The following is a 55,925-nucleotide window of genomic DNA, read 5'->3' on the forward strand; positions in this document are numbered from 1 at the left end:
CGCCCCCCCCCCGCCCCCCCCCCCCCCCCCCCCCCCCCCCCCCCCCCCCCCCCCCCCCCCCCCCCCCCCCCCCCCCCCCCCCCCCGACCCGGAATTCGCTTGCCTTTTGTCAACTCACGCCGGCAAACGCGCCTTCCATGAGCAGGTTCGGGAAGTACCCCGCCGGCTTGTCGCCGACCGCCTGACCCCCGGTGAGGCCACCCTGGATCTCCGGACCGAAGAACGAGTACGGGAACGGCGTGACCGGCTGGCTGACCGCGTCGAGCCTTGCCAGGAGTTCCTGGGGAATCTCGAAATCGAGCGCGCCGAGATTATCCTTGAGCTGATCGAGACTCGTCGCCCCGATAATCACCGATGCGACACCGGGCCGTGTCGCCGCCCAGTTCAAGGCGACCTGCGCCATTCCGCGGCCAAGCTCGCCGGCAACAGTCTCCAGTTCGGCAACGATTGCCCAGTTGCGGTCGGTGAATTTCTGGAAACCGGGATTGGTCGAACCGCGCATCGTCTCCAGTCGCCCGCCCGCCTTGCCGATTGCATCTGAACGATATTTGCCGCTCAGCAGGCCGCTGGCCAGCGGGCTCCAGACCATGATGCCGGCGCCGTAGCGCGTACCGAACGGCACGAACTCATGCTCGATGTTGCGCTCGGCCAGCGAATATTCGAGCTGCAGCGCCGAAACCGGCTCGTAGCCGAGCCGTTCGGCGACGGACTGCGCACGGCTGGCGTACCAGGCGGGGACGTCGGAAAGGCCGACATGCCGGATCTTTCCGGCGCGCACCAGATCGTCCAGCGTCCGCATCACCTCTTCCGGCGACGTCAGCCTGTCCCACGCATGCAGGATGTAGAGGTCGATGTAATCGGTGCCGAGTCGTTTCAGCGAGCCCTCGACGGCGCGGATGATGTTCTTGCGGCCATTGCCGCCGGCATTCGGATTGCCCTGCTCCAGATTCATGCTGAACTTGGTGCTGATCACGGCCTTGTCGCGCAGGCCGCGTTCGGCAATGAACTCGCCAAGCCAGGTCTCGGAGGTGCCGCCGGTATAGGCGTCGGCCGTGTCGAAGAAATTGCCGCCCGCCTCGACATAGGCATCGACCAGGGCGCGCGCCGTCTCCTTGTCGGCGCCCCAGCCCCACTCGGTGCCGAAGGTCATGGTTCCCAGCGCAAGCCGGGTGACGCGCAGCCCGCTGCTGCCAAGGGTGTAGTAGGACATGGTCATGATATCGTTCCGATCCTGTTCCAATATTCAATGCCGGTCCTGTCCGGGGGTCGTCTTGACCCACGGGTTGCCGCGCTCATGCGTCATGCGGAATGTGAAGCCGTCCACTCTCCAGTCGGCTCCCGTACGGGTCAGGTGGTGTTCGTAGGTGCCCCAGACTTCCCAGAGCGGGTCGCCATTGCCTTCCATGCGGTTCCAGGCATAGCCGTTGGACAAGACGGTCGCGGCGCCGGCGTCGATGGTGACCTGGTGGTTGGTGCGCAGATGCAGGCTGGTCTTGCTGCCCCTGAGATTCGCGGCCCAGGTTGCGATCAGGTCGTCCGAAGCGATGGTGGCCGGAGGCTGCCCGCTCAGGCTGCTGAAGTCGACGGTGACGCGGTCGGCGAAGTAACTGCGGGCGAGTCGCCAATCCTGGGCATCGACGGCACGATCGATGGCATCGGCGATGCGGATGACGGCGCGCTCATCGGCGAGCGTCATTTCGCGGGACGGTTCGGCTCCGCCGGCATCGACCGGCGCCAGCGCCATACCCGCCGCGAGGGTGGCATATCTCAATGCATTCATGTCTCTTCTCCTTTTGCGTCGGCCCGCCGCCGAGCTGATGGCGGTAATGTGGGCCAGTGCTCCAGCGTCGATAAGATTGCATTATTTGCATGGACTGTGCGATATCATGCATGAATGGATCGCGATCTACTTGGCCACCTTCCTGTTATCGTCGCCGTGGCGCGGCGCGGCGGCTTTGCGTCCGCGGCGGCAGAGCTTGGCATGAGCCCTTCGGCGGTCAGCCATGCGGTCAGGTTGGTGGAGGAGCGCATCGGCCAGCCGCTATTCGCCCGCACGACGCGCAGCGTGTCGCTGACCGAGGCCGGTCAGGCGCTTGTCGCGACGGCGGAGCCCGCGCTGCAGGACATCGCGGAGCGGATGGAGCGCATTCGCGGCATCAAGGGTCGCCCGGCCGGACTGCTCAGGATCAATGTTTCGCACATAGCCGTCCCGATGGCGGTGACGCCTGTCGTGACGGCCATGGCGGAGCGCTATCCGGATGTGACGGTGGAAATCTTTGCCAACGAAGGGTTGGTCGATATCGTCGGCGAAGGCTTTGACGCCGGCATCAGACTTGGCGAAATGATCGCGCAGGACATGATCGCGATCCGGATGGCGCCACCCTTCCAGGTGATCATCGTCGCTTCGCCAGCCTATATCGGCCGGCGTGGCCGTCCGCGCCGCCTGGCCGACCTCGCCGCCCACAATTGCATCGGCTACCGGCTGGTGCGATCCAGCGCGATCTATCGTTGGGATTTGACGGAGGACGGCAAGGACGTGGCCGTGGAAACGCGCGGCACCGCCGTCGTCACCGATTCCCTCGCCGCGATCGACCTGGCGCTGTCGGGGGTGGGACTGGCCTATGTGTTCGAGCCGCTGGTGCGCGCCGACCTTGCCGCCGGCCGGCTCGTCCAGGTGCTGCCGCGGTCGGCAATCGAGGAGCCAGGCCTGTTTCTCTATTTTCCGCGTCGGGCGGCAATGGCGCCGAAGCTGCGCGCCTTTGTCGACGTCGCACAAGAAATCGGCCGGACACCCTCGCGAGCGCCCGGCCGAGTTGCCTGAGCCGAAAAGCCGGTTGGCGGCTTACTTCTTGACCGCGGCCGCGACTTCCGCCGCGAAATCGGTCTCTTCCTTCTCGATGCCCTCGCCCAGCGCAAAGCGCAGGTAAGCCGTGATCTTGGCCGGGGCGCCGATGTCCTTCTCGGCATCCTTCAGCGCCTTCTCGACGGTGATGTCGGGATTGAGCACGAAGGCCTGCTTCAGCAGCACGACCTCCTCGTAGAACTTGCGCAGACGGCCTTCGACCATCTTCTCGATGATCGCTTCCGGCTTGCCGGACTGACGCGCCTGGTCGGAGAAGATCGCCTTCTCGCGTTCGACCGCGGCCGGATCGATCTGCTCCGCGGTCAGCGCCATCGGATTGGTGGCCGCGACATGCATGGCGACCTGACGAGCGAAGGCATTGGCCGCATGCTCGTTGCCCGTGGTCTCGATGGCGACCAGAACGCCGAGCTTGCCGAGCCCATCGGCAACCGCGTTGTGGACGTAGGTGGCGACTGCGCCATGCGGAACGGTCAGCTTGGCCGAGCGGCGGAAGCCCATGTTCTCGCCAATGGTGCCGACAGCGTCCTTGATGGTGTCGGCAACCGACTTGTCCGAACCTGGATACTTCGCGGCGGCCACGGCCTCTGTCGTGCCATAGGCCAGAGCAACCTTGGCTACATTGGCGACGATCTCCTGGAACGCGGCATTGCGGGCAACGAAGTCGGTCTCGGAATTGACTTCTACGACGGCCGCTTCGCGAACGCCGGAATCAACGCCGATCAGGCCCTCCGCCGCGGTACGACCGGCCTTCTTGTCGGCCTTGGAAATACCCTTCTTACGCAGCCAGTCGACGGCCTCTTCCATGTTGCCGTTGGTCTCGGTCAACGCCGCCTTGCAATCCATCATGCCCGCGCCGGTCAAGTCGCGGAGTTCTTTGACCTGTGCAGCCGAAATGCTCATTGTCGCCTCTTTGTCTAGAATGCACCGACGCACCATCGGTATTCGATGGTGCGTCTGTTTAGCGTGCCAAAATATGAGAAAGACGAAGGCCGCAACCGGCCTTCGCTTATCAAGCTTGAGGGGCTTCCGACGCCGGAGCCGGGGCCGGATCGAGCGCCGGTTCGATCGGGGCTTCGACCGAAGCACCGATGTCGACGCCGAGCGCGCCCTGCTGACGGGCGATGCCGTCGATCGCAGCCTTGGCGATCAGGTCGCAATAGAGCTGGATAGCGCGGGCCGCGTCGTCATTGCCGGGGATCGGGAAGTCGATCTTGTCCGGATCGCAGTTCGAATCGATGATGGCGACGACCGGGATGCCGAGACGCTTGGCCTCGAGGATGGCGATCGCTTCCTTGTTGGTGTCGATCACGAACATAAGGTCGGGCGTCGAGCCCATGTCCTTGATGCCGCCCAGCGCCTTGTCGAGCTTCTCGCGCTCGCGGTCGAGGTTGAGGCGTTCCTTCTTGGTCAGGCCCTGGGCCTCGCCGGCCAGCATCTCGTCGAGCTTGCGCAGGCGCTGGATCGAATTCGAGATCGTCTTCCAGTTGGTCAGCATGCCGCCGAGCCAACGCGAATTGACATAGTACTGGGCCGAGCGCTGTGCCGCGTCGGCGACGATGTCGGACGCCTGGCGCTTGGTGCCGACGAACAGCACGCGGCCGCCCTTGGCGACAGTGTCGGAAACCTGCTTCAGCGCCTGGTGCAGCAAAGGCACCGTCTGCGAGAGGTCGATGATGTGGATGTTGTTGCGGGCGCCGTAGATGTAAGGCGCCATTTTCGGGTTCCAGCGGTGGGTCTGGTGGCCGAAGTGAATGCCAGCTTCCAAAAGCTGGCGCATGCTGAAATCAGGCAGTGCCATTCAAAGTTCCTTTCCGGTTAGCCTCCACGGACACAGGCATTTTCGGACTTTGTCCTCGAACGCCACCGGAGGTTTCAGCCGGATTTCTCCCGGGCAGACACCAAAGTCCGTGTGTGGAATGAGCGCGCATATAGAGGGGATACGCGACAAACGCAAGCGCCGCGGGATCTGTGGTGTGGCGTGCGACGATCCGCGCCCTGCTGCCGTCAGCGCTTGACCTTGCCGTTCGGCACCCGCACCCGCCGGAAGACCGCGACGATCTCCTCACGGCTGCATTCGATGGCGCCGAGCCGCACCGCACGGTCGCGCTCGAAGCCGGTTATGTCATAATGCGGCGCCGATGTCTTGGGCGGCCCCTGGTAGGATGAACGCTTGATCGCCAGCTTTGCGGCGAAGCGATGCAGTTCGTCGGTGTCGTCGGCCAACAGATGGCACCAGCGATGGCCAGCCCAATTCCAGATCGCTGCGTCGACATAGACTGCCATGAAGCTTGCTGTCTGCCTTCCATCCTGCACGACAGTCGGCCACATGGCCCGTCCGTCCGTCAGTGACGATAGAATGGATTCGGATAGAAAATGAAGCTGCCTTGGGCCTCAACCTCAGCAACCGTGCCGGTGGTGGTTTGCTGCATACGACGGTGCAGCTCGGCAACCGCATCGTCGATCGAGCCCGCATACTCATGCAGGCCCAGTGCCTCCGGCACCCGGATGTGGGCGCAACGCGGCCCGGCCGGCTGCGGAATGAACCGGTTGATCGTGTCACGCAGTCCGCCCCGGCAATAGTCGTTGCGGATCCGCTTCAGATGTTCGGCGATCTCCTCCTGGGTGATGCGCGGGTTGGCCGAGGCCCAGGATCCAACGCGTTGCAGCCTCTGAATCGTATCGGCGAGTGCGCGGACATGTTTTTGCCCTTCGGCGTCGCCGGTGTTCTCGCGCTGCCAGCGGCGCGCCCGACGCAGAAGCTCGGCGGTGTCGGTGCTGGCAGTGTCGGCTGAGATGCTCTCGCCGAGTCGGCGGCCGAGCTCGGTGACCAACGCTTTCCGGCGCTCGGCATGTGTCGCGCCTTCGTCGGATCGCACGCCGCAGGCGGCCTCATCGCGGGTCAGCAGCGTCGAATAGACATGGTGGATGCGCTGCGGCAGTGTGTCGGTCGCCTGGCGTTCTATTTTCAGGCTTTTCTCGACATAGGCGCATTCCTTCGCCAGCGCCGCTTCGACATTCCCGGTGAAGGCAAGCTTCCAGATAACCGGGGCGATCCAGACCTTGAAATGCGGATCCGTGGCCCGGCCGCGCCGGAGCGCCTCGAGCCCCATCTCGACGGCACCCGGCAGCAACGGCGCAACGACATCGGCGTGCCAGCCGACGCCGCCTTCGGGATGCAGCAGCACGCCATGGCCCTTCAAGGCCCAGGCGACGGAGTGTTCCTTGGCTGCCCCGCTGTTGCCGGGAATCTGGGCGATCAGATTGTTGGCCAGCCAGAATTTCTGCATCATTCCGCCGAGACCGTTCACGACGCCGTTCGTCGCCCATGAGGCAGTGAGCGGGCTGACCTGCGACACGATCTCCTTGTCGATCATCCAGTCGGTGAAGAACTCGGGATGATTGGGCGTGATGAAGGTCGCCTTCCCCGCTCCGCAACTGGCTCTCAGCCGCTCAAGGTCGGCGTCCGGCAAGTCGATATGGCGGACATTGGCGACACCGCGCAAACCGGCTAGGCGGTTGAACGGCAAGATATCGCGAAATCCGGGAATGCCGCGCAACATGACGATCCGATTGACGGATGTCATGGCTCTGATCAGTACCGGGTTAGGTCTCGGCGCAACGAAGACATCGATCTTGCTCAAGCTGCTCCCCCATTGCGCCTGGACGCTGGGGACGAGGTTGAGAGACGATTGCGGCACGTTCAAGTCGTTAGCCACGAACACGGCGTGTCGTGGTTAATCGACTGGCCACATGAACCCTATTTGGCCGGGCAGGCTTTCGTCTGGTCGAACAGCGACAGATTGACCAGCTTGCCGGTCATCGAGAAGTCGCCATAGTCCATGGTGAGGTCGCGGGTGATGCCGTTCTCATGCAGTTTGAAGCTGATGCGGTATTCCGGCACCTCTTCGCCTGTCTTGCCGGTGTCGTCGAAATAGGCGATGTCGACCGGCCAGTATTTATCGGTGGCGAGCTTCGCCAGTGCCGGAGCCTCCGGATCGGCTTTGTCGGCATCGGTTTTCTTGCCGACGACAACGGTGGTGGTCATCACCTTGTTGGCATCTTCGGATCCGTCGAACAGATTGGTTTCGTAGAAGTTTTCGCCTTTTTCGGCCTTGCCGATCAGTTCGACCAGATGCTGGGTCGGAAATTGGGTGCTCGCCAGTTCGACGCTGTTCTTTTCCGGTTTGTCGATATCGACCTTCAGGCCCTTGGTCTCTTTCGTGGCGATGCCCTTGACCTCCTTGTCGAGGTTCTGATCGACGAACGACTTCGTCACGAACGAGAATGTCTTGCCTTCCGCATCCTCGAAAGTGGTCGTCTGCTGGTCGGTCAGCCTGGTGTTGTCGGCGGTCACGATCTGGGTAACGAAGCGGAATTTCACCGTATAACCTTCACAGGCAGAGCCGTTGAACTCATAGACCATGCGGCCGGATATGCCTGTGATGCCGGACTGATCGGAAGCCTTTTTCAAGGTAAGGTCATAGACGGCGCGGTGGGCTTGCAGCGCCGGCGCGGCCAAGGCTGGGCCGATCGAGAAGACTCCCGACAGCAGGACGGCATGGAATGCAAGGCGCGCTGCGCGCATGAGGTACTCCGATCGTCGCGGCTGATGGCAAGCCGCAGGGAAAGATGGTCCAGCTTAAAAAAAGTCATGGCGGAAGCGAGGCAAAAATAGCAATTTCGGCCCGGCCGGCGCGGCGTCACCAAGCAATAGGGAAATACCATGAGTGAAACAATCGAAAAGCGGCTAAGCGATCTGGGCGTGACGCTTCCTGTCGCCGCCGCGCCCGCCGCCAACTACGTGCCCTATTGCAGGACCAGCAATTTGCTGTTCACCGCCGGGCAATTGCCGCTCAAGGACGGCAAGCTCCAGGCGAGCGGGCTGCTTGGCCGAGACGTCGACACGGCAGGCGGCAAGGACGCGGCAAAGTATTGCGCGATCAACATCCTGGCGCAGGCCAAGGCAGCGCTCGGCGACCTCGAGAAGATCCGCCGGCTGGTGAAGATCACCGTTTTTGTTGCCTCGACGCCTGAGTTTGTCGAGCAGCATCTGGTTGCCAACGGCGCCTCCGATTTCCTGGTCGCGGCCCTGGGCGAACGCGGTAAGCATGCACGCTCCGCCGTCGGCACCGCCTGCCTGCCGCTTAATGCCGCAGTGGAAATCGAAGCCATCTTCGAAGTCGAATGAGCCAGAGGACAGATATGACCGACCTATCCTGGCTGACCGCCCGGCCCGTCGCCCATCGCGGCTTTCACGACATGAACAAGACGCGCTGGGAAAACACGCTTTCCGCCTTCGCGGCGGCGGCCGAGCGTGGCTATGCCATCGAATTCGACGTGCACCTGTCGTCTGATCGCGTTCCCGTCATCATCCATGATGGCGATCTCAAGCGCCTGACCGGCCAGGACGGCTTCGTCTGGCAGCGCACCGCGGCGGAACTGGCGGCGCTCAAGGTCGGTGGCACGACGGATCATGTGCCGACGCTGAAGGAAGCGCTCGACCTGATCGATGGCCGCGTGCCGCTGGTCGTCGAACTGAAGGGCGTGCCAGGCTATGACGAAGGCTTGGTGGCAAGCGTCGGCAAGATGCTCAAGCGCTACAAGGGCAAAGCCGCGATCATGTCGTTCGACCACTGGCTGATCCGCGATTTCCCGAAGGACGCGCCGGGTATCCCAGGGGGACTCACCGCCTATGGCAACGACGTCAAGTTGATCGAAGCGCATTTCGCCATGCTTGCGCATGAGATCGTCTTCACTTCCTATGCCGCCGGCGACCTGCCGAACCGGTTCGTCAGCTTTGTGCGTGAAAAGCTGAAAATGCCCGTCATCACCTGGACCGTGCATGACCAGCCGGCTGTCGACCTGACCTTCAGATACGCCGACCAGATGACATTCGAAGGGTTCGAACCCGATCTGGTCAAAGTCGCCTGAGTGCCTGAAACGTGACTTGTACCGAGCCGGACGGAGTTTAAATAAGCCTCATGGATCAAGGCGACGAGGGCTATGGCCAAACAGCAAATGCGGACTATTCGATCCGCGTCGCCGCAGGCATCGGCGCTTTCACCTGCGATGAATGGAACAGCCTCGGCGGGACCACGCGCGACGACGCAGAAAACGGCTACAACCCACTCGTTTCATTTGCTTTCCTGAGCGCGCTTGAAGAGTCCGGCTGCGCCGTGCGGCGCACCGGCTGGCAGGGCCACCATCTCAGGCTGGAGGATGGGCAAGGCAGATTGCTCGGCGCGGTTCCCTGCTATCTCAAGTCGCACAGCCAGGGCGAATATGTGTTCGATCATGGCTGGTCGGATGCCTTCGAGCGGGCCGGCGGCCGCTACTATCCCAAACTGCAAAGTGCCGTGCCGTTCACGCCGGTCACCGGTCCTCGCCTGCTGGTCACCAGGGGCGAGGACATCGGCACCGTGAAGGCCGGGCTGGCGGCGGGCCTGAAAGTGGTGACGCAGAAACTCGGTGTCTCTTCCGCGCATGTCACCTTCGCACAAGAGAGCGACGTGGAGGTGCTGGAAGCGGCGGGTTTCCTGCACCGCACCGACCAGCAATTCCATTTCTTCAACGAAGGCTTTTCAACCTATGACGACTTCCTCGCCACCCTTGCCTCGCGCAAGCGAAAGGCTATGAAGAAGGAACGGCGCGAGGCGCTTGGCGATGACATTTCGATCGACCGGCTGACCGGCAGGGATATCACCGAAAAGGCCTGGGACGATTTTTATGGCTTCTACATGGACACCGGCAGTCGCAAATGGGGCCGTCCCTATCTCAACCGGCAGTTCTTTTCGCTGATCGGCGAGCGCATGGCCGACGACATCCTGCTGGTGATGGCCAAACGCAACGGGCGCTACATTGCCGGCGCCATCAATTTCATCGGCTCCGACGCCCTCTATGGCCGCAACTGGGGCTGTATCGAGGACCATCCCTTCCTGCATTTCGAGGTCTGCTACCATCAGGCGATCGACTTCGCCATCGAGCGCAAGCTGAAAGTGGTCGAGGCAGGCGCGCAAGGCGAGCATAAGCTGGCGCGCGGCTACCGGCCGGTGACCATGCATTCCGCGCACTACATCGCCCATCCCGGCCTGCGAAACGCCGTTGCCGACTATCTCAAGCGCGAACGCCATGAGGTGGAGCGGATGAGCGAATACCTGGAAGAACACACCCCGTTCCGCAAGGATCTGGAGGAGTAGCGACCGCCTGCCCTGAGGGGCAGGTTCGACGATCGTCTTGCCGACTTTCGACCGCTTCGCTACACGAAAGTCACAATCCGGAGCATTCGCCATGGCTGAAACCGCCTATGACACCGACAACATCTTCGCGAAGATCCTGCGCGGCGAAATTCCCTCGCACCGCGTCTACGAGGACGATGCGTTCATAGCCTTCATGGATGTGATGCCGCAGGGGCCGGGCCATACGCTCGTGGTGCCGAGGGCGCCGTCGCGCAACTTGCTCGACGCCGATCCGTCAATTTTCGGCCCGCTTTTCGCGGTCGTTCAGAAAATTGCGCTGGCGGTGAAAAAGGCCTTCGGCGCCGACGGCGTCACCGTCATGCAGTTCAATGAGCCGGCCTCGGGGCAGACCGTCTATCATCTCCATGTGCATGTCATCCCGCGCTTCGACGGCATCCCGCTGAAGCCACACACGGGCGGGATGGAGAAGCCGGAGGTGTTAGTCGAAAACGCCGGAAAGATACGGGCGGCGCTGCAAGGCTGACGCCGCAATCACCGACAAACTGGAAACGGTTTTAGTCGGCCGAGGGCTGAGCCGGTTGCTCGATCGCACTCGGCCGAGCGATGCCTTGAGCGCGGCGTATAATGCTGGCACGAGGTCCTCAAGGTCCGGGCGCTCGCCGCCAGGCCACAATCCCTATCCCAGGCCGATAGCGTGCCGGCGTGGCCTGCTCGTAAACGTCGACGCCGAGATTGATCCAGACGCCGTCGAAGGTCTCCTGAGTAGCCCTGGCGACGCTTGATTTTTCGATCGCGGCGCACCGTTCAGGATGATGATCCGCCCGGCCATGCGTCCTCCCGCTCCAATGAAAAAAGCCCCGTTTCCGGGGCTTTTTCGACTTTCATCAAGGTCAGTTCTTTCTGGGCAGTTGCGGCACGAGGCTGCGCTTGCCGCCGTCCTTGCCCTTGGCTTCGGGCTTCTGCGCCACCAGCTTCTTGGCCGCGGGCTTTTTCGCCACGGCCTTTCTTGGCTTTGGCGCTTCTTCCGGCTCTTCCTTCTTCGGCTTCACCGGCGCCTCATCGGCGAGCGATTCGAGCTTCAGACCGGTTTCGCCGGTTTCCTTCTTCTCGACGGTGACGCGCACCGTGCCGCCCTTCTTGAGCTTGCCGAACAGCACCTCGTCGGCCAGCGGCTTCTTGATGTGCTCCTGGATCACCCGGCCGAGCGGCCGCGCTCCCATGCGCTCGTCATAGCCCTTGTCGGCGAGCCAGGCGATCGCATCCGGCGACAGGTCGAAGGTGACGCCACGCTCGGAAAGCTGGGCCTCGAGTTGCATGACGAACTTCTGCACCACCTGATGGATAACCGGCACCGGCAGCGAGCCGAACGGGATGATCGCATCGAGACGATTGCGGAACTCCGGCGTGAACAGCCGGTTGATCGCCTCGACATCGTCGCCTTCGCGCTTGGTCGAGCCGAAGCCGATCGCCGCGCGCTGCGCATCCGACGCACCCGCATTGGTGGTCATGATCAGGATCACATTGCGGAAGTCGATCTGCTTGCCGTTGTGGTCCGTCAGCTTGCCGTGGTCCATCACCTGCAACAGGATGTTGAACAGGTCCGGATGCGCCTTCTCGACTTCGTCCAGCAACAGCACGCAGTGCGGATGCTGGTCAACGCCGTCGGTCAAAAGGCCGCCTTGGTCGAAGCCGACATAGCCGGGAGGCGCGCCGATCAGCCGCGATACGGTGTGGCGTTCCATGTACTCCGACATGTCGAAGCGGATCAGCTCGACGCCGAGCGATGCGGCCAACTGCTTGGCCACTTCGGTCTTGCCGACGCCGGTCGGACCGGAGAACAGGTAGGAGCCGATCGGCTTTTCCGGTTCGCGCAGGCCGGCACGCGCCAGCTTGATGGCCGAGGTCAGCGCGGTGATCGCGGTGTCCTGACCATAGACGACACGCTTCAGCTCGATATCGAGGCCCTGCAGCACCTTCTCGTCATCGGCCGAAACCGTCTTCGGCGGAATGCGGGCCATGGTGGCGATCGTGGCTTCGATCTCCTTGATACCGATGGTCTTCTTGCGCTTGGCTTCCGGCACCAGCATCTGCGAGGCACCGGTCTCGTCGATCACGTCGATCGCCTTGTCCGGCAGCTTGCGGTCGTTGATGTAGCGCGCCGACAGCTCCACCGAGGCCTTGATCGCCTCGTTGGTGAACTTCACCTTGTGGAACTCCTCATAATAGGGCTTGAGGCCCTTCATGATCTCGATGGCGTCCTCGATGGTCGGCTCGTTGACGTCGATCTTCTGGAAGCGCCGCACCAGAGCGCGGTCCTTCTCGAAGAACTGGCGGAATTCCTTGTAGGTGGTCGAGCCGATGCAGCGGATCGCGCCCGACGACAAGGCCGGCTTCAACAGGTTGGACGCGTCCATGGCGCCGCCTGATGTGGCCCCTGCCCCGATCACCGTGTGGATCTCGTCGATGAACAGCACGGCACCTGGATAGTCCTCGAGTTCCTTGACGACCTGCTTCAGCCGTTCCTCGAAATCGCCGCGATAGCGCGTGCCGGCGAGCAGCGTGCCCATGTCGAGCGCGAAGATGGTGGCATTGTGCAGCACTTCGGGAACGTCGCCCTCGACGATGCGCTTGGCCAGGCCTTCGGCGATCGCCGTCTTGCCGACGCCGGGATCACCGACATAGAGCGGGTTGTTCTTGGAGCGGCGGCACAGCACCTGGATCGTGCGGTTGATCTCGGACTCGCGGCCGATCAGCGGGTCGATCTTGCCGGCCTTGGCCTTGTTGTTGAGGTTGACGCAATAAGCGGTCAGCGCGTCCTGCTGCTGCTTCTTCTTGCCGCCTTCCTCCTGCGGTTCGGCGCCGTTCTGGCCGCCCTGCTCGTCATCGGCGCCGCGCGGCGAGCGCGTCTCCGACGCGCCCGGACGCTTGGCAATGCCGTGCGAGATGTAGTTGACCGCGTCGTAACGGGTCATCTGCTGTTCCTGCAGGAAATAGGCGGCATGGCTCTCGCGCTCGGCGAAGATGGCGACGAGCACGTTGGCGCCCGACACTTCCTCGCGGCCCGACGACTGCACATGGATCACGGCGCGCTGGATGACGCGCTGGAAGCCGGCAGTCGGCTTGGAGTCTTCGTCGTAGCCGGTGACGAGGTTGTCGAGTTCGGTGTCGATATAGGTGAGAACCGTGTGCTTCAGCTCATCGAGATCGACATTGCAGGCGCGCATGACGGCGGCCGCCTCGGTGTCGTCGATGAGCGCGAGCAGCAAATGTTCAAGGGTTGCGTATTCATGGTGCCGCTCATTGGCGAGCGTCAGCGCCTGGTGAAGCGCCTTTTCCAGGCCTTGGGAGAAAGCCGGCATGTTACCTCACTTCTTCTCCATCACGCATTGCAGCGGATGCTGATTCTGTCGGGCGAAATCCATGACCTGGGACACTTTGGTCTCGGCCACCTCGAATGTATAGACCCCGCACTCGCCCACTCCATGATTGTGAACATGAAGCATGATGCGTGTGGCGGCTTCGCGGTCCTTCTGGAAAAAACGCTCCAGCACGTGAACCACGAACTCCATGGGCGTGTAGTCGTCGTTGAGGATGAGGACCCGGTAGAGGCTGGGCTTCTTGGTTTTGGTTTTGGTGCGCGTGATGACGGCCGTCCCGCGGCCGGCCTCATTGCCGTCGCCGCCGCCGTTTTGCATCCGCACCACGCGTCTCGTGGCAGTCAAACCGATCGTCACGTATTCCTGCCTCTTTCGAATCCCCATGCGAGTTCGACATGTAGGTGTTCGATGGACGATTTTAAGCCCTTCTGTTTAGCTGACAATATGGCTAGGTGACCAAACTTGGACGATTTTCGCAATCGTGAAGGGGCGAGAGGCCCTCGATCGGGCATTGACATGAAAAAAAACCGGCCGCGTTTCCGCGGCCGGGCTTTGTCCCTGCCCCCAAAGGGCAGGATCTCCATATTGTCAGTCGAAATTACTTCGCCTTGGCAACGATCGATTCGAACGGCTTGTAGGCTTCCTTGGCGAGCTCGGCATAGAGATCGCCAATCTTGGTGGCCTCGGCGACGAACGCCTCGTAGGACTGCTTGGCGTAATCCGACTGGATCTCGATCGCCTTTTCCAGCGACTTGGCCGACAACAGCTTCTCCACGGTGGCGCTGCCGGACTCAAAACTCTTCTTGGTGTATTCGCCAGCTTCGGTGGCGATCGCCTGGGCGCCTTTGGAGAGCGACGCGAAGCTCTTCAAGCCGGTGTCGGCAAACTCTTTGCCGTATTTGCTGAAGTCCTCATAGGTCTGGGTCATTTCACGATTCCCTTGACGGTTGAGGCGTCCTTCTTTGGGGCGCCCTTGTGCAATGCACCTTAATATATTGTGCGCCGCACAAAAGTCAATATTTCACCGGCGTGCGGGGCCGCCTGCACCGCCAATGGCTAAAAATCGAATAAAGAGAGCTTCAAGTCCAAAGAAAATGGTGAACGCGGCGGTTACCATAAACGGATTGGTAACGCTGCCCCGGTAGCTTGGCCGGAAGCGAGGCAGGACCCTTTGCCGCCTCCAGCGCAACGAAGAAATCCAAGGGAAGTACCAGTGCGTAAGGCGTTGTTGGGCATCGTTTCCAAATCCACCTCCCCTCTCAAAACGATCATGATCATCGCCATGGCGATGGCGTTCGTTTGCGGCGACGTTGCCTCGTCGCTGGCGGCGAGGTCGGCGGCCATCGTCATCGACGCCAAGACCGGCAAGGTGCTGTATTCGGCGGACGCCGACGGCAGGCGCTATCCGGCATCGCTGACCAAGATGATGACGCTCTATCTGACCTTCGAAGCACTGGCGAAGGGCAAGATCAGCAGGAATTCGCAGGTTGTGTTCTCGGCCAACGCCGCGGCCGAGCCACCGACGAAGCTCGGCGTCAAGGCGGGCGGTTCGGTTACGGTCGAAACCGCGATCCTGTCGATGGTCACCAAATCGGCAAACGACTCCGCAACCGCGCTCGGCGAAATGCTCGGCGGCAACGAAGCCACCTTCGCCCGCATGATGACCGCCAAGGCGCGTGCGCTGGGCATGAACGGCACCGTGTTTCGCAACGCCAACGGCCTGCCCAATCCCGGCCAGTTCACCACCGCGCGCGACATGGCGACGCTCGGCATCGCGCTGAGGGAGCATTTCCCGCAGTATTACGGCTATTTCTCGCAGCGTTCCTTTCTCTACGGGCGCCAGCGCATCAACGGCCACAACCGTCTGCTCGGACGCATCAAAGGCGTCGACGGCATCAAGACGGGTTACACCCGCGCCTCCGGCTTCAACCTCGTCTCGTCGGTTTCCGACGGCAATCGCCGCATTGTCGGCGTGGTCATGGGCGGCACCTCCGGCGGCAGCCGCGACAACCAGATGGCCACCTTGATCAACACCTATTTGCCGAGGGCATCGACCCGCGGCGGCGGCGATCTGGTCGCCAAGGCCGGCGGTAACGACCCGATCACCGCGCTTGCCAAGGTGCTCCTGCCCAAGCACGACGCGCCGACGCCGGACGACAAGCCGATGGTGGCGCAGGACGATGCCACCGTTGCCGAGGACGCTACGGTCGCGGAAGACGACACCGCGCAGGCCGAAGAGGCAGCCCCGGTCATCAAGGCCAGGAAGGTCAAGACCGTCATCGTATCGGCCCCTCGGATTGCCACGGCCCAGGTCGTCGCTGCCTATGCCGAGCCGACTGCCGAGCCGACACCGGCGGCGGTTGTCGACCCGGTCAACACGGCGTCGGTACCGTCGGGTTGGGCCATTCAGGTCGCCTCTTCGCCAAAGCAGTCCGAAGCCCAGGCCTTCCTCGACAAGGCAACCAAGCAGGCGCCCAAGGTGCTGGCCGACGCATCCGGCTTCACAGTCGCCTTCGACAAGGACGGCGTCACCTACTACCGCGCCCGCTTCGGTGGCTTTGGTTCGAAGACCGCCGCCTGGAAGGCCTGTACCGCTTTGAAGAAGAAGAACATCGAGTGCTACGCCGTCCAGCAGTAGGACGGCGTGGAAGTCATCTCCCGGAAAAATTCTGCGTCGAAGGAGAACTAGTTGTGATTGGAGAGCAAGACGTCCTTGGCTTCATTAATCCGCGCCGCCAGGAAAGACGTGCCGCCGATATCGGGGTGCAGGCGCTGCATCAGGCGGCGGTGCGCCTTGCGGACATCCGCCGCGGCGGCCCCCGCTTCAAGACCAAGGACCTTGTAGGCCTCCTCCTTAGTCATGGCGCCCGAACCTGGCGCAACACCCAACCCTTCGCCACCGTTCGCCTCAGTGTTTTTGCGCCAGACGGGAAATCTGCCGTCAAGATACGTCTCTAGCAACTGCCGGCTCTCCGGATCGCCTGAGAGTTCCCGGTAGAGATGCTGCAACTCTTCCAGCCCCATCGCACCCAGCATCTTGCCTTCGTGGCGGCCAGCCAGCACCAGTCCTTCGAGGCCGCCGGTAGCGTGATCGAGCTCCATTTCCAATGCCGCGGTACGCACTGTCGAACGCTTGCCCTGCACCGGTCTGGCCGTCTGGTGTTTCATTCGCACCGAACCATACCAGGCAATTGCCGCGGCCAGTATGATGCCGGCGATGCCTTCGCGCCCGACCACAAGCAAGGCGACGCCGACCAGCGCCAAGAGAACCGGCCCGAGCGTGCGCATTCCACTTGCCAGTTTTCCCGGATCGGCGCGCAGAAAGATGGTCACCGCGCCGAGAAGCACCAGAAGCAATGCAACGAATAAGATAACCGCGCCCATCAGTTCCTGCCGCCCCGCAGATGCTCGATCATCAGCCGGTCTTCCGGCCTGCCTCTGGCCTCGAGCGCCTTCAGCCCGCCGGTTGCAAACACCGCAACCGCTGAAAGCAGTTCGGCTAGAGTCGCGGCAGCCCGGCGATCAAATCGGAACCAAGCCCCTTTGGACAACCGCGCGATTTCCTTAAACGCTTTTTCTGCGCCGGAATCATGACCTTCCTGGAAAACGAAGACAGGAACGCCATGCAGGCCGAGGCTGCCGGCCTTTTCGGCCAGATCGTCGATGTTTTCTTCCATGGCATCGCCGATATAGACCAGCGCATTGACCTTGACCGTAGCCGTCTGTTTCAGCGCATGCGCCAGCACCTTGCCGATCTGGGTGTGGCCGCTGCGGCATTGGATTCGCGTCATCAGCTGCTTCAAGGCATTGGTATCGGTCACGAAAGCGGACGATCGGCACTCGCCCAGGCCGCGAAAATAGACCAGTTGGACACTGAGGCTTCCGGCCTTGCCGACGGCATCGAACATCTGGCCCTGCAGCTCACAAGCCAGATCCCAGGTCGGCTGGCGGCTCATCGTCGCGTCGAGCGAAAGGATCAGCCTGCCCGAACCCGTCGCCGACGCAGCCAGCGTCCTTGCCTGGCGAAGAAAGGCTTCGATCTCGCCGGCATTGGATTGAGGTTTGACCGGCGCAGGATTGGGCCTTGCGGGCACGGGCTGCTTCTTGTCGTTCATGAAAACAAGATGTGGCGTTGTTCCACCGCTTGCAAGCCCTGCCCAAGGCAACATTGAGGGCCAGAGGCTTGGATTCTCAAGGCTCAGAGCAGACCGAGATCGGCAAGCTCGCGCCTGAGTTTCGGCGGCATCTCGATCAGCCCGGCCTTGCCCTTGCCGAGATCGGCCGGCGCGTCCGCCGGCTTCAGATAGCGCCAGCCCTGGAAGGCCCGGCGCGGCTGCCAGTCGGTTCGAACAACCGCGGGGTCGAGAATCACGTGGCAACGGCCGATGCCCTCACCGTCCGTGAACGGCCGGATCTCGGTAATCAGCTGGCGGCACTGCACATTACCCTTGATCACCCAGTAGAGCGAACCGCCATCGGTGATTTCGGCACCGCGCGTCGGCACCATGCGGGTGGTGTGATAGTGCTCGACCGGCTCACCGGCGCGCCGTCGCTCGTCGAGACGGAAGGCAATCCACTCTTCAAGGTCCTCGACGCTGTCGCAGCCGACACACAGTTTTATGAGATTGAGAGACATCCCTTAAGGTTTAGTCCGCCGCGCGGACGCGTCAACGGCTTGACCGACTTCTCCACAGTACCAATCCGCAAAATGACGCGCAGAGGCCGTTTCGAAATTCGCTCTGGCGAGTCATATTGTGGTGGTTTCGAGAACCGGAGCGCAGCGGACATTCGGGTCCATGAGCACCGGAAGCGCAGAAAACGCCGCCAGATGGCCGCCGGAGTGGGTTTCCAAATGGGCTCTCAGCACTCCACGACATTGACGGCGAGCCCGCCAAGGCTGGTTTCCTTGTACTTTTCATTCATGTCGAGGCCGGTCTGGCGCATGGTCTCGATCGCCGCATCGAGCGGCACGAAATGGATTCCGTCACCTTTGATGGCCAGCGACGCGGCCGTCACCGCCTTGACGGCGCCCAGCGCGTTGCGCTCGATGCACGGCACTTGCACAAGGCCGCCGACCGGATCGCAGGTCATGCCGAGATGGTGTTCGAGCGCGATCTCGGCGGCGTTTTCGACCTGCTCGGGCGTGCCGCCCATGACGGCGCACAGGCCGGCCGCCGCCATCGCCGACGCTGACCCGACCTCGCCCTGGCAGCCGACTTCGGCGCCCGAGATCGAGGCGTTTGTCTTGATGATGCCGCCAACCGCGGCGGCCGTCAGAAGAAAGTCGCGGATGCTCGGCTGGTCGGCCTCCGGATGGAAATGCAGCCAGTAGCGCAGCACCGCAGGCAGCGTGCCGGCAGCGCCGTTGGTCGGCGCGGTGACGACCCGGCCACCGGCGGCATTCTCCTCGTTCACCGCCATGGCATAGATCGACAGCCAGTCATTGGCGAGTAGCGGATTGGGCTTGTTCTGCTGCCACTGTTCCTGCAGCTTGTCATGCAGCATGCGGGCGCGGCGGCGCACCTTCAGCCCGCCCGGCATGATGCCGTCCTGCGACAGGCCACGGTCGATGCAGCCCTTCATGGCGCTCCAGATGCCGTCGAGGCCGGCGTCGAGCTCCTCGCGCGACATCTGCGTCTCCTCGTTGACGCGCTTCATGTCGGCGATGGAAAGACCGCTTTTGCCGGCCATGGCCAGCATCTCGACCGCGTTCTTAAAGGGATAAGGCACTTTCTTGCCTTCTGTCGTCACCGAGCCCTTGGCCTTCATCCGCTGCAGTTCTTCTTCCGAAACCACGAAGCCGCCGCCGATCGAATAGTAGATGCGCTTGAGCAGCAGGCGGCCGCCGGCGTCATAAGCGTAAAACGCCATGCCGTTGGCGTGGCCGGTGAGCGGAGTTTTGCGGTCAAGCACCAGATCGGTTGCCGGATCGAAGCGATAGGTGGGATGACCGGGCGGCGAAATGCGCTTTTCGGCGGTGATGCGGCTGGCAATGCCATCGGCCTGGTCGGGATCGACCGTCTGTGGCGTCAGACCGGCAAGGCCGAGCAGGACGGCGCGATCCGAGCCATGGCCAATGCCGGTATAGGCGAGTGACCCGTGCAGGCTGGCGCCAAGCCGATCAACCTTTACACCCGCCGGGCGCGGCCAGTCATTTCCCGCGACCTCGTCGAGAAACCGCGCAGCCGCGGTCATCGGGCCCATCGTGTGCGAACTCGAAGGTCCTATGCCGATCTTGAACAGGTCGAAAACCGAAAGGAACACGCTGTGCTGTCTCCTGGAGTCAGGTCAAGGACTACATATAGGAATTCCCAAGGATGTTTCCGCTCTTTTGGAAATCGCGGCGCTGCACCCGCCGACCTTGTTTGCTCCGGCAGCGACATCGGTGCCGATGGATCATCGAAGCGATTGCGCCGAATGTGATAGATTCACGAGATGGGCGATTCCCTCGATCTTTCGACGGCCGATCTCGCGGCGCTGGCTTTTTTCCTGATCGCGTGGCTGCTGCACACGCTCGCCTCCGACGGCAAGCTGGTCAGCCGTATATCGCTGACCACGGCGATGAATGCGCAGCGGCAAACCTGGATGCGGACCATGGCCGAGCGCGAGATCCGCATCGTCGACACCGCCATCATGAGCGGTCTGCAGCAAGGCACCGCCTTTTTCGCGTCCAGCTCACTGATCGCGATCGGCGGCTGCTTTGCCTTGCTCGGCGCGTCGGACCGGGTTCTTGAAGTGCTCAGCGACCTGCCCCTGGGCGGCGCCCCGTCGCGTGCGGCCTTCCAGATAAAGGTCTTCGGACTGGTGCTGATCCTGGCGTTTTCGTTTTTCAAATTCGGCTGGGCGTACCGGCTGTTCAACTATTGCACGATCCTGATCGGCGCCGTGCCGATCCCGCATGGCGAAGCCTCGCGCAACCCTGTTACCGAAACGGCGGTGTGGCGTGCGGCGCAGATGAACATGCTCGCGGGAAAGCACTTCAACTCCGGCCTGCGCGGCGTGTTCTTCTCGATCGGCTATCTCGGCTGGTTCGTGGACCCCATGGTGTTCGTGTTGTCGACGCTGTTGCTGCTGGCCGTGCTGGTGCGGCGCCAGTTCTTCTCGGCGGCCAGGCAGGCGGTGATCGGTCAGCCGCCAGGAAAAGGCTGATCGATCCGGCCTGACAGCCAGTAGGCGATCAACCCGATCCATTCGCGGATCGCCACCGTCGTAGCCTGCAGCGAATCGGCTGGATTGTCGCGGAACAGGCCGATGCCTTCCCGCCCCGAGGTGCGATAGTCGACCGGCCAGGGAATGGTCGCAAACCCGGCCTTGTCGAACAGTGCCTTGGCCCGTGGCATATGGAAGGCAGAGGTCACCAGCAGCCAGGTCTCGCCGGGCTTCGGAGTCACCAATTCCTTGCTGAAGACGGCATTCTCATACGTGTTGCGGGATTTGTTCTCCAGGATCAGGCGATCGGCTGTCACACCAAGCGCGGTGAGCAGACGAGGCGCCGTGGCGGCGTCGCCCTCGCCGTCGAGAAACAGCTCGCCGGTGCCGCCGGAGACGATCACCTTGGCGGTGGGAAAGCGCCGGGCCAGAATTGCGGTCTCGACCATCCGATCGCCGCTGCTGTTCAGCTCATAGCCGCCGCGCACCAGGTTGATGGCGCCCTCGAAGCCACCGCCGAGCACGACGATGCCGTCGACCTTTTCCGGCAGCGGCGGGCGCGCGAAGCGCTCTTCCAGCGGCTTGAGCATCATGGCGCCAAGCGACGTCCAGGCTGACAGCGCAAGGATCAGAAATGCCAGCACGCTGCCGGTGACCGCCAGCCGCCGGCGGCCGATCATCGCCGCGAGCAATCCCGCCAGCAACAGGAAGATCGCCAGATTGAGCGGCTGGATGAAGAACCAGAAGATCTTGGAAAGATAGAAGAACATCGCTCACCCCATTACAGCGCCGCGCGTGCTTGGACGCGAAAAGGACGCTGTAACATTTTGATTTTGCGCATGATCCTTTCCGAAAATCGATGGCGATTTTCGGGGTCATGCGCTAGACGAGCGGCATCCTTACCACCACTTTTCCGGCTGAAATGTGCCGGCCGCCTGTTCGATGACGGCAGCGGTCTGGAACAGGGTTTCCTCGTCGAACGGCCGGCCGATGAGCTGCAGCCCGAGCGGCAGGCCCTTGGCGTCGAGGCCGGCGGGCACGGCGATGCCCGGCAGGCCAGCCATGTTCACCGTGACGGTGAAGATGTCGTTCAAATACATCTTGACCGGATCGGCGGCCATGTCCTCGTCGGCGATGCCGAAGGCGGCGGACGGCGTTGCCGGGGTCAGGATGACATCGACGCCGGCGGCGAAAACAGTCTCGAAGTCGCGCTTGATCAGATTGCGCACCTTCTGCGCCTGCAGGTAGTAGGCGTCGTAATAGCCGGCCGACAGCACATATGTGCCGATCATGATGCGGCGTTTGACCTCGCGGCCGAAACCGGCGGCGCGGGTCTTCTCGTACATGTCGACGATATCCTTGCCCGGCACGCGCAACCCGTAGCGGACGCCGTCATAACGCGCGAGGTTGGACGAAGCCTCGGCCGGCGCCACGATATAATAGGCCGGCAGCGCGTATTTGGTGTGCGGCAGGGAAATGTCGACGATCTCGGCGCCGGCATCCCTGAGCCAGGCAATGCCTTTCTGCCACAGCGCCTCGATCTCTTCGGGCATCCCGTCGACGCGGTATTCCCGGGGAATGCCGACCTTCATACCCTTGATCGGCTTGCCGATCGCCGCCTCATAATCCGGCACGGGCCGATCGACCGACGTCGTGTCCTTCGGATCGACGGACGCCATCGACTTCAACAGGATCGCGGCATCGCGCACGTCACGGGCGATCGGCCCGGCCTGGTCGAGCGACGAGGCGAAGGCGACGATGCCCCAGCGCGAGCAGCGGCCGTAGGTCGGCTTGATGCCAACGGTGCCGGTGAAGGCGGCCGGCTGGCGGATCGAGCCGCCGGTATCCGTCGCCGTGGCGCCGGCACACAGGAAAGCCGAGACCGCGGTCGCCGAACCGCCGGAAGAACCGCCCGGCACCAGCTGCGCATTGTCCAGGCTGCGCGCGGTCCTGGTGCCGCCGGCCGAAACGAAGCCGCCGTCACCCTGATGCGTCGTCGGCATCACCACTGTGTCCAGGCGCGAGCGCCGCCATGGGTTGATGACCGGACCATAGTAGGACGTCTCGTTGGAAGAGCCCATGGCGAACTCGTCCATGTTGAGCTTGCCGAGCATCACCGCCCCGTCGGCCCACAGATTGGCGGTAACTGTCGATTCGTAGCGCGGCTTGAAGCCGTCGAGCACATGGCTGCAGGCCTGGGTATGGAAACCTTCGGTCCCAAACAGGTCCTTGATGCCGAGTGGGATGCCTTCCAGCGCACCGCCCTCGCCCTTAACCAGCCTTGCGTCGGAGGCCTTGGCCATGTCGCGCGCCTTGTCGCCGGTCACTGCGACATATGCATTGAGCGCCGGATTGGCGCGATCGATGGCCAAGAGATAGGCCTCGGTGATCTCGGTGGCGGTGATCTCCTTGCCGCGCAGCTTGGCGCGGGCCTGCGAAATCGTCAGCTGGGTCAGGTCGCTCATCAAAGGCTCTTTTCGTAAAACACCGACCACTCGGAATCGGGATAATCCAGCACCGGGCCGCAGCGCGAAAACCCGGCACGTTCGTAGACAGTCCAAGCGGCGGGATGGCGATCACCCGTTTCCAGCACCAGGCGCTTCAGCCCCTCGTTACGCGCCAGCGCTTCGACCCGCGCGACGATGCTGGCGCCGATCTTGCGGCCGCGATGCGAAGGCCGCGTGTACATACGCTTGACCTCGCCGATGGCGCTGTCATGGCGCTTCAACGCACCGCAGCCAACAGCGCGACCATCCTCGCGGGCGATGAAAACGGTCGTATCCTCACCGGCCATCTGCTCGACCGTCAAATGGTAGCAGTGCTCCGGCGGCGTCAATTCGAGCAAGGCTTCGTTGAGTTCCTCGACCAGGCCGCGCACGTCGTCCTGCAGCGGCGTCTCGATGGCGATCTCGATTGCCATCGGCCCGTTACTCCATGACCTTCGGAACGAGGAAGAAATTCTCGTCGGTCGCCGGCGCGTTGGCGACGATATCGGTCGCCTTGCCGCCGTCGGTGACGACATCCTGGCGCTTCTTCATTTCCATCGGCGTCACCGAGGTCATCGGCTCGACGCCGGAAACATCGACCTCGTTCAGCTGCTCGACGAAGCCCAATATGGCGTTCAGCTCGCCAGTCATGCGTTCGGCATCTTCTTCACTCACCGCGATGCGGGCAAGATGCGCGACGCGCTTCACTGTTTGCAGATCAACGGACATGTTTTTGCCTCGGGGAAAACCAGTTCGGGCTATAGCGGCGGCGCGCGCGGTGCGCAACATGCATCGTGCGGCAGACCGGGACCGTGGTGGCGGCCCGGCTCTCGGCCATCGGTCCAAGGGCAAGGTGCTGTCTACGGCAGGGCAACGCCCTCGCACAGATAGTAGCTGCCGCTGTTGCCGCTTGCCTCGCTTTCGTTATCGGTGGGCCGAACCGACACGAGATCGACCTGCTTCGGGTTCATTTGCGTCACCGAGAGGACATCGGGAAAGACATAGCCCGGTTCCTGGCAGATGGCCGTCACCGCCCAACTTGGCGAAGCCGCCGCCTTGCTGATCTGCAGAAACTCGCAATTGTATTCGACGCCTTGCAGGCCGCGCGCCGAAAGCACGATGTTGCCGGCGTCGATAAGCGTTTGCAGCGTGTCCTTCTTGGCCTGTTTGCAAAGCTCCTCGGACTGAAGATAGACGCCCTCGATGAAATCATCCGCGGCGAGCGCGGGCGACGCAGCGACAAACATGGACACGCAAAGAGATCGCCCCAACATCGTGGATTTATTCCGCTTTAGCTGTTTCTAGATCGTAATCGTCTCACCGATTTTCGGCAATGCCACCTTTACACTGGACCCTTCCAGGCCGGCCTCGAACTTGTCGGGCGTCGGATCGATCATCGGAAACGTGCCGAAGTGACAGGGAATCACGGTCTCGAACTTGAAGAAACGTCGGCAAGCAAGTGCCGCCACCGCGCCACCCATGGTGAAACGGTCGCCGATCGGCACGATGCCGATCTTGGGTTCATGCAACTCGTTGATCAGCGCCATATCGGAAAAGATGTCGGTGTCGCCCATGTGGTAGAGCGTTCTGTCTTCCGGGAAGTGCAGGACGAGACCACCGGGATTGCCGAGATAGACATTCTTGCCACCCTCTTCGCCAAACGAGGAGGAATGCAGCGCCTGGACGAACGTGGCGGTGAAGCTGCCGCAATCGACGGTGCCGCCGATGTTGCCGGGATTGATCTTCTTGTCGCTGACGCCTTTGCCGACTAGATACATGCAGATCTCGAAATTCGCGACCAATTGGGCGCCGCTTTTGCCAAGCACTTCCAGCGCGCCGCTGATGTGGTCGCTGTGTCCATGCGTCAGCAGCACATGCGTGATGCCCTCGGCCGGTCCTTCCCAGCCGCCCGTCCAGGACGGATTGCCGATCAGGTAGGGATCGATGAGTATCTTGGCGTCAGCCGTATCAATGCGGAAGGCCGAGTGGCCATACCAGGTCAGTTTCATGAATGCATTCCTCGATTTTTGGCTTGCCAGAGGATAGAACGCCGATAGACCGGAGATCAAAGGGTTACTGTGCCCATTGTGCGTTTGAGAGAACACAACGCGGTGAAAGATGAAGGACGGCCGGTGGGCATTATCACGATCGAGGAATTGCCGGCGCGGCTAACCGAAGGCAAGACGCTGGCCGGGCTTGACCTCGGCGACAAGACGATCGGCGTCGCGGTCTCGGACCAGAGGTTTTCCTTCGCCCATCCGCGCCCGGTCATCATGCGAAGGAAATTCTCGCTCGATGCGGCGGTGCTGCTCGCCTTGCTGCAAAAGGAGAATGCCGGCGCGGTGGTGATTGGGCTGCCGATCAACATGGACGGTTCGGAAGGGCCGCGCGCGCAGAAATCGCGCGCCTTCGTCCGCAACATGGCGCAGATGAGCGACCTGCCCTTCGTGTTCTGGGACGAAAGGCTATCGACGGTAGCGGCCGAAAGGACGCTGATCGAGATGGACTTCTCGCGCCGCAAACGCGCCGGCAAGATCGATTCGGCGGCAGCCGCGTTTATTCTGCAGGGAGTTTTGGACCGGCTTCAGTCGCTCCACGCATCCGGTCGAACGGACCCGCCCAGCGCTGTTTGACCCAACTGGCGATTTCCCGGCGGCGGCGGAATGCCCAAAGCGCCATCAGCAGCAACCCGTCGAAGATGCACGTCTTCGCCACCATACCGGGGATGATCGCCGGGTCGGTGCCGAGCATCTGGCCATAGAACTGGAAGAAGAAGTCGTGCATCTGTCGGCTGAGCATCGTGTAGCCGAAATTGATGTCATTGGCCGACAGATAGAACCAGCCCCAGAATATCGCCATGGGGGCCGCCCAGAATGCGAAGATGTAACGCATCAGCGCTCTCCCCCGGGATTGGAGCCTGTTCGGCCCGATATGAGTGAAAGCAGCGAATTGTGGGCCGCGGCCTTTGCCATGCCGTGCGCGACGGCGCGGATTTCGCCCTCGCCCGAAGCTGCCGCAACCACGGAGCGCCGCTCGGCAAGCATGGCGACATAGGACGCCAGAAGTGCTGCCAACTGCACGGCGACAGCCATGAACATCCCATTGATGCCTTGCGCGGCGCCACCGATGACGATCAGAGACAACACGCCGGATGCGCAGATGAAGGCGATGCGGGCAACGCTGTCGACGCCCTGGCTGGTCGCGTCGTTGATCAGGGCTTCGACAAAAGCCCAGAAAAACAGCACAGAGACGACAAGCAATGCTGTCGCGAGCGGCGCCACGACGACGAATTTGTCGAGGTCGATGAAGCGGCTGTCCTCGATTGTAGCTCCCAACACGCCGAGAGCCGTCGCCACACCACGGCTTCCGTCGATGCAGATGAGCGCGAGCAGGGCGAAAACGATCGCCCAGTGCAAGGCCAGAAAAGAGGTCAGTACGTGTCGCATCGCCGTTCCCGCTTCGCAAAGCAAGGGGCGGCCGATCTGAACCATTCCCTGCTTTCGCCGGGACAGTGGGCCTTGCCGCTCGCCATCGCAACGGAAACCATTTGTTAAGGTTAACGGCGATTAGCCATACGCATCGGGATGCTCGCCGACGCATCAAACGCCGGTTTTTGCGATGCTCGCGGCTCAATTCACCGGCGGATAGAGTGTGTCGATGATCATGCGCGCATCGTGGCGCGAATCGAGCATGCCATAGGTGTTGCGCCATTGGCCGGCCAAACGCGTCTCGACGAAAGCATCTGCGATCCGCCCTGCCCCCAGCCGGCGCAACTCAGCCGCTGCCGCCGAAAGCGCCAGTTGTTCGGTGAGCAGACGGGCCGAGCCCTCATCGGTTGACGCAACCTGCATCGCCGCCTTCAGCACGCCGATCGTGCCGCGTCCGCCAGCGCCGAGATCGCGATCGATGCCGGCCAACACATCCTCGAACAGGCCAGGCGCGCGACCAAGCACGCGCAGCACGTCGAGCGCCATGACATTGCCCGAGCCTTCCCAGATCGCGTTGACCGGGGCTTCGCGATAGTAGCGGGCGAGCGGCGCCTCCTCGACATAGCCATTGCCGCCGAGACATTCCATCGCTTCGTAAAGCAGCGGTGGCGCGATCTTGCAGACCCAGTATTTGACGACCGGCGTCATGGCGCGGGCGAACGCCGCCTCGCCGCGATCGCTCGCCGCCTCGTCGAAGGACCGCGCCAGCCGGAACGACAGCGCGGTGGCTGCCGCCACATCGAGCGCCATGTCCGCAAGCACGCGCTGCATGAGCGGCTGCTCGATCAAGGTCGAGCCGAACACCTGGCGGTGACGGGCGTGATGAACGGCCTCGGCCAGACCCGCGCGCATGATCGCCGACGATGCGATGGCACAATCGAGCCGGGTCAGGGTGACCATGTCCATGATCGTCTTCACGCCGGCACCCGGTTCGCCGACCATCTCGCCGATGGCGTTGACGAATTCCACTTCGGAAGACGCGTTGGAGCGGTTGCCGAGCTTGTCCTTCAGCCGCTGAAAACGGAAGCCGTTGCCCGACCCGTCGCCGAGAACGCGCGGCACCAGAAAGCACGACAATCCCTCCGGCGCCTGCGCCAGCACCAAGAACGCGTCAGACATCGGCGCCGACATGAACCATTTGTGCCCGGTCAGGCGATAAAACCCGCTGCCGGCGCGCTCGGCCCTCGTCACATTGGCGCGCACATCGGTGCCGCCCTGTTTCTCGGTCATGCCCATGCCGAGCGTCAGCCCGGTCTTCTCGACCGGCGGCCTTTGGCTGTGGTCGTATTTGCGCGTCGTCACGCGCGGCGCCCATTCGCGAAACAGTTTTGGGCTGGCCATCAAGGCCGCCAGCGAAGCGTTGGTCATGGTGATGGGGCAGAGATGCCCGGTCTCGAGCTCCGCCGTCAGGTAAAACCGGGCGGCGCGGACCTGATGTCGGCGGCCGATCTCGGCGTCGCCGTTTTCCCAGACCGAGGAATGCAGCCCGTTGGCCACTGAGCGGCGCATCAAGGCGTGATAGGCGGGATGGAACTCGACCACATCGATGCGCCGCCCCTGGCGATCATGCGTCCTGAGCTTCGGCGTCTCGACATTGGCGAGCCGCGCCAGTTCCTGCGCCTCTTGCGTCAGCACGAAACGGCCGAGCCCATCGAGATCCCTGCGCACCGGATCGGAAAAACGCTCCGCGAGCTGGATCAGCAACGGATCGCCCCGCCAGGCGTTGCCGCCCGTCAGCGGCGGCGGCTGGTTCGTCACGTCGTCGGTCACGCCCAATCCTTCTATCGGCAGAAAGGCCCTTGTCGTCAGAAAGCCACGAATCCGAGGCCGTCGGCTAGGTATAGCCAAGCGTTGCCGCCCGCGCGATGAAAATACCGGGGAGAACGGCTCCAATCCAAAGCTGGCGCTTGCAGCCGCAAAATCTCCACCCTATAGCAGCGCCTTGAGATGACCGACGCTTCGTCCCTGCCACTCTACCCTCACCGCCATCTTCTGGGCATCCGCGATCTTTCCCCCGCCGACATCGAGCTATTGCTCGACCGGGCGGACCGCGCGGTCGCGATCTCGCGGCAGTCCGAGAAGAAAACCTCGACGCTGCGCGGCCGCACCCAGATCAACCTGTTCTATGAGGCGTCGACACGTACGCAGTCGTCGTTCGAGTTGGCTGGAAAGCGGCTCGGCGCCGATGTCATGAACATGTCGGTGGCGAGTTCCTCGGTGAAGAAGGGCGAAACGCTCATCGACACCGCGATGACGCTGAACGCCATGCGGCCCGACATCCTGATCATCCGCCACCAGTCGGCCGGCGCCGCCGCCCTTCTGGCGCAGAAGGTCGGCTGTTCCGTCGTCAATGCCGGCGACGGCGCGCATGAACACCCGACTCAGGCGCTGCTCGACGCGCTGACCATCCGCCGCGCCAAGGGCCCGCTGTCGAAGCTGATCGTGGCGATCTGCGGCGATATCCTGCACTCGCGTGTGGCGCGCTCGAACATCATGCTGCTCAATGCGCTTGGCGCCCAGGTGCGCGTCGTCGCACCGTCGACGCTGCTGCCCACCGGCATCGAGAAGATGGGCGTCATCGTCACCCGCTCGATGGCCGAGGGTCTCAAGGGCGCCGACGTGGTGATGATGCTGCGCTTGCAGCGCGAGCGCATGGAAGGTGCCTTCGTGCCTTCGGTGCGCGAATACTTCCGCTATTTCGGCCTCGACGCCGAGAAATTGAAGGCCGCCAAGGACGACGCGCTGGTGATGCACCCCGGTCCGATGAACCGCGGCGTCGAGATCGCCTCGGAAATCGCCGACGGTCCGCAGAGCGTCATCCAGGAACAGGTCGAGATGGGCGTTGCTTTGCGCATGGCCGTGATGGAAGCCCTGCTCGACCCCCGTCGCAATCAAGAGGGCCGCAATCAAGAGGGCCGCGGCGCATGATCACAACGGTCTTCGAGCGCGCCCGCATCGTCGACCCGTCGCGCGGTCTCGACGAAGTAGGCACCGTCATCGTCGAGGGCCGCAAGATCGTTGCCGCCGGCAAGGCGGCACTCAACCAGGGGGCGCCCGAGGGCGCTATCGTCATCGACTGCGCCGGCAAGGCGATCATTCCGGGCCTGATCGATGGCCGCGTGTTCATCGGCGAGCCGGGCGGCGAGCATCGCGAAACCATTGCGTCGGCAAGTGTCGCGGCGGCAGCCGGCGGCGTCACATCGATCGTCATGATGCCCGACACCGATCCCGTGATCGACAATGTGGCGCTGGTCGAGTTCGTGCTGCGCACCGCCAAGGACACGGCAAGCGTCAACGTCTTTCCGGCGGCGGCAATCACCAAGGGCCTCGACGGGCGCGAAATGACGGAATTCGGCCTGCTGCGCGAAGCCGGCGCCGTCGCCTTCACCGATGGCCGTCACACCATATCGAGCGCGCTGGTGATGCGCCGTGCGCTGACCTATGCACGCGACTTCGGCGCCACCATCGTGCATGAAACCCAGGACGCCGACCTCGGTTCGTCCGGCGTGATGAACGAAGGCCTCTACGCCAGTTGGCTCGGCCTCTCCGGCATTCCGCGCGAAGCCGAATCCATCCCGCTGGAGCGTGATCTTGCCCTTGCGCGGCTGACGCACGGCTCCTATCACGCGGCGAAGATCTCGACGGCGATGGCGGCAAACGCCGTGACACGCGCGAAAGCCGATGGTGCGGCCGTGACGTCAGGCATCGCGATCCACAATCTGTCGTTGAATGAAAACGATGTCGGCGAATACCGCACCTTCTTTCGCCTGACACCGCCTTTGCGCGCCGAGGAAGACCGGCTGGCGGTGATCGAGGCGGTCAGGAATGGCACGATCGACATCATCGTCTCCTCGCACGACCCGCAGGACGTCGACACCAAGCGCTTGCCTTTCGCCGATGCGGCGGCCGGCGCCATCGGGTTGGAGACGCTTCTCGGTGCGGCATTGCGGCTCTACCACAATGGCGACGTGCCGTTGCTCCGGCTGATCGAAACGCTCTCCACCGCTCCCGCAAAACTGTTCGGGCTGCCCGGCGGCACGCTGAAGCCGGGCGCAGTCGCCGATCTTGCGCTTGTCGATCTCGACGAACCCTGGATCGTCAGCGAGAGCGGCATTCGTTCGCGCTCGAAGAACACCTGTTTCGAAGGCGCGCGCATGCAAGGCAGGGTCTTGCAAACGTTGGTGGCGGGCCGCACAGTGTTCTCGATCTGAGCTGGCCACCGCGCACCGCGCCTGATCCAGACAAACTGGAGGAAATGCGGGGGAAACAATGACTTACAGCCTGATCTTGGCGTTGGTTTTCGGCTATTTGCTTGGTTCGATTCCTTTCGGACTGCTGCTTACCCGCGCGGCCGGCCTCGGCGATGTGCGCAAGATCGGCTCGGGCAACATCGGCGCCACCAATGTTCTGCGCACCGGCAACAAGGGCCTTGCCGCCGCAACGCTGCTGCTCGATGCGCTGAAGGGCACGGCCGCCGTGCTGATATCGGGCCATTTTTCGCCTGAACTGGCGATCTGGGCAGGCCTTGGCGCCTTTCTCGGCCATCTCTTCCCGGTATGGCTGGGCTTCAAGGGCGGCAAGGGCGTCGCCACCTATCTCGGCGTGCTGATCGGCCTTGCCTGGCAGGTGGCGCTGATCTTCGCCGTCGTCTGGCTGATGATGGCATTCCTGTTCCGTTATTCCTCGCTGGCGGCGTTGACGGCGGCGGTCATCGTGCCGATCGCCCTCTATCTCTTGAGCACCCCGCCGATTGCCGGGCTGTTCGTTGTGATGAGCATCATCGTTTTCATCAAGCACCGCGAAAACATTTCACGCCTGCTTGCAGGCACCGAGGGCAAGATCGGAGCCAAGGAGTGAGCGATCGCGCCACCGCGGTGAGCGAGCCGGCTGCCGGGCCGCGCCTCAGCGACCGGCAGCGGCTGAGCTGGCTGCGGCTGATCCGCACCCAGAATGTAGGCCCCGCCTCTTTTCGCGACCTGATCAACCGCTTCGGTTCGGCCGAAGTGGCGCTCGAAATACTGCCGGAGCTTATGATTTCAGGCGGCGCCCGCCGGATCGCCCGCATCCCTACCATTGCCGAAGCCGAGGCCGAATTGGAGACGGCCCGTAAAGCGGGCGCGCGCTTTGTCGGTATCGGTGAAACAGACTATCCGCCGCTTTTGCGCAACATGGACCATCCGCCGCCGCTGCTGGCGGTCAAGGGCAATGCCGCCGTGTTCCGGCTGCCGGGGGTCGCCATCGTGGGCGCTCGCAACGCATCGCTGGCCGGCATCAAGATGGCGCGCATGCTGGCGGCGGAACTCGGCCGCGACGGTTACGCAATCGTCTCCGGCCTGGCGCGTGGCATCGACACGGCGGCGCATCAGGGCAGTCTTGCGACCGGCACGATCGGCGTGCTGGCCGGAGGCCTCGACCTGCCCTACCCGCCCGAAAATGCCGGCCTGTGCGACGAGATTATCGAGCGCGGCGCCGTCATATCGGAAATGCCGTTCGGCTGGCAGCCGCGCGCCCAGGATTTCCCGCGCCGCAACCGCCTTGTCGCGGGCGCGGCCCTTGGACTGGTGGTTGTCGAGGCGGCGCAACGTTCGGGATCATTGATCAGCGCCAGGCTCGCCGGCGAAATGGGCCGGCTGGTTTTCGCCGTACCCGGCTCCCCGCTCGATCCACGTGCCGCCGGCACCAATGGCCTGCTCAAGGACGGCGCCACGCTGGTCACCGAGGCATCGGACATTTCCAGGGCGATCGCCCCGCTGACCGGCATGCGGGCGCCCGACGTGCCGCCGTTCGAAGAGCCGCCCGACTTCTCGGTCACACCGCCGCCCGGCGAAAGCGACCGCGCGCGCGTCATCGAGGCGCTCGGCCCGGCGCCCGTGCCGATCGACGAGATCATCCGCCACACCGGCCTGCATCCGGCCCAGGTGTTCATGGTGCTGCTGGAGCTCGACCTCGCCGGCCGGCTCGAACGCCACGCCGGCGGACATGTCTCGCTGGTGTTCGGGGATTCTTCAGCCTGACCTGAGAACACCTGATCTGAGATATATGAACTGAGAATGGGTGACGTCTTGCTCCGGAGCGACGTTGCTCGCATTCTGGAAGCGACGGATGTCGATGTCGCGGAAAGAGAACTCGCTGTGTTCTGCGATAGATTTTAAAAAATGCATCACCACGATTTACAACTGACATGTTAGCGAGATATCACTGCCGGCGAACTTCCTTTCGGAGACTTCCCGGTGACCTCACGCTTTGGCCTTTCAGCCGCTCTCGCCACGCCGTTTGATGCCTCCGGGCAGATCGCCATCGCGCCGATGATCGCCCAGGCCAGGCGTTGCCTGGCCGAGGGCTGCGGCAGCGTCACGCTTTTCGGCACCACCGGCGAAGGCGCATCGGTGGGCGCCTCGGAGCGGCGGTCGGTGACCGAAGCCATGCTGGCTGCCGGCATCCTGCCGCATCAGCTTGTTGCCGGCGTGCTGGTCGATGCGGCCGAAGACGCCGCCGAACAGGCACTGCATGCCTTGCAGCGCGGCGCCCGCAACATTTTGCTTGCGCCGCCGAGCTACTTCAAGAATGTCGGCGAGGATGGTCTTTTCGGCTGGTTTTCCACTGTTTTTACCACGCTTGGTCCCCTCGCCCGTGACGTACTTGTCTACAACATCCCGTCGGTCACGATGGTGCAGCTCTCGCTTGGCCTGATCGGCCGGTTGCGCACCGCTTTTCCGGATGTCGTTGCCGGGGTCAAGGATTCCGGTGGGGACTGGAGCTACAGCGAGGCCCTGCTCGGCGCCCATGGCGATCTGGTGATACTGATCGGCGACGAGCGGCATTTGGCGCGAGCGGTGCGAATTGGTGCTCAAGGCGCCATTTCCGGCATGGCCAATTTCGTCACCGGCGAGATCCGCGCCATGGCCGAGGACGGGCGCGATGATACCCGCGTAGAACGTTTTGTGCTCGAATTGCTCAAATACCCGGTCACGCCGGCGGTGAAGGTCATGGTGGCGCGCAAGACCGGCGACGATCGCTGGCTGGCGGTCCGCCCACCGCTGGAGCCGATCGCTTCGCAGGGGCGCCAACAGCTTGCCGCTGCCTATGACAGTCTGTTTGCCAAGGAATCAGCCTGACCGGCAAAGGAAACGCGCTGAAATGGAAGACGGCAGCGAACCGACCACCCTTAGGGAAAAAGCCTATGCCAGCTTCACGCGGCATTTGCTGGCCCGCGATCTGCTGCCGGGTCAGTTCGTGTCGCAGCGCGAACTGGTTGCCTTCACCGGCCTGCCACTCGGCGCCATTCGCGAAATCGTGCCGCGTCTCGAGGCCGAAGGGCTTTTGATGACGATCCCGCAGCGCGGCATGCAGATCGCCCATATCGACATCAGCCTGATCCGCGAGGCTTTTCAGTTCCGTCTGTTCATGGAGCGCGAAGCGGTGGCGCTGTTCACCGCCAGCGCCTCCGATGAGGAACTTGCCCGCCTGCGGCGCGAACATGAGGAGATGCTGGCGCAAGCCCTTTCGCAGGCGCCGACGCCGGAAATGGAAGCCAAGGCCCAAAGCATCGACTGGGCGATGCATGACACCTTCATCGATGCGCTGGGCAACGAGATCATCGCCAAGGCCTACCTAGTCAATTCGGTGAAGATCCGGCTGATCCATCAGGAGCGCTTTCGCATCGACGGGCGCGTCGTGCCGGTCATGCGCGAGCACCTCGCGGTCATCGAAGCCCTGGAGAGCCGCGATCCGCAGAAGGCGGTCGAGGCGATCAGCCTGCACATCGACAAGGCGCGCCGGCTGGCGCTGCAAATCTGAGGAAGCATGAGCCGCGCCGCGGTCGCGGCGCAATCCACAACGACAGCAACCGGGAGGAAGAAATGTCGTCCAATCTGTTCAACCCAACCAGGAGGCAACTCCTTCAAGGAACCGCGGCACTTGCCGCCGCCGGCATTGCTGGCGTCCGCCCGGGCTTTGCCGCCGGCGTCGACTGGAAGCGCTTTGCCGGCACGACGCTCGACGTCAATCTGGTCAAAAGCCCGCGCAGCGACACCCTCATAAAATATCTCGCCGAGTTCGAGGAATTGACCGGCATCAAGGTCAATGCCGAGGCGACGCCCGAGCAGCAGCAGCGCCAGAAGACGGTGATCGAGCTGAGCTCCGGCAAACCGAGCTTCGACGTCGTGCATCTGAGCTACCATGTGCAGAAGCGGCAGTTCGAAAAGGGCGGCTGGCTGGCCGACATATCAGGCTATCTCACCGACTCCGCCCTGACCGACCCCGGCCTGGTCGAAAGCGATTTCGCCGATGCCGGCATGCTGTTCGCCAAGGACGGCCAGGGCGTGCTGCGCTCGCTGCCTTTCTCGGTCGACTATTGGATCGTCTACTGGAACAAAGAGCTGTTCGAGGCCAAGGGCCTGAAATATCCTGAAACCTTCGAGCAACTGGTGGCGGCGGCCGAGGCGCTGACCGATCCGTCGACCAAGACCTATGGTTTCGTCGCCCGCGGCATCAAGAACGCCAACACGCCGGTGTGGACGTCACTGATGCTCGGCTACGACATGACACCACTCGATGGTCAGGGGAAGCTGCGCACGACGTCGCCCGAGGCGATCGAGGCCGCCGGCCTCTACCAGAGGCTGATGACCAAGTCCGCGCCTCCAGGCGTCACCGGCTTCAACTGGGCCGAAGCGCAGTCCGCCTTCCTGCAAGGCAAGATCGGCATGTGGTTCGACGGTGTGGGCTTTGCCCCGCCAATGGAAAATCCGGAAAAATCGCGGGTGGTCGGCAAGGTCGGCTATAGCGTCATGCCCAAGGGCCCCAAGGCGCACGCCTCGGGCACCTTCGGCGACGGCATCGGCGTGACGGCCGCCAGCGAGAAGAAGGAGGCCGCCTATCTGTTCTGCCAGTGGGCAGTGTCGCCGGTCATGGGCGCGCGCCTGCTGCAGGCGGGCGCCGGCGTTCCGTTCCGCAAGTCGGTGCTTGAAGATGCGAAAGTGCGCGAAGGCGTCACCATGCCGGCGAGCTGGCTCGACGCGGTGGTCGGCTCCGGCAATGTCAGCCGCCTGTCGCTGCCGGTCATCATCCCGGTCACCGAGTTCCGCGACATCTATGGCGTGGCGCTGACCAATTTGATCGCCGGCGCCGATCCGGCGGAGGAGCTGAAGAAGGCCACCGAACAATTCCAGCCGGTCCTTGACAGGAGCGAGCAAGGCTGATGTCCGCCACCACCCCAGAACGCACCGGGGTGACGACGCAAGCCATCGAAGGGGGCCAGACGATCCGGCTGGCTCCCAACTACTGGCCTTTCGTCGTTCCGGCGCTCGTCGTCGTCGGCGCAGTGATCGTCTTTCCCTGGGCTTTCACGCTGTGGATGAGCGTCAACCGCTGGACGCTCGGCCAGTCGCGAAGCTTTGCCGGGATGGAGAATTATCTACGGCTGGCGGTCGACCAACGCTTCTGGGAATCGCTGCTCCATACCTTGAGCTACACCTTCCTTTCGGTTGCCGCGCCGATGCTGCTTGGCACCATCGCCGCCCTGATCTTCGACGCCAGGTTTCCGCTGCGCGGCCTGTTGCGTGGCGTTTTCGTGATGCCGATGATGGCAACGCCCGTCGCCGTGGCGCTGGTCTGGACGATGATGTTTCATCCCCAGCTCGGCGTCCTCAACTACCTTCTGTCGCTGGTCGGCATCCCGGCGCAGGAATGGATCTTCAACGCCAACGCGGTCATCCCGTCGCTGGTCGCGGTCGAGACCTGGCAGTGGACGCCGCTGGTGATGCTGATCGTGCTGGGCGGCCTGGCGTCCGTGCCGCGCGAGCCGTTCGAGAGCGCCGAGATCGATGGCGCCAATGCCTGGCAGCAGTTCCGCTACCTCACTCTGCCGATGATCGCGCCGTTCCTGATGATCGCGGTGATCATTCGCACCATCGATGCGCTGAAGAGCTTCGACATCATCTACGCGATGACCCAGGGCGGACCGGGCACGGCCTCGGAAACTATCAACATCTATCTCTACAACACCGCCTTCTCCTACTACGACATCGGCTATGGCTCGGCCATGGCCGTGGTCTTCTTCATCGTCATCGTCGCCCTGTCCTTCATCCTCTTGATGTTGCGCCAGCGCTCCCAATGGATCGGCGTGGAGGGCAAATAGATGAGTTCACGGCTGCTCAACCAGATCGGGCTGTTTTTCGCGGCCCTGGTCTTCGTCTCGCCGGCGATCCTGTTCTTCCTCTGGATGATCTCGCTGTCGCTGAAATTCGAGATCGACAACGGCGCCTACCCGCCGATCCTGATCCCCGAACATCTCGCCTGGTCGAACTATGCAAAAGTGTTCGAGGAGAACAACTTCCTGCTTTATCTCTGGAATTCCGTTCTGGTGACCGGCACGGCGACGCTGCTGGCACTGCTGTTCGGCGTGCCGGCCGGCTATGGCATCGCACGGCTCAAAGCCGAGCGATCGGCGGTCGTCATCATGATCGCCCGCATGACGCCGGGGCTTTCGTATCTCATCCCGCTGTTTCTGCTGTTCCAATGGTTCGGCATTCTCGGCACGCTATGGCCGCAGATCATCATCCATCTGGTGGTGACCGTGCCGATCGTGGTCTGGGTGATGATTGGCTATTTCGAGACCACGCCGATGGAGCTGGAGGAAGCGGCCAACATCGACGGCGCCAGCTCCTGGCAGGTGTTCCGGCTGGTCGCTTTGCCCATCGCCAGGCCGGGCATCGTGGTCGCCTTCATCCTGTCCGTCATCTTCTCATGGAACAATTTCGTCTTCGGCGTGGTGCTCGCCAGCCGCGAAACGCGCACGCTGCCGGTCGCCGTCTACAACATGCTTTCCTACGAGCAGGTGAGTTGGGGTCCGCTCGCCGCCGCCGCGCTGGTGGTGACGTTGCCGGTGCTGGTTCTGACCATGTTCGCACAAAGGCAGATCGTCGCGGGACTGACCGCCGGCGCCGTCAAGGGCGGCTGAACGCCGCCCGACATCAAACTTTTTTCGAGGAAACCCAATGGCTTCGGTAACAATCAACAACGTCCAGAAAGCTTTCGGAACGGCCAAGATCATTCACGATGTCAGCGTCGATATCGCCGATGGCGAATTCGTCATCCTGGTCGGCCCGTCGGGCTGCGGAAAGTCGACGCTGCTGCGCATGATCGCCGGACTTGAAACGATCTCGGGCGGCAGGATCGCCATTGGCGACCGCACTGTCAACAATCTGCGGGCGCGCGACCGCAACATCGCCATGGTGTTCCAGAACTACGCGCTTTATCCGCATATGACCGTGGCCGACAATATGGGGTTCGCCCTGAAGATCAAGAAAGCCGATCCGGCCGACACCGCCAGCCGCGTTGGCAGGGCTGCCAGCATTCTTGGCCTGGACAAGCTGCTCGACCGCTACCCGCGCCAGCTTTCCGGCGGCCAGCGCCAACGCGTAGCCATGGGCCGCGCGATCGTGCGCGACCCGCAAGTCTTCCTGTTCGACGAGCCGCTCTCCAATCTCGACGCCAAATTGCGCGTCCAGATGCGCGGCGAGATCAAGGCACTGCACCAGCGGCTGGGCACCACCACCATCTATGTCACGCATGACCAGATCGAGGCCATGACCATGGCCGACAAGATCGTTGTGCTGCACGACGGGCTTGTCGAGCAGATCGGCGCGCCGCTCGATCTCTATGACCGTCCGGCCAATCTCTTCGTTGCCGGCTTCATCGGCTCGCCCGCCATGAACTTCATTGCCGGCCGTATCGAGGAAGGCATTTTCCGCGGCACCGGCGGGCTGACCCTGCCGCTGCCTGAAGACATCAACCTGGCAAAAATTCCCGAGGGTGAACTCATCTACGGCATCCGTCCCGAACATATCCGAGCAACGACTTCCCAGGGTATTGCCGGCACCATCGTGCTCCTGGAAGCCACGGGTTCGGAAATCTTCGCACGGGTCGACTGCGCCGGCGAAGAAATCTCCTGCCTTTTCCGGGAACGGCTTGCGCTGAAACAGGGCGAGCAGATGCGGATCGAGATCGACCGCGCCTGTGCTCATCTGTTCGACGCCAAGACCGGCCGGCGGCTGTAGCGCCAAGGGTCTGATATCCCGACGCAAAGGTCTCAAGCGTCGGGTTAGCTCTTGCCAGTCGTGTCGCTTGGCAGCAATCTCGGCTCAAAGAGCCGCTCATCGGGTGGTGGATGCCGGTGCGACAGGATTTTGCCATGACCCGCGATCAGATGCTCGCCCACCTCCGCGCCGCCGGTGACGTCGCGCGCGAGGCGGCGGCGCATGGGCACCATCCCTTCGGCGCCGTCCTGGTCGGGCCCGACGACCGCATCCTCATGCGCCAAGGCAATCTCGACACGGTGCGTCACGCCGAGACCGAGCTCGCGCGCCGCGCCGCGGCGGCCTACGAGCCGGAGTTCCTATGGCAATGCACGCTGGTCTCGACCTTTGAGCCGTGCGCGATGTGCGCCGGCACGATGTATTGGGCGAATATCGGGCGGCTGGTCTACGGGTGCGATGAGACCAAGATCCTTGCGCTGACCGGGGATCACCCTGAGAACCCGACGATGAGCCTATCCTCGCGCACCGTGTTCGGCTCCGGCCAGAAAAAGATCGAGGTCTTTGGCCCCTTCCCCGAAATCGAGGATGAGTTGCACGAGCCGCATCGCGATTTCTGGAAGCGCTGACGCTTCGTGCCAGTCGGCAACCCCGGTCAATGGCAACAGCCGTCGGCTCGATCGGAGCCGTAATGCTGCTACCGTGCGCTTGGGAAAGATCTCCCCGCTGGCTATGGTGGATTTCCTTGAGTTTGGTGAGCGCGATGGGATTCGAACCCATGACCTACTGATTAAAAGTCAGTTGCTCTACCGGCTGAGCTACGCGCTCCCGCGGGCTCAAAAGCCGCCCTCGAAATTGCGCGGAACATAGGGAGAGTGCTTCGACCGGTCAACCGGAAAAAGAGGGTTCGTAAACATGGTGGCTTCGCCCCATCGCGGCACTTGCTCGCCACGGCGACGGTGAGAGAGCAGCCAAGGAACTCAGCCATTTTTTGCCCGCCGCGGCATTCAGTCCGGGGAACAATTGCATATGCCACTCGTTTTCTCAGCACAGGGACGTCCGCTAAACCCTTGAGGAGAAGAGCAATGAACAGAATCACAGCGGGTATGCTGGCAGCCACGCTCTCGGCCACATTCGTTGCGGCGGAGACGGTGCCCGTTAACGCCCAACCGAACTATGCGCCGCAATCCCAGGTCGCGGTGCCGGATGTGCAGATAGTCCAGTACCAGGAGTGGCGCAAGAACCGCTACAATCGCAGTTTTTCGCGTGACCGCAATTTTTCCCGCGATCGCGGCGCGTATTGGAACGGCCATCGCGGCTATCGCGAATATCGCCCCGGCTACCGCCGTCACGGGGATTACTGGTTCCCGCTGGCTGCCTTTGCCACCGGAGCCCTGATCACCGGCGCGATCATCAACAATGAGAAGAATCGTGTCTATGAAGGCAACGCGCATGTGCAGTGGTGCTACGACCACTATCGCAGCTACCGCGCTTCGGACAACACGTTCCAGCCGAATTACGGCCCCCGCAAGGAGTGCCGTTCGCCCTATTGATCCAAGGGTGAGAGGAAATAGCTGATAGTGTCGCGTTGAAAGGTCCGCACCAGCAATGGCGCGGACCTTTTTCATTCAATGTATCGATGTAGCGTCAGCCCGCCCAGCTGATGCTCTTGACGATGTAGTAACGCGCATCGCCTTCCGCGCTCGGTGACCGATATGCTCCAAGGGCATCGCAAATTCGAACCGCTACTGCGCTCAGTTCCCACCCAAGCACTTCCAGGTCATCATCCGCGTCCGTAGCGTAAGTCTGGGTCAGTTCGTCGATGCTGTTCGTCTCGCCGAAGGATCGAACCCGCTTTGCATCGATCATGACATTGTCGGGCCAATTTGAATTTGCCCAAGCCCAGAGCCAACTCTGTGACTTAGCACTCGTGGAACCGGCAATCTGGACCTCTGCGGTCAATTTGACGTCCCCGTCCTTGGAAAACAGAAGTCTTCTGGTCGCTATGTCATAGTCGTAGCGAGACCAGTGGCCGATGCGGAAGTCTTTCTCCAAGCGGTCATTCTTGACCGTCAGCTGTTCGATAGCCTCATCGCGCCACGCAGGATACCAGTCTGGCTTCATCCCCTCGCCCCATCACTCACCACCTCATGGCTGTTTATTGCACGCTCAGCGTTCTGCGAACAGCATCGCGCCAGCCAGCTAGCTTAGATGCGCGAATGCCGGCATCCATGTCGGGCTGGAATCTTCGTTCGAGTGCCCAGCTTTTCGCGAACTTCTTGGCATCCGGCCACACACCTGCCTTCGAGCCGGCCAGCCACGCGGCACCCAACGCCGTCGTCTCCAAAATGGTCGGGCGGTCGACCGGTGCATCGAGGATGTCGGCGAGGCGCTGCATGGTCCAGTCGGACGCCACCATGCCGCCGTCGACCCGAAGCACGGTCTTGGCCGAAGCGCCCTTCCAGTCCTTGCGCATGGCGTCGAGCAGGTCGCGCGTCTGGTAGGCCACGGCTTCCAGCGCGGCGCGAGCGAACTCCGCCGGACCGGAATTGCGCGTCAGGCCGAAAATGGCGCCGCGTGCCTCGGCGTCCCAGTGCGGTGCGCCCAGTCCGACGAAGGCGGGCACCAGATAGACGTTTTGCGTCGCATCAGCTTCGGCCGCCAATTTGCCGCTCTGCTCGGCCTTGCCGATCACCTTGATGCCATCGCGCAGCCACTGCACGGCAGCACCGGCAATGAAGATCGAGCCTTCCAGCGCATAGGTCGTCGTTCCGTTCAGCCGGTAGGCAATGGTGGTCAAAAGCCGGTTCTTCGAGCGCACCAGGTCACTGCCGGTGTTGAGCAGCGCAAAACAGCCGGTGCCATAGGTGGACTTCATCATGCCCGGCTCGAAACAGGCCTGGCCGATTGTCGCGGCATGCTGGTCGCCGGCCACGCCGAGGATTTTTATCTCGGCGCCGAAGAGATTTTTCTCCGTGATTCCATAATCATCGGCGCAGTCCTTTACCTCGGGAAGCATTTTTGCCGGGATGTTGAGAATGGCCAGCAGCTCCTCGTCCCAGGCATTCTCAGCGATGTTGTAGAGCAGCGTGCGCGAGGCGTTGGTGGCGTCGGTGGCATGAACCTTGCCCCCGGTCAGCCGCCAGATCAAAAAGCTGTCGATGGTGCCGGCCAGCAGTTCGCCCTGCTCAGCGCGCTTTCTGGCGCCCTTCACCTTGTCCAACATCCAGGCGATCTTGGTGCCTGAAAAATAGGGATCGAGCAGCAGGCCGGTCTTGCGGGTGAATTTCTTCTCCAGTCCCTGCTTCTTGAGTTTCTGGCACAGCGGCGCGGTGCGCCGGTCTTGCCAGACGATGGCGTTGTGGATCGGCTTGCCGGTCGCCCTGTCCCAGATGACGACGGTCTCGCGCTGGTTGGTGATGCCGATTGCTGCCACTTCGGAAGCATTTCGGCCGGCCTTCTTCAGTGCCGTCTTCACTGTAGACACGACACTCGCCCAGATATCCTCGGGATCGTGCTCGACCCAGCCGGAGGCCGGATAATGCTGGGTGAATTCCTTCTGCCCGCTGCCCGCGACCTTCAACTCGCCGTCGAACAGGATCGCCCTGGTCGATGTCGTCCCCTGGTCGATTGCCAGCACAAAACCGCTCATTCCAGCGCCCTCCGCCTCGATGCAAAGAGGGGAGACGGCAACGAGCCGCCTCCCCCAATTTCACGGGCGCGCGAACGCCCGCATAGACAATGCTACTTCTGCCAGCTCTTCACCAGTTCGTCGTAGTTGATGGTGATCGGCTTTTCCTTCTCGTTCTCGATCTTCAGCTGAGGAGCGAGATTGCCCTTCTTGACCGCGTCGGCGTTCCAGTAGGCGAGGTCATGCTCTTCGGCCATCTTCGGGCCGATATCGCCCTGGACGCCCGACTTCTCGATACGGCTCATCACCTTTTCCTGCTCGCCGCAGAGCGAGTCCATCGCCTCCTGCGCCGTCTTGGCACCCGACGATGCATCGCCGATCGCTTGCCACCAGAGCTGTGCCAGCTTCGGATAGTCAGGCACGTTGGTGCCGGTCGGCGACCACTGGACGCGAGCCGGCGAACGGTAGAACTCGATCAGACCGCCGAGCTTGGGCGCACGTTCGGTAAAGCTCTTGTCGTGGATCGTGCTCTCGCGGATGAAGGTCAAGCCGACATGGCTCTTCTTCACGTCGACGGTCTTCGAGGTGACGAACTGCGCGTAAAGCCAGGCGGCCTTGGCGCGGTCGGTTGGGGTCGACTTCATCAGCGTCCAGGAACCCACGTCCTGATAGCCGAGCTTCATACCGTCCTTCCAGTAGACGCCGTGCGGCGACGGTGCCATGCGCCACTTCGGCGTGCCATCGTCGTTCAGCACTGCCTTTGCGCCGGCATCGACCATCGAGGCGGTGAAGGCAGTGTACCAGAAGATCTGCTGCGCGACCGCGCCCTGAGCCGGCACCGGGCCGGATTCGGAGAAGGTCATGCCTTGTGCTTCGGCTGGAGCATAAGCCTTCAGCCAGTCGAGATACTTCTGGATCGAATAGACGGCGGCCGGGCCATTGGTGTCACCGCCGCGCGCCGTGCAGGAGCCGACCGGTCGCGAGTTCTCGTCGACCTTGATGCCCCACTCGTCGACTGGCAAGCCGTTCGGCAAACCCTTGTCGCCATTGCCGGCCATGGACAGCCAGGCGTCGGTGAACCGCCAGCCGAGCGACGGATCCTTCTTGCCGTAGTCCATGTGGCCATAGACCTTCTTGCCGTCGATCTCACGGCCGGTGAAGAACTCGGCGATATCCTCATAGGCCGACCAGTTGACCGGAACGCCGAGGTCGTAGCCGTACTTGGCCTTGAAGTCGGCCTTGTTCTTCTCGTCGTTGAACCAGTCGTAACGGAACCAGTAGAGGTTGGCGAACTGCTGGTCGGGCAACTGGTAGAGCTTCTTGTCGGGCGCCGTCGTGAACGAGGTGCCGATGAAGTCCTTCAGGTCGAGGTTCGGATTGGTGACATCCTTGCCGTCGCCCGCCATCCAGTCGGTCAGGTTGCGCACCTGCTGGTAACGCCAGTGGGTGCCGATCAGGTCGGAATCGTTGACCCAGCCGTCATAAAGGTTCTGGCCGGTCTGCATCTGGGTCTGGATCTTCTCGACGACGTCGCCTTCCTGGATGACGTCATGCGTGATCTTGATGCCGGTGATGGCGGTAAAGGCCGGCGCCAGCACCTGCGATTCATACTGGTGCGTGGCGATGGTTTCCGAAACGACCTTGATGTCCATGCCGGCGAAAGGCTTCGCGGCATCGATGAACCATTGCATTTCGGCTTCCTGGCCGGCGCGGTCGAGCGTCGAAAGCGGTCCGATTTCCTTGTCCAGGAATGCCTTTGCCTCGTCCATTCCGGCATAGGCGTTGCCAACCCCGAGCAATAGGACAAGCGCAGTCGTTGATGTTAAAAATTGCCGTCGCATTAGTTTCCTCCACTGTTTTAAGGTTTCAAGCGCGATCTGGAGCGGCCGCCGGCACGCGGTCGCTCCAACAGTTTCCCCCTCTATACGTAGCGGAACACGCCAACGGCGTAGACCACGGAGAGAGCGAGAGCCCACCACAGGTTGGATCCAACAAAACCCAACCAAGCGAGATGGATAAAGGCGCTGCCGAGCAGCGACAGGAAGAGACGGTCGCCACGCGTCGTCTCGAAGCGAAGGACGCCGACGCGCGGATTGCCGCCCGGCGAGGCATATTCCCACGCCGCCATGCCGCACAGCAGCAAAAGAATGGTTCCGAAGAAGGCCGCCGTCGGCCAGGTCCATGCCATCCAGGTGAGGTCGAAATTCATGATCAAATCCTCCCCGGGGCGAAACTCTTGGCGATGGTGTTGCGCGCGAACTCTTGCGTTCGTTTCATCAAACCCTCCCCAGGGCGAAACCCTTGGCGATGTAGTTGCGCACAAACCAGATGACCAGCGCGCCGGGGATCAGCGTCAGCACACCAGCGGCGGCGAGCAAGCCCCAGTCCATGCCGGCGGCCGAAACCGTACGGGTCATGGTGGCGGCGATCGGCTTGGCGTCGGTTGTGGTCAGCGTGCGGGCGATCAGCAGTTCCACCCATGAGAACATGAAGCAGAAGAAGCAGGCGACGCCGATGCCGCTCGCGATCAGCGGCATGAAGATCCTGACGAAGAAGCGCGGGAACGAATAGCCGTCAATATAGGCGGTCTCGTCGATTTCCTTCGGCACGCCTGACATGAAGCCTTCGAGGATCCACACCGCCAATGGCACGTTGAACAGGCAATGGGCCAGCGCGACGGCGATGTGGGTGTCGATCAGGCCGAAGGCCGAGTAGAGTTGGAAGAACGGCAGCGCAAACACCGCCGGCGGCGCCATGCGATTGGTCAGCAGCCAGAAAAACAGGTGCTTGTCACCGAGGAAGCGGTAGCGCGAGAACGCATAGGCCGCAGGCAGCGCCGCGGCCACCGAGATCACCATGTTCATCACCACATAGGTGATGGAGTTGACGTAGCCCGAGTACCAGGATGCATCGGTGAAGATGGTGACGTAATTGGCGATCGTCGGTGCATGCGGATAGAGCGTCAGTGAAGAGACGATCTCGGCATTGGTCTTGAAGCTCATATTGATGAGCCAGTAGATCGGCAGCAAAAGCACGATGATGTAGACCGTCGGCACGATCCACCACCAGCGCGATTCCTCGCCGCGGCGGCGCATCAGCCGCGCGATCTGGTCCTGCGACATCGCACTGGCGAGCCCTTCCGAAGCCGTCGTTTCGCTCACTCTGTCCTGCCTCGTCGTTCTTTCGTTGGCGCCGCTCATCTCAGCGCTCCGCGTCGTAGTTGGTCATCACGGTGTAAAACACCCATGACAGCAGAAGGACGATGAGGAAGTAGACCAGCGACATGGCCGCGGCCGGCCCGAGATCGAACTGGCCGAGCGCCGTCTTGACGAGGTCGATCGACAGGAACGTCGTCGAATTGCCGGGACCGCCGCCCGTCACTACGAAGGGTTCGGTGTAGATCATGAAGCTGTCCATGAAGCGCAGCAGCACGGCGATCAGCAGCACCCGGTTCATCTTCGGCAACTGGATGTAGCGGAACACCGCCCAGCGCGAGGCACCGTCGATCTTGGCCGCCTGATAGAAGGCATCCGGAATGGAGACTAGGCCGGCATAGCAGAGCAGCACGACGAGGCTGGTCCAATGCCAAACATCCATGATGATGACGGTGACCCAGGCGTCGAACGAATCCTGTACGTAGTTGTAGTCGATGCCGAGCGCATTGACGTAATAGCCGAGCAGGCCGATGTCGTTGCGCCCGAAAACCTGCCAGATGGTGCCGACGACGTTCCACGGGATCAACAGCGGCAGTGCCATCAGCACCAGGCAGACCGGTACGCCCCAGCCCTTCTTGGGCATGTTGAGGGCTATGAAGATGCCGAGCGGCACTTCGATGGCGAGGATGATAAAGGAGAAGATCAGGTTGCGGACCATCGCCTCCCAGAAGCGGCTGGAAGAGAGCAGTTCCTCGAACCACTCGGTGCCGGCCCAGAAGAAGACGTTGTTGCCGAAAGTGTCCTGCACCGAATAGTTGACGACCGTCATCAGCGGGATGACCGCCGAGAACGCCACCAGCACCAGCACCGGCAGCACCAGGAACCAGGCTTTGTTGTTCCAGGTCTTTTCCATCTATGCCCCCATCTCGACGCGCGCCATCTCAACCAGCCAGGAATCGGCATAGATGTTGATGCCGGCCGGGTCGAACCGCACCTTTGGTTCAGCGGGGACGGTTTCGTCCTCGCCAATCACGGCAGCGATCTCGCGGCCTTCAAGCTTCGCGCGCACCACCTTGTGGCGGCCGAGATCCTCGATCTTGCTGACTTGTACGGCCATGCCGTCGCGGCCAAGCCGGACATATTCGGGGCGTATGCCAAGCTCTGTGGCGCCACTGGCTGCCTTGGGTGCGCCCGGCAGTTCGATCCGCTGCGCCCCAAGCTTCGCCGTCTTGCCGTCGATCGCCACCGGCATGACGTTCATGCCGGGCGAGCCGATGAAATAACCGACAAACGTATGGCGCGGTCGTTCGAATAGTTCCGCCGGCGTGCCGATCTGCACGATGCCGCCATCGTACATCACCACGACCTGGTCGGCGAAGGTCAACGCCTCGGTCTGGTCGTGCGTGACATAGACCATGGTGTAGCCGAAGCGGCGGTGCAACTGCTTCAATTGCGAGCGCAGCAGCCACTTCATGTGCGGATCGATGACGGTCAGCGGCTCGTCGAACAGGATGGCGTTGACATCCGAGCGCACCAGCCCGCGGCCGAGCGAGATCTTCTGCTTCTGGTCGGCGGTCAGGCCCCTCGCCTTCTTCTTCGCCCAGGACGCCAGGTCGATCATCTCCAGCGTCTCGCGCACCTTACGGTCGACATCTGCTTCCGGCACGCCGCGATTGCGCAGCGGAAAGGCTAGGTTGTCGTAAACGGTCATGGTGTCGTAGATGACGGGAAACTGGAACACCTGCGCGATGTTGCGTTCTTGCGTCGACAAATTGGTCACGTCCTTGCCGTCAAACAGCAACCGGCCATGCGAGGGATGAAGCAGGCCCGAAATGATGTTGAGCAGCGAGGTTTTGCCGCAGCCCGAAGGCCCGAGCAGCGCATAGGCGCCACCATCCTCGAAGATGTGATGCACTTCCTTGAGTGCAAAATCGGCATCCGTCCGCGGGTTCGGCAGGTAGGAGTGGCGGATGTGATTGACATCGATGCGCGCCATATCGCTCTCCTATGCCGCCAGCTTCGGTGCGCTTACGGCGCGGCCTTGCCCGTCGAAAACCATGATGTGACGCGGGTCGATGAACACGTCGATCGCGGCGTCAGTCTCGAAATCGAGGATACCGTGGGTCAGCATGACCCAGCGCGCATCGGCGAAGTCGAGATGGATGAAGCTCTCCGACCCGGTGATCTCGGTGATGGTGACCTTCGCCCGCACCGGCACGGCCAACGCATTGGGCCGCTCGAGCGAAAGATGGTGCGGCTGGAAGCCAACCGTATAGTTCGCATCGGCAATGCCGACGAGTTCGGCAGGCACCGGCAGCTTGACGCCGCCTTCGAGCAAAAAGTCCGTGCCCTTCTTGGCGAGCACGATGGTGTTGAGCGGCGGGTCGGCGAAAGTCCTGGCCGTCACCAGATCGACCGGCTTGCGGAACACGTCGATTGTCGGGCCGAACTGGGTGATACGTCCTTCGGAAAGTGTCGCCGTGTTGCCGCCGAGCAGCAGCGCTTCGTGCGGCTCGGTCGTGGCATAGACGAAGATGGTGCCGGTGGCGGCGAATATCCTAGGCAATTCGGCGCGCAGTTCCTCGCGCAATTTGTAGTCGAGGTTGGCGAGCGGCTCGTCGAGCAGCACCAGGCTGGCATTCTTGACGATGGCGCGCGCCAGTGCGGTGCGCTGCTGCTGCCCGCCGGACAGGCTGAGCGGCGTGCGGTCGAGGTAAGGTGTCAGCTTGAGAAGCGCGGCGGCGTTGCGCACTTCCTTGTCGATCTTCGCCTGATCGGTGCCGGCCACCCTGAGCGGCGAGGCGATGTTCTCGTAGACGGTCATCGCCGGATAGTTGATGAACTGCTGGTAGACCATGGCGATCTTGCGCTTCTGCACCGGCACGCCGGTGACGTTCTGGCCGTCGAACCAGATCGAACCGGAGGTCGGCACATCGAGGCCGGCCATCAGCCGCATCAGGCTGGTCTTGCCGGAGAGCGTGGGTCCAAGCAGGACGTTGAGCGAGCCATGCTTGAGCGTCAGCGACACGTCGCGGATATGCTCGACCGCACCAATCGTCTTGGTGACGTTTCTCAGTTCCAGCATGACGCCTCCTCCCAGGCCTTCCGCATCAGTTCAAAACCCTCTTCATTCGGCGGCCGCGACATGTCGCCGGCTTATGCCGTGCATGAATTCATCGAGCGCCGCCACCTGCTCGCGGCTGAGATGCAGACCGCGCTTGGTCCGCCGCCACAATACATCTTCGGCGGTGACAGCCCATTCGTTTTGAACGAGATAGCGCACCTCGGCCTCAAAAAGATCGGCGCCGAAGTTGCGGCCCAGATCAGCATTCGATTTGGCCAGCCCCAGCAGCATCCTTGCGCGGGTGCCGTAGAGCCTTGTCAGCCGGCGAGCCAGGCGCGCGTCAAGAAACGGATAGGCGGTTTTTAGTTTCGCCACTTCGGCATCGAAACCGGTGGCCGGGAAATCGCCGCCCGGCAGCGGCGCGTTTGCCGTCCATGGCTTGCCGCGCTTGCCGAGAAAACCCTCGATCTTTTCCAGCATCGATTCCGACAGCCGGCGATAGGTGGTGATCTTGCCGCCGAAAGCATTGACGATCGGAGCTGCGCCCTCGCCGCCATCGGCCTTGAGCACATAGTCGCGCGTCGCTTCCTGCGCCTTGGAGGCACCGTCATCATAGAGCGGACGAACGGCCGAATAGGTCCAGACGATGTCCGAGCGCTTGACTGGTTGCGCGAAATATTCGCTTGCCGCGGCGCAGAGGTAATCGATCTCGGTGTCGCTGATCTTCACGTCATGCGGATCGCCGGGGTAATCCTGGTCCGTGGTGCCGATCAGGGTGAACTCTTCCTCGTAGGGAATGGCGAAGATGATGCGGCCATCCCGGTTCTGGAAGAAATAGGCGCGCGGATCGTCGAACTTCTTGGCAATGACGATGTGGCTGCCCTGCACGAGGCGGACATTGTGCACATCGTTGAGGCCGACGACGCCGGAAAGCACATGATCGACCCAGGGCCCGGCGGCATTGACCAGCAGTCGCGCCTTGATCTCTTCGGTCTTGCCGGTCTGCAGGTCCTCGATCCGGATCGTCCACAACCCGTTTTCGCGTCGCGCGCCGATCACTTTCGTTCGGGTGCGGACCGTCGCGCCGCGATCGGCGGCATCACGCGCGTTCAGCGCCACCAGCCGCGCATCGTTGACCCAGCCGTCCGAATATTCGAAAGCCTTCTTGAACAATGGTTTCAAAGGCTTGCCGGCCGGATCCCTGGCCATGTCAAGCGTCCTGGTCGCCGGCAGCAATTTGCGCCCGCCAATATGGTCGTAGAGAAAGAGACCGAGCCTGATCAGCCAGGCCGGGCGCAGGCCCTTGGCATAGGGCAGCACGAAGCGCATCGGCCAGATGATATGCGGCGCGTTCTTCCACAGAACCTCGCGTTCCATCAGCGCCTCGCGCACCAGGCGGAATTCGTAGAATTCGAGGTAGCGCAGGCCGCCATGGATCAATTTGGTCGAGCCCGAGGAGGTTCCGCTGGCGAGGTCGTTCATCTCGGCGAGGAAGACGGAAAAGCCACGCCCGACAGCATCGCGGGCAATGCCGCAGCCATTGATGCCGCCGCCTATGACGAAAATGTCATGGATCGGAGATGCTTCCACAAATTCCTCCAGCGATTTCGCATTGCACCATTTTTGGCCTTTACGAAACCGTCTCGGAATTATTTCGAAATCATAACGAATGTCAAACGAAATATCACGAGCGTGTGGTGTCAAGCTGAAACCGCCTAGGAGAGCGACGTCTCGATCAGTTGAACCTCGGCCTCCTGGCAGATTTTGCGCACCGACGGGATGTCGCAACGGTCGGTGATGAAGGTGTTGACCTGCGACAGGTGGCCGATGCGCACCGGTGCGGTTCGCTCGAATTTGGTCTGATCGGAAACCAGGATGACATGCCTTGCATTGGCGATGATCGCCTGCGCCACTTTGACCTCGCGGAAATCGAAGTCCAGCAAGGCGCCGTCATGGTCGATCGCCGAGGCGCCGATCACCGCATAGTCGACCTTGAATTGCCTGATGAAGTCGACCGCCGCTTCACCGACGACGCCGCCATCGGAGCCGCGCACAACGCCACCCGCAATCACAACCTCGATCGACGGATATATCCGCATCCTATTGGCAACATTGATGTTATTGGTGATGACCATGAGGCCGCTGTGATCGAGCAGCGCCTTGCTGACCGACTCTGTCGTGGTGCCGATGTTGATGAACAGCGAGGCGTTGTCGGGGATCAGCCTGGCGGCCGCCCGGCCGATCGCCTCCTTCTCGTCGGCGGCGATCTTGCGCCTGGCCTCGTACTCCATGTTCTCGATGCCGGACGGGAACAACGCGCCGCCATGGATGCGCGAAAGCAGCCTCTGGTCGCACAGGTCGTTGAGATCCTTGCGTATGGTCTGCGGCGTCACGTTGAAATGTGTGGCCAGATCCTCGACCAGCACCCGACCATGATCCTTGGCCATCTGGATGATTTCGGCATGGCGTGGCGACAGATACATAGGCAACCTCCCGTTTTCGTTTTTCTTGTCTATAGTCGAAAACGAAACCAATGAAAAGGCATAAGCCGGCTAACGAAATGTATATGACTGCGAAGGCAAACGCCAACGCAATCCCGACTGGACCTGATCAGGCCACACCGCGCGCTATTTCCATGATGACGGTGAAAGCCATATCGATATCGGCGGCGGTCGCTTCGAACTGGCCGACCTGGAAACGGATTGCGACCTGACCATCGACCCTCGTCTGCGTCAGGTAGATGCGGCCATCATCGTTGATCGCATTGACCAGCCGCAGATTGTGCTCGTCCGCCTCCGCATCGGCTATTGCCTTGTGCCGGAACGAGAACAGGGACAGCATCGGTTCGCTGACGATCTCGAAATCCGGCTCCCTTGCCAGCCGCGCGGCAAGCCTTTCGCTCCAGGCGACATGATTGCGGATCATTGCGCGCAGGTTTTCCAGCCCATGCGCGCGCAGCAGGAACCACAATTTCAGCGCGCGAAAGCGCCGGCCGAGCGGCACCGACCATTCGGAATAGTTGATGATGCCGTCGCGGCCATGCGTCTTCAGGAATTCAGGCTTGATCGCCAGGGTGCGAACAAGATCCTCCGGCCGGCGGATGAACTGCATCGAGCAGTCGAACTGCGCGCCCAGCCATTTGTGCGGGTTGAAGACGATGGAATCCGCCCGCTCGACACCAGCCCAGAAACGCCGGTACTCCGGGCAGATCATCGCCGAGCCGGCCCAGGCAGCATCGACATGCAGATAAAGCCCGTGCCGCTGCGCCACCGCGGCGACGCCAAGGATATCATCCGTGCCGCCAGTGCTGGTGCCGCCGACGCAAGCGATGATGCCGGCCGGCTGCATACCGGCCTCGCGGTCGGCGACGATTGCCGCCTCGAGCGCTGCCGTGTCCATGGCGCGAAAACGGCCGCCGACAGGAATGCGCACGAGATTGTCCTCGCCGATGCCGGAAATCCAGATCGCCCGATCGATGGAGGTGTGCACCTGGTCGGAGGAATAGATGCGCAGCCGCGCCTGCCCGGCCAACCCTTGTTTGCTGCCTTGCCAGTCCAACGCCCGTTCACGCATGGTCAGCACCGCGGCCAGCGTCGCCGACGAGGCTGAATCCTGGATCACCCCGGAAAACCCTTCCGGCAGGCCGAGCGCCTGGCGCATCCAATCGACGGTGCGTGTTTCGAGCTCGGTTGCCGCTGGCGACGTCTGCCAAAGCATGCATTGCGCGGCCATCGCCGAAACCAGATATTCCGCCACCACCGAGACCGGCGCCGCATTGGCCGGGAAATAGGCGAAGAAGCGCGGATGCTGCCAATGCGTCATCCCCGGCAAAATCTTCTCTTCGAAGTCGGCGAAGATCTGGTCCATCGGTTCGGCGTCTTCGGGTGGTGACGCCCCTATGCTTCTAAAGATGTCGCCGGGCTCGACCAGTGGCCGCACTGGCTGCTCGCGCAGCGTGCTGCGGTAGTCGGCGCCCCAGTCGGCGGCGCGCCGCGACCATTGCCGGAACTCATCGTTGTTCATCCTGTCCTCCCGACATGATCCCTCGCCGCCATCCGTCGCGGCTGGCCTCTTATTATTTAACGCGTGAAATATATGCAACCGCCAGCGTATGCGGCACGCCTCAGCCAGGGAAATCCGGCAGGCTGGCAAAAGCCGTCTTCAGCGCATTCGACCAGCCATCCGAGATCGTGCGGTAATACTGGTCGTCATGCGCGATCCGCTTCTTCAACCCGACCTTGAAAGCGTCCTTCTCCAGGAAGAGCAGGTCGAGCGGCAGGCCGACGGACAGGTTCGACTTCAACGTCGAATCGAACGATACCAGCAGCAGTTTCACCGTCTCGGCGAAGCTCATCGTCTTTTCATAGGCGCGGATGATGATCGGCTTGCCGTATTTGGTCTCGCCGATCTGGAAGAAAGGCGTGTCATCGGTCGATTCGATGAAATTGCCTTCGGGATAGATCATGAACAGGCGCGGCTCGCTGCCCTTGATCTGGCCGCCGAGGATGAAGGAGGCATTGAAGTAGGAATCCGCCTTCTCGCCCGCGGGCGACGAACTGGCGATGACTTCCTTGACCGTGTCGCCGACCATCCGCACCGTCTGATACATCGACGGCGTTTCCAGAAGCGTGGCATGACGGTCGGCAATTGCCTTGGTGCGTTCGTCAAGCAGGCTGACCACGGCCTGCGTCGTCGCCAGGTTGCCGGCCGACATCAAAACGACGACGCGCTCGCCCGGCTGCTCCCAGACATGCATCTTGCGGAAGGTGGAAATCGAATCCATGCCGGCATTGGTGCGCGTGTCGGACATGAACACGAGCCCGCGATCGATCTTCAGGCCAACGCAATAAGTCATGGAATCTCTTCTGGCGGCAATCTTGCGAAGGATTACTGCTCCACCGTGACGGTGACCGCAAGCTCTTCTTCCGCCTGTCCCAGCCGAATTCCCGACACCGGCGTGGCGTCGCGGTAATCGCGGCCGGTTGCCACCTTCACATAGCGCTCGTCAGGCGAAATGCCATTGGCGGCATCGAAGGCAACCCAGCCGAGACCCGAAACATGCGCTTCAGCCCAGGCATGGCTTGCGGCCTGCTCGACCGTCGCGTCCAGCATCAGATAGCCGCTGACATAGCGGGCCGGAAAGCCCATGGCGCGCGCCGCGGCGGCAAAGATATGGGTGTGATCCTGGCAGACACCGGTCTTGAGCGCCAAGGCTTCCTCCGCAGGCGTCGTTGCATTGGTGGTGCCGGGCGTGTAGGCGACGCGCTCGCCGATGACGGACATCAGCCGGTGCAGCCTTTCGATGTCGGTGCCCTTGCCGACAGATGAGGCGAGTTCGCGAACACCGCCGCCGATCGCCGTCAATGGCGTTTCATGGCTGTACAGCCAGAGCGGCGTAAAACCCTGGTGTGGCCCGGAAACGCCCGCGGTGTCGCGCGTCACCACTTCGCCCGATGCTTCCACCGTGATGAAGTCGCGCTCGCCCTCGACGCTCAACAGTCTGGTGTCGTTGCCGAAATGGTCGACAAAGCGAACCTCTTCGCGCGCGCCTTCGATGGTCAGAGCCCAGGACAGAACGGTCTGCGTCGATCCGCTGACCGGAAGCAGCCGCAGCCGCTGCAACAGATAGTGCACCGGCGCATCGTAGCGGTATTCCGTCCGGTGGGTGATCTTCAGCCGCATGCGCTATGTCCCGCTTGTGAGCATGATCTTGTCCCACTTCGGAGTCATGCTCAATTGAACCGGTAGTCCTGCGCGATCTCGTCGCCGAGCTTGGTGTTGTCGCGAATGAAATTGGCCAGGAATTCATGCAGGCCGGCATCGAAAATATCCTTGATCGACCCGGCTCTCAACATTGTCTGCGTCTTCTCGGCCGTTGCGTGGCAGGCATGGCGTTCGCCGTAATCGTCGCCGAGGAACTTCAGATGCTCCGACAGGAAGCGATAGCAGAAGGTCAGCGAACGCGGCATGCGGACATTGAGGATCAGATAGTCGGCAATGTTGGTCGGCTTGTAGTCGGCGTCGTAGACCCAGCGATAGGAGCGATGCGCCGACACCGAGCGCAGGATCGATTCCCACTGGTAGTTGTCGAGCGTCGAGCCGACCCAGGAGATCGACGGCAAGAGCACGTAGTATTTCACGTCGAGGATGCGCGCGGTGTTGTCGGCGCGCTCGACATAGGTGCCGAGCTGCGAGAAATCGAAGATCTCGTTGCGCAGCATGGTGCCATAGAACGAGCCGCGGATCAGCGCCGTCTCGCGCTTGATAGCGTCGAGCACGCTGGGCAGGTCGCGCTCGTCGATCGGCCTTGCCAGCATCCGCTTCAGCGACATCCAGGCTTCGTTGATGCTCTCCCATGTCTCGCGCGTCAGCGCCGTGCGCACCATGCGGGCATTGTTGCGGGCCGTCTCGATCGCCGCCATCGTGCTCGACGGGTTCGACGTGTCGCGCAGCAGGAAGTCGGCAACATTCGCGGCGGTATAGTCAGAGTATTTCTGGCTGAAGGTGACGTCGGAGCCGGCGCTGAGCAGCACCGAATTCCACTCTTCCGACGCGCTCTGGGTGCGGGTCAGCGCCATGCGCAGACCGGCATCGACCAGCCGAGCCATATTCTCGGCCCGCTCTATGTAGCGGTTCATCCAGTAAAGCCCGTTGGCGGTGCGGCCGAGAAGCATGTCAGGCGAGCCGGTGAATGGTGAATGGTGAATGGTGAATAGTGGATCGACACAGGTAGAACCTCATATACGCCGTCCCCTTGCATCCAGGCATCTGACCATTGACCATTCTACCATTCACTATTCACTATTCACTATTCACTATTCACTATTCACTGCACTAATCATCCAGCACCCACGTATCCTTCGTCCCGCCGCCTTGCGAGGAATTGACGACCAGCGAGCCTTCCTTCAGCGCGACGCGGGTCAGCCCGCCGGGGACGATCTGGATGCGGTCGGAGACCAGCACATAGGGCCTGAGATCGACATGGCGCGGCGCCAGCCCCTTTTCCGTCAGGATCGGACATGTCGACAGCGCCAACGTCGGCTGGGCGATATAATTCGAGGGTTTGGCCGCCAATTTCTTGGCGAAGGTCTCGCACTCCTTCTTGGTCGCCGCCGGCCCGACCAGCATGCCGTAGCCGCCGGAACCATGCACTTCCTTGATCACCAGCTCGTCGATGTGCTCGAGCACATATTTCAGGCTGTCGGGCTCCGAGCAGCGCCAGGTCGGGATGTTGCCGAGGATTGCCTTGCGGCCGGTGTAGAACTCGATGATCTCGGGCATGTAGGAATAGATCGCCTTGTCGTCGGCGATACCGGTGCCCGGCGCATTGGCGATGGTGATGTTGCCGGCACGGTAGACATCCATGATGCCGGGTATGCCAAGTGTAGAGTCAGGGCGGAAGGTCAGCGGGTCGAGGAACGAATCGTCGACGCGGCGGTACAGCACATCGATCTGCTTGTAGCCTTCGGTCGTGCGCATCGCGA

The 55,925-nt window shown here is 62.3% G+C and carries 58 protein-coding genes, 1 tRNA gene and 1 pseudogene (1 of these 60 running past the window's edge); 20 read left to right on the forward strand and 40 right to left on the reverse strand.

Features of this window, described 5'->3' with window-relative positions; translation table 11 throughout:
* Positions 1-109: 109 nt before the first annotated feature.
* Positions 110-1,216: an aldo/keto reductase gene (locus NKH02_RS07600; RefSeq protein ID WP_352877635.1), complete on the reverse strand. Its 1,107-nt coding sequence runs from the start codon at positions 1,214-1,216 to the stop codon at positions 110-112.
* A gap of 27 nt (positions 1,217-1,243) precedes the next feature.
* Positions 1,244-1,780 (reverse strand): nuclear transport factor 2 family protein, encoded by a 537-nt coding sequence (locus NKH02_RS07605; protein WP_352877638.1) that lies wholly within the window; start codon positions 1,778-1,780, stop codon positions 1,244-1,246.
* Positions 1,781-1,894: 114 nt separating this feature from the next.
* Here NKH02_RS07605 and NKH02_RS07610 point away from each other — a divergent pair, with 114 nt between their 5' ends.
* On the forward strand, positions 1,895-2,821 hold the full coding sequence (locus NKH02_RS07610) for a LysR family transcriptional regulator (protein ID WP_352877640.1): 927 nt from the start codon (positions 1,895-1,897) through the stop codon (positions 2,819-2,821).
* 21 nt (positions 2,822-2,842) lie between these two features.
* On the opposite strand, the gene tsf is transcribed toward NKH02_RS07610, so the two are convergent.
* The 5 genes from tsf to NKH02_RS07635 form a co-directional block, all read right to left on the reverse strand.
* A complete protein-coding gene (gene tsf / locus NKH02_RS07615; protein ID WP_109669054.1) occupies positions 2,843-3,763 on the reverse strand; it encodes a translation elongation factor Ts in 921 nt (306 codons plus the stop codon).
* A gap of 109 nt (positions 3,764-3,872) precedes the next feature.
* Positions 3,873-4,661 (reverse strand): 30S ribosomal protein S2, encoded by a 789-nt coding sequence (rpsB, locus tag NKH02_RS07620; RefSeq protein WP_352871130.1) that lies wholly within the window; start codon positions 4,659-4,661, stop codon positions 3,873-3,875.
* A 206-nt stretch (positions 4,662-4,867) separates the two neighbouring features.
* The gene (locus NKH02_RS07625) at positions 4,868-5,146 is read right to left on the reverse strand and encodes a DUF4031 domain-containing protein (protein WP_352660348.1); all 279 of its coding nucleotides are present in this window, start codon (positions 5,144-5,146) and stop codon (positions 4,868-4,870) included.
* Positions 5,147-5,205: 59 nt separating this feature from the next.
* Positions 5,206-6,504, reverse strand: a complete 1,299-nt coding sequence (locus NKH02_RS07630) for a lysophospholipid acyltransferase family protein (RefSeq protein ID WP_352877641.1) — start codon at positions 6,502-6,504, stop codon at positions 5,206-5,208.
* A gap of 116 nt (positions 6,505-6,620) precedes the next feature.
* The gene (locus NKH02_RS07635) at positions 6,621-7,448 is read right to left on the reverse strand and encodes a cell envelope integrity EipB family protein (RefSeq protein ID WP_352877644.1); all 828 of its coding nucleotides are present in this window, start codon (positions 7,446-7,448) and stop codon (positions 6,621-6,623) included.
* Positions 7,449-7,586: 138 nt separating this feature from the next.
* On the opposite strand from NKH02_RS07635, the gene NKH02_RS07640 reads away from it, so the two are divergent.
* From NKH02_RS07640 to NKH02_RS07655, 4 genes are all read left to right on the forward strand, one after another.
* Positions 7,587-8,051, forward strand: a complete 465-nt coding sequence (locus tag NKH02_RS07640; protein ID WP_352871123.1) for a RidA family protein — start codon at positions 7,587-7,589, stop codon at positions 8,049-8,051.
* A 14-nt stretch (positions 8,052-8,065) separates the two neighbouring features.
* Entirely contained in the window at positions 8,066-8,794 is a 729-nt protein-coding gene (locus NKH02_RS07645; RefSeq protein ID WP_352877646.1) for a glycerophosphodiester phosphodiesterase, read from the forward strand.
* Positions 8,795-8,844: 50 nt separating this feature from the next.
* Positions 8,845-10,059, forward strand: a complete 1,215-nt coding sequence (locus NKH02_RS07650) for a GNAT family N-acetyltransferase (protein WP_352877648.1) — start codon at positions 8,845-8,847, stop codon at positions 10,057-10,059.
* Positions 10,060-10,150: 91 nt separating this feature from the next.
* Positions 10,151-10,582 carry an HIT family protein gene (locus tag NKH02_RS07655; RefSeq protein ID WP_352871117.1) on the forward strand — a complete coding sequence of 144 codons (432 nt, stop codon included), beginning with the start codon at positions 10,151-10,153 and terminating at the stop codon, positions 10,580-10,582.
* A 75-nt stretch (positions 10,583-10,657) separates the two neighbouring features.
* On the opposite strand, the pseudogene NKH02_RS07660 reads toward NKH02_RS07655, so the two are convergent.
* From NKH02_RS07660 to NKH02_RS07675, 4 genes and pseudogenes are all read right to left on the reverse strand, one after another.
* Positions 10,658-10,888: pseudogene (locus NKH02_RS07660) on the reverse strand (phosphotransferase-like protein); the annotation flags it as partial.
* Positions 10,889-10,949: 61 nt separating this feature from the next.
* Positions 10,950-13,418, reverse strand: a complete 2,469-nt coding sequence (gene clpA, locus NKH02_RS07665; RefSeq protein WP_352877650.1) for an ATP-dependent Clp protease ATP-binding subunit ClpA — start codon at positions 13,416-13,418, stop codon at positions 10,950-10,952.
* 6 nt (positions 13,419-13,424) lie between these two features.
* Entirely contained in the window at positions 13,425-13,754 is a 330-nt protein-coding gene (gene clpS / locus NKH02_RS07670) for an ATP-dependent Clp protease adapter ClpS (RefSeq protein WP_010909565.1), read from the reverse strand.
* Positions 13,755-14,034: 280 nt separating this feature from the next.
* Entirely contained in the window at positions 14,035-14,364 is a 330-nt protein-coding gene (locus tag NKH02_RS07675) for a phasin family protein (RefSeq protein ID WP_352871113.1), read from the reverse strand.
* Positions 14,365-14,649: 285 nt separating this feature from the next.
* Here NKH02_RS07675 and NKH02_RS07680 point away from each other — a divergent pair, with 285 nt between their 5' ends.
* A complete protein-coding gene (locus tag NKH02_RS07680) occupies positions 14,650-16,074 on the forward strand; it encodes an SPOR domain-containing protein (RefSeq protein ID WP_352871836.1) in 1,425 nt (474 codons plus the stop codon).
* Positions 16,075-16,121: 47 nt separating this feature from the next.
* Here the strand turns inward: NKH02_RS07680 and NKH02_RS07685 are convergent, their stop codons facing one another.
* From NKH02_RS07685 to NKH02_RS07700, 4 genes are all read right to left on the reverse strand, one after another.
* Complete coding sequence (locus tag NKH02_RS07685) at positions 16,122-16,820, reverse strand: DnaJ domain-containing protein (RefSeq protein ID WP_352877652.1); 699 nt, start codon at positions 16,818-16,820, stop codon at positions 16,122-16,124.
* A complete protein-coding gene (locus NKH02_RS07690; protein WP_352877655.1) occupies positions 16,820-17,551 on the reverse strand; it encodes a vWA domain-containing protein in 732 nt (243 codons plus the stop codon). The genes NKH02_RS07685 and NKH02_RS07690 overlap by 1 nt, the downstream gene beginning before the upstream one ends.
* A gap of 83 nt (positions 17,552-17,634) precedes the next feature.
* Positions 17,635-18,072: a DUF1489 family protein gene (locus tag NKH02_RS07695; RefSeq protein WP_352877657.1), complete on the reverse strand. Its 438-nt coding sequence runs from the start codon at positions 18,070-18,072 to the stop codon at positions 17,635-17,637.
* 224 nt (positions 18,073-18,296) lie between these two features.
* A complete protein-coding gene (locus NKH02_RS07700) occupies positions 18,297-19,700 on the reverse strand; it encodes an L-serine ammonia-lyase (protein ID WP_352877659.1) in 1,404 nt (467 codons plus the stop codon).
* Between the two features lie 171 nt (positions 19,701-19,871).
* Between NKH02_RS07700 and NKH02_RS07705 the strand changes: the two genes are divergently transcribed.
* The gene (locus tag NKH02_RS07705; RefSeq protein WP_352871826.1) at positions 19,872-20,585 is read left to right on the forward strand and encodes a DUF599 domain-containing protein; all 714 of its coding nucleotides are present in this window, start codon (positions 19,872-19,874) and stop codon (positions 20,583-20,585) included.
* On the opposite strand, the gene NKH02_RS07710 is transcribed toward NKH02_RS07705, so the two are convergent.
* The 6 genes from NKH02_RS07710 to NKH02_RS07735 form a co-directional block, all read right to left on the reverse strand.
* Positions 20,564-21,355, reverse strand: coding sequence for a YdcF family protein (locus NKH02_RS07710; protein ID WP_352871824.1), 792 nt, complete (start codon positions 21,353-21,355; stop codon positions 20,564-20,566). The two genes, NKH02_RS07705 and NKH02_RS07710, sit on opposite strands and share 22 nt — an antisense overlap.
* A 129-nt stretch (positions 21,356-21,484) precedes the next feature.
* Positions 21,485-23,050, reverse strand: coding sequence for an amidase (locus NKH02_RS07715; RefSeq protein WP_352877661.1), 1,566 nt, complete (start codon positions 23,048-23,050; stop codon positions 21,485-21,487).
* Positions 23,050-23,505 carry a GNAT family N-acetyltransferase gene (locus tag NKH02_RS07720; protein ID WP_352877663.1) on the reverse strand — a complete coding sequence of 152 codons (456 nt, stop codon included), beginning with the start codon at positions 23,503-23,505 and terminating at the stop codon, positions 23,050-23,052. The genes NKH02_RS07715 and NKH02_RS07720 overlap by 1 nt, the downstream gene beginning before the upstream one ends.
* Before the next feature lie 7 nt (positions 23,506-23,512).
* A complete protein-coding gene (gene gatC, locus NKH02_RS07725; RefSeq protein WP_352877665.1) occupies positions 23,513-23,800 on the reverse strand; it encodes an Asp-tRNA(Asn)/Glu-tRNA(Gln) amidotransferase subunit GatC in 288 nt (95 codons plus the stop codon).
* A gap of 131 nt (positions 23,801-23,931) precedes the next feature.
* Positions 23,932-24,318 (reverse strand): hypothetical protein, encoded by a 387-nt coding sequence (locus tag NKH02_RS07730; protein ID WP_352877838.1) that lies wholly within the window; start codon positions 24,316-24,318, stop codon positions 23,932-23,934.
* A 54-nt stretch (positions 24,319-24,372) separates the two neighbouring features.
* Positions 24,373-25,080, reverse strand: a complete 708-nt coding sequence (locus tag NKH02_RS07735) for a metal-dependent hydrolase (protein ID WP_352877667.1) — start codon at positions 25,078-25,080, stop codon at positions 24,373-24,375.
* 123 nt (positions 25,081-25,203) lie between these two features.
* Between NKH02_RS07735 and ruvX the strand changes: the two genes are divergently transcribed.
* Entirely contained in the window at positions 25,204-25,704 is a 501-nt protein-coding gene (gene ruvX, locus NKH02_RS07740) for a Holliday junction resolvase RuvX (RefSeq protein WP_352871811.1), read from the forward strand.
* Here ruvX and NKH02_RS07745 read toward each other — a convergent pair.
* From NKH02_RS07745 to NKH02_RS07755, 3 genes are all read right to left on the reverse strand, one after another.
* Positions 25,628-25,963: a DUF6105 family protein gene (locus NKH02_RS07745; RefSeq protein ID WP_352871809.1), complete on the reverse strand. Its 336-nt coding sequence runs from the start codon at positions 25,961-25,963 to the stop codon at positions 25,628-25,630. The genes ruvX and NKH02_RS07745 overlap by 77 nt on opposite strands.
* Positions 25,963-26,517 carry a hypothetical protein gene (locus NKH02_RS07750; RefSeq protein WP_352871807.1) on the reverse strand — a complete coding sequence of 185 codons (555 nt, stop codon included), beginning with the start codon at positions 26,515-26,517 and terminating at the stop codon, positions 25,963-25,965. The genes NKH02_RS07745 and NKH02_RS07750 overlap by 1 nt, the downstream gene beginning before the upstream one ends.
* A 183-nt stretch (positions 26,518-26,700) precedes the next feature.
* A complete protein-coding gene (locus NKH02_RS07755) occupies positions 26,701-28,329 on the reverse strand; it encodes a DNA alkylation response protein (protein ID WP_352877670.1) in 1,629 nt (542 codons plus the stop codon).
* Positions 28,330-28,506: 177 nt separating this feature from the next.
* Here NKH02_RS07755 and NKH02_RS07760 point away from each other — a divergent pair, with 177 nt between their 5' ends.
* The 11 genes from NKH02_RS07760 (at position 28,507) to NKH02_RS07810 (ending at position 39,220) form a co-directional block, all read left to right on the forward strand.
* Positions 28,507-29,487 (forward strand): aspartate carbamoyltransferase catalytic subunit, encoded by a 981-nt coding sequence (locus tag NKH02_RS07760; RefSeq protein WP_352871803.1) that lies wholly within the window; start codon positions 28,507-28,509, stop codon positions 29,485-29,487.
* A complete protein-coding gene (locus NKH02_RS07765) occupies positions 29,484-30,770 on the forward strand; it encodes a dihydroorotase (protein WP_352871801.1) in 1,287 nt (428 codons plus the stop codon). Before NKH02_RS07760 ends, NKH02_RS07765 begins: the two co-directional genes overlap by 4 nt.
* 58 nt (positions 30,771-30,828) lie before the next feature.
* Complete coding sequence (gene plsY / locus NKH02_RS07770; protein ID WP_352871799.1) at positions 30,829-31,416, forward strand: glycerol-3-phosphate 1-O-acyltransferase PlsY; 588 nt, start codon at positions 30,829-30,831, stop codon at positions 31,414-31,416.
* A gap of 17 nt (positions 31,417-31,433) precedes the next feature.
* Positions 31,434-32,573 (forward strand): DNA-processing protein DprA, encoded by a 1,140-nt coding sequence (gene dprA / locus NKH02_RS07775; protein WP_352871838.1) that lies wholly within the window; start codon positions 31,434-31,436, stop codon positions 32,571-32,573.
* A gap of 216 nt (positions 32,574-32,789) precedes the next feature.
* Positions 32,790-33,674 (forward strand): dihydrodipicolinate synthase family protein, encoded by an 885-nt coding sequence (locus NKH02_RS07780; RefSeq protein WP_352871797.1) that lies wholly within the window; start codon positions 32,790-32,792, stop codon positions 33,672-33,674.
* A 22-nt stretch (positions 33,675-33,696) separates the two neighbouring features.
* On the forward strand, positions 33,697-34,356 hold the full coding sequence (locus NKH02_RS07785) for a GntR family transcriptional regulator (protein ID WP_352871795.1): 660 nt from the start codon (positions 33,697-33,699) through the stop codon (positions 34,354-34,356).
* 62 nt (positions 34,357-34,418) lie between these two features.
* Positions 34,419-35,756, forward strand: coding sequence for an ABC transporter substrate-binding protein (locus tag NKH02_RS07790; RefSeq protein WP_352877672.1), 1,338 nt, complete (start codon positions 34,419-34,421; stop codon positions 35,754-35,756).
* Positions 35,756-36,694, forward strand: a complete 939-nt coding sequence (locus tag NKH02_RS07795) for a carbohydrate ABC transporter permease (protein ID WP_352877674.1) — start codon at positions 35,756-35,758, stop codon at positions 36,692-36,694. Before NKH02_RS07790 ends, NKH02_RS07795 begins: the two co-directional genes overlap by 1 nt.
* Positions 36,695-37,516 carry a carbohydrate ABC transporter permease gene (locus NKH02_RS07800; RefSeq protein ID WP_352877677.1) on the forward strand — a complete coding sequence of 274 codons (822 nt, stop codon included), beginning with the start codon at positions 36,695-36,697 and terminating at the stop codon, positions 37,514-37,516.
* Between the two features lie 37 nt (positions 37,517-37,553).
* Complete coding sequence (locus tag NKH02_RS07805) at positions 37,554-38,615, forward strand: ABC transporter ATP-binding protein (protein WP_352877680.1); 1,062 nt, start codon at positions 37,554-37,556, stop codon at positions 38,613-38,615.
* A 134-nt stretch (positions 38,616-38,749) separates the two neighbouring features.
* Positions 38,750-39,220 carry a nucleoside deaminase gene (locus NKH02_RS07810; RefSeq protein ID WP_352877683.1) on the forward strand — a complete coding sequence of 157 codons (471 nt, stop codon included), beginning with the start codon at positions 38,750-38,752 and terminating at the stop codon, positions 39,218-39,220.
* Between the two features lie 123 nt (positions 39,221-39,343).
* On the opposite strand, the gene NKH02_RS07815 is transcribed toward NKH02_RS07810, so the two are convergent.
* Positions 39,344-39,419, reverse strand: a tRNA-Lys gene (locus NKH02_RS07815).
* Positions 39,420-39,676: 257 nt separating this feature from the next.
* Between NKH02_RS07815 and NKH02_RS07820 the strand changes: the two genes are divergently transcribed.
* On the forward strand, positions 39,677-40,144 hold the full coding sequence (locus NKH02_RS07820) for a BA14K family protein (RefSeq protein WP_352877686.1): 468 nt from the start codon (positions 39,677-39,679) through the stop codon (positions 40,142-40,144).
* A 94-nt stretch (positions 40,145-40,238) separates the two neighbouring features.
* Here NKH02_RS07820 and NKH02_RS07825 read toward each other — a convergent pair whose 3' ends face one another.
* The 15 genes from NKH02_RS07825 to NKH02_RS07895 form a co-directional block, all read right to left on the reverse strand.
* The gene (locus tag NKH02_RS07825; protein ID WP_352871781.1) at positions 40,239-40,715 is read right to left on the reverse strand and encodes a DUF6882 domain-containing protein; all 477 of its coding nucleotides are present in this window, start codon (positions 40,713-40,715) and stop codon (positions 40,239-40,241) included.
* A 34-nt stretch (positions 40,716-40,749) separates the two neighbouring features.
* Positions 40,750-42,243: a glycerol kinase GlpK gene (glpK, locus tag NKH02_RS07830; RefSeq protein ID WP_352877689.1), complete on the reverse strand. Its 1,494-nt coding sequence runs from the start codon at positions 42,241-42,243 to the stop codon at positions 40,750-40,752.
* A 92-nt stretch (positions 42,244-42,335) separates the two neighbouring features.
* Entirely contained in the window at positions 42,336-44,063 is a 1,728-nt protein-coding gene (locus tag NKH02_RS07835; RefSeq protein ID WP_352627831.1) for an ABC transporter substrate-binding protein, read from the reverse strand.
* 80 nt (positions 44,064-44,143) lie between these two features.
* Positions 44,144-44,431: a DUF2160 domain-containing protein gene (locus NKH02_RS07840; RefSeq protein ID WP_352871777.1), complete on the reverse strand. Its 288-nt coding sequence runs from the start codon at positions 44,429-44,431 to the stop codon at positions 44,144-44,146.
* Between the two features lie 67 nt (positions 44,432-44,498).
* Positions 44,499-45,422 carry a carbohydrate ABC transporter permease gene (locus NKH02_RS07845; RefSeq protein WP_352871775.1) on the reverse strand — a complete coding sequence of 308 codons (924 nt, stop codon included), beginning with the start codon at positions 45,420-45,422 and terminating at the stop codon, positions 44,499-44,501.
* Position 45,423: 1 nt separating this feature from the next.
* The gene (locus tag NKH02_RS07850) at positions 45,424-46,290 is read right to left on the reverse strand and encodes a carbohydrate ABC transporter permease (protein WP_023759298.1); all 867 of its coding nucleotides are present in this window, start codon (positions 46,288-46,290) and stop codon (positions 45,424-45,426) included.
* Positions 46,291-47,373, reverse strand: a complete 1,083-nt coding sequence (locus tag NKH02_RS07855; RefSeq protein ID WP_352877692.1) for an ABC transporter ATP-binding protein — start codon at positions 47,371-47,373, stop codon at positions 46,291-46,293. It abuts the gene before it with no gap.
* 9 nt (positions 47,374-47,382) lie between these two features.
* Positions 47,383-48,462, reverse strand: coding sequence for an ABC transporter ATP-binding protein (locus NKH02_RS07860; protein ID WP_352877695.1), 1,080 nt, complete (start codon positions 48,460-48,462; stop codon positions 47,383-47,385).
* A gap of 42 nt (positions 48,463-48,504) precedes the next feature.
* A complete protein-coding gene (gene glpD / locus NKH02_RS07865; protein ID WP_352877698.1) occupies positions 48,505-50,031 on the reverse strand; it encodes a glycerol-3-phosphate dehydrogenase in 1,527 nt (508 codons plus the stop codon).
* A 125-nt stretch (positions 50,032-50,156) separates the two neighbouring features.
* The gene (locus NKH02_RS07870; protein ID WP_352871767.1) at positions 50,157-50,924 is read right to left on the reverse strand and encodes a DeoR/GlpR family DNA-binding transcription regulator; all 768 of its coding nucleotides are present in this window, start codon (positions 50,922-50,924) and stop codon (positions 50,157-50,159) included.
* A gap of 127 nt (positions 50,925-51,051) precedes the next feature.
* Positions 51,052-52,464, reverse strand: coding sequence for a pyridoxal phosphate-dependent decarboxylase family protein (locus NKH02_RS07875; RefSeq protein WP_352877701.1), 1,413 nt, complete (start codon positions 52,462-52,464; stop codon positions 51,052-51,054).
* A 100-nt stretch (positions 52,465-52,564) separates the two neighbouring features.
* Entirely contained in the window at positions 52,565-53,296 is a 732-nt protein-coding gene (locus tag NKH02_RS07880) for a proteasome-type protease (RefSeq protein ID WP_352871764.1), read from the reverse strand.
* 32 nt (positions 53,297-53,328) lie between these two features.
* Positions 53,329-54,123 carry a transglutaminase family protein gene (locus tag NKH02_RS07885; protein WP_352877703.1) on the reverse strand — a complete coding sequence of 265 codons (795 nt, stop codon included), beginning with the start codon at positions 54,121-54,123 and terminating at the stop codon, positions 53,329-53,331.
* A gap of 50 nt (positions 54,124-54,173) precedes the next feature.
* Positions 54,174-55,115 (reverse strand): alpha-E domain-containing protein, encoded by a 942-nt coding sequence (locus NKH02_RS07890; RefSeq protein ID WP_352871761.1) that lies wholly within the window; start codon positions 55,113-55,115, stop codon positions 54,174-54,176.
* 160 nt (positions 55,116-55,275) lie between these two features.
* A protein-coding gene (locus NKH02_RS07895; RefSeq protein ID WP_352877705.1) for a circularly permuted type 2 ATP-grasp protein crosses the window boundary here: on the reverse strand, positions 55,276-55,925 show its 3' portion. It continues 763 nt past the right edge of the window; only the last 650 of its 1,413 coding nucleotides appear in the window; the start codon falls outside the window, past its right edge; the stop codon is at positions 55,276-55,278.

The sequence above is a fragment of the Mesorhizobium sp. M1396 genome (assembly GCF_040317725.1).
In the GTDB taxonomy this organism is placed as follows: domain Bacteria; phylum Pseudomonadota; class Alphaproteobacteria; order Rhizobiales; family Rhizobiaceae; genus Mesorhizobium.

Bases quoted from the DNA above. Each gene is read 5' to 3' on its own strand.
- NKH02_RS07600 (WP_352877635.1), bottom strand. From the start codon at position 1,216: ATGACCATGTCCTACTACACCCTTGGCAGCAGCGGGCTGCGCGTCACC.
- NKH02_RS07605 (WP_352877638.1), bottom strand. From the start codon at position 1,780: ATGAATGCATTGAGATATGCCACCCTCGCGGCGGGTATGGCGCTGGCG.
- NKH02_RS07610 (WP_352877640.1), top strand. From the start codon at position 1,895: ATGGATCGCGATCTACTTGGCCACCTTCCTGTTATCGTCGCCGTGGCG.
- tsf (WP_109669054.1), bottom strand. From the start codon at position 3,763: ATGAGCATTTCGGCTGCACAGGTCAAAGAACTCCGCGACTTGACCGGC.
- rpsB (WP_352871130.1), bottom strand. From the start codon at position 4,661: ATGGCACTGCCTGATTTCAGCATGCGCCAGCTTTTGGAAGCTGGCATT.
- NKH02_RS07625 (WP_352660348.1), bottom strand. From the start codon at position 5,146: ATGGCAGTCTATGTCGACGCAGCGATCTGGAATTGGGCTGGCCATCGC.
- NKH02_RS07635 (WP_352877644.1), bottom strand. From the start codon at position 7,448: ATGCGCGCAGCGCGCCTTGCATTCCATGCCGTCCTGCTGTCGGGAGTC.
- NKH02_RS07640 (WP_352871123.1), top strand. From the start codon at position 7,587: ATGAGTGAAACAATCGAAAAGCGGCTAAGCGATCTGGGCGTGACGCTT.
- NKH02_RS07645 (WP_352877646.1), top strand. From the start codon at position 8,066: ATGACCGACCTATCCTGGCTGACCGCCCGGCCCGTCGCCCATCGCGGC.
- NKH02_RS07650 (WP_352877648.1), top strand. From the start codon at position 8,845: ATGGATCAAGGCGACGAGGGCTATGGCCAAACAGCAAATGCGGACTAT.
- NKH02_RS07655 (WP_352871117.1), top strand. From the start codon at position 10,151: ATGGCTGAAACCGCCTATGACACCGACAACATCTTCGCGAAGATCCTG.
- clpA (WP_352877650.1), bottom strand. From the start codon at position 13,418: ATGCCGGCTTTCTCCCAAGGCCTGGAAAAGGCGCTTCACCAGGCGCTG.
- clpS (WP_010909565.1), bottom strand. From the start codon at position 13,754: ATGCAAAACGGCGGCGGCGACGGCAATGAGGCCGGCCGCGGGACGGCC.
- NKH02_RS07675 (WP_352871113.1), bottom strand. From the start codon at position 14,364: ATGACCCAGACCTATGAGGACTTCAGCAAATACGGCAAAGAGTTTGCC.
- NKH02_RS07685 (WP_352877652.1), bottom strand. From the start codon at position 16,820: ATGGGCGCGGTTATCTTATTCGTTGCATTGCTTCTGGTGCTTCTCGGC.
- NKH02_RS07690 (WP_352877655.1), bottom strand. From the start codon at position 17,551: ATGAACGACAAGAAGCAGCCCGTGCCCGCAAGGCCCAATCCTGCGCCG.
- NKH02_RS07695 (WP_352877657.1), bottom strand. From the start codon at position 18,072: ATGTCTCTCAATCTCATAAAACTGTGTGTCGGCTGCGACAGCGTCGAG.
- NKH02_RS07705 (WP_352871826.1), top strand. From the start codon at position 19,872: ATGGGCGATTCCCTCGATCTTTCGACGGCCGATCTCGCGGCGCTGGCT.
- NKH02_RS07710 (WP_352871824.1), bottom strand. From the start codon at position 21,355: ATGTTCTTCTATCTTTCCAAGATCTTCTGGTTCTTCATCCAGCCGCTC.
- NKH02_RS07715 (WP_352877661.1), bottom strand. From the start codon at position 23,050: ATGAGCGACCTGACCCAGCTGACGATTTCGCAGGCCCGCGCCAAGCTG.
- NKH02_RS07720 (WP_352877663.1), bottom strand. From the start codon at position 23,505: ATGGCAATCGAGATCGCCATCGAGACGCCGCTGCAGGACGACGTGCGC.
- gatC (WP_352877665.1), bottom strand. From the start codon at position 23,800: ATGTCCGTTGATCTGCAAACAGTGAAGCGCGTCGCGCATCTTGCCCGC.
- NKH02_RS07730 (WP_352877838.1), bottom strand. From the start codon at position 24,318: ATGTTTGTCGCTGCGTCGCCCGCGCTCGCCGCGGATGATTTCATCGAG.
- NKH02_RS07735 (WP_352877667.1), bottom strand. From the start codon at position 25,080: ATGAAACTGACCTGGTATGGCCACTCGGCCTTCCGCATTGATACGGCT.
- NKH02_RS07745 (WP_352871809.1), bottom strand. From the start codon at position 25,963: ATGCGTTACATCTTCGCATTCTGGGCGGCCCCCATGGCGATATTCTGG.
- NKH02_RS07750 (WP_352871807.1), bottom strand. From the start codon at position 26,517: ATGCGACACGTACTGACCTCTTTTCTGGCCTTGCACTGGGCGATCGTT.
- NKH02_RS07760 (WP_352871803.1), top strand. From the start codon at position 28,507: ATGACCGACGCTTCGTCCCTGCCACTCTACCCTCACCGCCATCTTCTG.
- NKH02_RS07765 (WP_352871801.1), top strand. From the start codon at position 29,484: ATGATCACAACGGTCTTCGAGCGCGCCCGCATCGTCGACCCGTCGCGC.
- plsY (WP_352871799.1), top strand. From the start codon at position 30,829: ATGACTTACAGCCTGATCTTGGCGTTGGTTTTCGGCTATTTGCTTGGT.
- NKH02_RS07785 (WP_352871795.1), top strand. From the start codon at position 33,697: ATGGAAGACGGCAGCGAACCGACCACCCTTAGGGAAAAAGCCTATGCC.
- NKH02_RS07790 (WP_352877672.1), top strand. From the start codon at position 34,419: ATGTCGTCCAATCTGTTCAACCCAACCAGGAGGCAACTCCTTCAAGGA.
- NKH02_RS07795 (WP_352877674.1), top strand. From the start codon at position 35,756: ATGTCCGCCACCACCCCAGAACGCACCGGGGTGACGACGCAAGCCATC.
- NKH02_RS07800 (WP_352877677.1), top strand. From the start codon at position 36,695: ATGAGTTCACGGCTGCTCAACCAGATCGGGCTGTTTTTCGCGGCCCTG.
- NKH02_RS07805 (WP_352877680.1), top strand. From the start codon at position 37,554: ATGGCTTCGGTAACAATCAACAACGTCCAGAAAGCTTTCGGAACGGCC.
- NKH02_RS07810 (WP_352877683.1), top strand. From the start codon at position 38,750: ATGACCCGCGATCAGATGCTCGCCCACCTCCGCGCCGCCGGTGACGTC.
- NKH02_RS07820 (WP_352877686.1), top strand. From the start codon at position 39,677: ATGAACAGAATCACAGCGGGTATGCTGGCAGCCACGCTCTCGGCCACA.
- NKH02_RS07825 (WP_352871781.1), bottom strand. From the start codon at position 40,715: ATGAAGCCAGACTGGTATCCTGCGTGGCGCGATGAGGCTATCGAACAG.
- glpK (WP_352877689.1), bottom strand. From the start codon at position 42,243: ATGAGCGGTTTTGTGCTGGCAATCGACCAGGGGACGACATCGACCAGG.
- NKH02_RS07835 (WP_352627831.1), bottom strand. From the start codon at position 44,063: ATGCGACGGCAATTTTTAACATCAACGACTGCGCTTGTCCTATTGCTC.
- NKH02_RS07840 (WP_352871777.1), bottom strand. From the start codon at position 44,431: ATGAATTTCGACCTCACCTGGATGGCATGGACCTGGCCGACGGCGGCC.
- NKH02_RS07845 (WP_352871775.1), bottom strand. From the start codon at position 45,422: ATGAGCGGCGCCAACGAAAGAACGACGAGGCAGGACAGAGTGAGCGAA.
- NKH02_RS07850 (WP_023759298.1), bottom strand. From the start codon at position 46,290: ATGGAAAAGACCTGGAACAACAAAGCCTGGTTCCTGGTGCTGCCGGTG.
- NKH02_RS07855 (WP_352877692.1), bottom strand. From the start codon at position 47,373: ATGGCGCGCATCGATGTCAATCACATCCGCCACTCCTACCTGCCGAAC.
- NKH02_RS07860 (WP_352877695.1), bottom strand. From the start codon at position 48,462: ATGCTGGAACTGAGAAACGTCACCAAGACGATTGGTGCGGTCGAGCAT.
- NKH02_RS07870 (WP_352871767.1), bottom strand. From the start codon at position 50,924: ATGTATCTGTCGCCACGCCATGCCGAAATCATCCAGATGGCCAAGGAT.
- NKH02_RS07875 (WP_352877701.1), bottom strand. From the start codon at position 52,464: ATGAACAACGATGAGTTCCGGCAATGGTCGCGGCGCGCCGCCGACTGG.
- NKH02_RS07880 (WP_352871764.1), bottom strand. From the start codon at position 53,296: ATGACTTATTGCGTTGGCCTGAAGATCGATCGCGGGCTCGTGTTCATG.
- NKH02_RS07885 (WP_352877703.1), bottom strand. From the start codon at position 54,123: ATGCGGCTGAAGATCACCCACCGGACGGAATACCGCTACGATGCGCCG.
- NKH02_RS07890 (WP_352871761.1), bottom strand. From the start codon at position 55,115: ATGCTTCTCGGCCGCACCGCCAACGGGCTTTACTGGATGAACCGCTAC.